General features: G+C 71.2%; 53 protein-coding genes and 1 tRNA gene (2 of these 54 running past the window's edge). 29 read left to right on the top strand and 25 right to left on the bottom strand.

From position 1 onward, the window contains the following. Nucleotides 1-840: the 3' portion of a collagen-binding domain-containing protein gene (locus tag ACFC1I_RS07930; RefSeq protein WP_376007699.1), read on the top strand. 2,505 nt of this gene lie to the left of the window's left edge; 840 of the gene's 3,345 nt are visible here — the last part of the coding sequence; its start codon lies beyond the left edge, outside the window; the stop codon is at nt 838-840. Between the two features lie 64 nt (nt 841-904). Here the strand turns inward: ACFC1I_RS07930 and ACFC1I_RS07925 are convergent, their stop codons facing one another. From ACFC1I_RS07925 to ACFC1I_RS07900, 6 genes are all read right to left on the bottom strand, one after another. Beyond that, entirely contained in the window at nt 905-1,375 is a 471-nt protein-coding gene (locus ACFC1I_RS07925) for a heat shock protein transcriptional repressor HspR (RefSeq protein WP_376007697.1), read from the bottom strand. A gap of 184 nt (nt 1,376-1,559) precedes the next feature. Next, a complete protein-coding gene (locus ACFC1I_RS07920) occupies nt 1,560-2,558 on the bottom strand; it encodes a DnaJ C-terminal domain-containing protein (protein ID WP_376007695.1) in 999 nt (332 codons plus the stop codon). 15 nt (nt 2,559-2,573) lie between these two features. Beyond that, nucleotides 2,574-3,188, bottom strand: coding sequence for a nucleotide exchange factor GrpE (locus ACFC1I_RS07915; RefSeq protein ID WP_376007693.1), 615 nt, complete (start codon nt 3,186-3,188; stop codon nt 2,574-2,576). Nucleotides 3,189-3,190: 2 nt separating this feature from the next. Beyond that, nucleotides 3,191-5,059, bottom strand: coding sequence for a molecular chaperone DnaK (dnaK, locus tag ACFC1I_RS07910; protein WP_376007691.1), 1,869 nt, complete (start codon nt 5,057-5,059; stop codon nt 3,191-3,193). 171 nt (nt 5,060-5,230) lie between these two features. Then, complete coding sequence (locus tag ACFC1I_RS07905; protein WP_376007689.1) at nt 5,231-5,788, bottom strand: hypothetical protein; 558 nt, start codon at nt 5,786-5,788, stop codon at nt 5,231-5,233. 94 nt (nt 5,789-5,882) lie between these two features. Beyond that, entirely contained in the window at nt 5,883-7,466 is a 1,584-nt protein-coding gene (locus ACFC1I_RS07900; protein ID WP_376007687.1) for an MFS transporter, read from the bottom strand. Nucleotides 7,467-7,547: 81 nt separating this feature from the next. Between ACFC1I_RS07900 and ACFC1I_RS07895 the strand changes: the two genes are divergently transcribed. The 3 genes from ACFC1I_RS07895 to ACFC1I_RS07885 all read left to right on the top strand — a co-directional run bounded on the left by ACFC1I_RS07895 (nt 7,548) and on the right by ACFC1I_RS07885 (nt 11,903). After that, nucleotides 7,548-9,029, top strand: a complete 1,482-nt coding sequence (locus tag ACFC1I_RS07895; RefSeq protein ID WP_376007685.1) for an MFS transporter — start codon at nt 7,548-7,550, stop codon at nt 9,027-9,029. Between the two features lie 123 nt (nt 9,030-9,152). After that, complete coding sequence (locus ACFC1I_RS07890) at nt 9,153-9,725, top strand: hypothetical protein (RefSeq protein WP_376007683.1); 573 nt, start codon at nt 9,153-9,155, stop codon at nt 9,723-9,725. 123 nt (nt 9,726-9,848) lie between these two features. After that, the gene (locus ACFC1I_RS07885) at nt 9,849-11,903 is read left to right on the top strand and encodes a substrate-binding domain-containing protein (protein WP_376007681.1); all 2,055 of its coding nucleotides are present in this window, start codon (nt 9,849-9,851) and stop codon (nt 11,901-11,903) included. 77 nt (nt 11,904-11,980) lie between these two features. Here ACFC1I_RS07885 and ACFC1I_RS07880 read toward each other — a convergent pair whose 3' ends face one another. Next, complete coding sequence (locus ACFC1I_RS07880) at nt 11,981-12,619, bottom strand: MarR family winged helix-turn-helix transcriptional regulator (protein WP_376007679.1); 639 nt, start codon at nt 12,617-12,619, stop codon at nt 11,981-11,983. A 117-nt stretch (nt 12,620-12,736) separates the two neighbouring features. Here ACFC1I_RS07880 and ACFC1I_RS07875 point away from each other — a divergent pair, with 117 nt between their 5' ends. The 14 genes from ACFC1I_RS07875 (at nt 12,737) to ACFC1I_RS07810 (ending at nt 26,580) form a co-directional block, all read left to right on the top strand. Next, a complete protein-coding gene (locus ACFC1I_RS07875; protein ID WP_376007677.1) occupies nt 12,737-13,624 on the top strand; it encodes a hypothetical protein in 888 nt (295 codons plus the stop codon). Nucleotides 13,625-13,805: 181 nt separating this feature from the next. Then, on the top strand, nt 13,806-14,498 hold the full coding sequence (locus tag ACFC1I_RS07870) for a sirohydrochlorin chelatase (protein WP_376007675.1): 693 nt from the start codon (nt 13,806-13,808) through the stop codon (nt 14,496-14,498). A 114-nt stretch (nt 14,499-14,612) separates the two neighbouring features. Next, nucleotides 14,613-16,403, top strand: a complete 1,791-nt coding sequence (locus tag ACFC1I_RS07865; protein WP_376007673.1) for a nitrite/sulfite reductase — start codon at nt 14,613-14,615, stop codon at nt 16,401-16,403. After that, on the top strand, nt 16,400-17,143 hold the full coding sequence (locus ACFC1I_RS07860) for a phosphoadenylyl-sulfate reductase (RefSeq protein ID WP_376007671.1): 744 nt from the start codon (nt 16,400-16,402) through the stop codon (nt 17,141-17,143). The genes ACFC1I_RS07865 and ACFC1I_RS07860 overlap by 4 nt, the downstream gene beginning before the upstream one ends. Then, nucleotides 17,140-18,060, top strand: coding sequence for a sulfate adenylyltransferase subunit CysD (gene cysD / locus ACFC1I_RS07855; protein WP_376007669.1), 921 nt, complete (start codon nt 17,140-17,142; stop codon nt 18,058-18,060). The genes ACFC1I_RS07860 and cysD overlap by 4 nt, the downstream gene beginning before the upstream one ends. After that, entirely contained in the window at nt 18,060-19,370 is a 1,311-nt protein-coding gene (locus ACFC1I_RS07850; protein ID WP_376007667.1) for a sulfate adenylyltransferase subunit 1, read from the top strand. The genes cysD and ACFC1I_RS07850 overlap by 1 nt, the downstream gene beginning before the upstream one ends. A 106-nt stretch (nt 19,371-19,476) precedes the next feature. After that, nucleotides 19,477-20,493: an ABC transporter substrate-binding protein gene (locus ACFC1I_RS07845; RefSeq protein ID WP_376008031.1), complete on the top strand. Its 1,017-nt coding sequence runs from the start codon at nt 19,477-19,479 to the stop codon at nt 20,491-20,493. Nucleotides 20,494-20,495: 2 nt separating this feature from the next. Next, complete coding sequence (locus ACFC1I_RS07840) at nt 20,496-21,371, top strand: ABC transporter ATP-binding protein (RefSeq protein WP_376007665.1); 876 nt, start codon at nt 20,496-20,498, stop codon at nt 21,369-21,371. Beyond that, on the top strand, nt 21,361-22,299 hold the full coding sequence (locus tag ACFC1I_RS07835; RefSeq protein ID WP_376007663.1) for an ABC transporter permease: 939 nt from the start codon (nt 21,361-21,363) through the stop codon (nt 22,297-22,299). The genes ACFC1I_RS07840 and ACFC1I_RS07835 overlap by 11 nt, the downstream gene beginning before the upstream one ends. Then, complete coding sequence (cobA, locus tag ACFC1I_RS07830; RefSeq protein WP_376007661.1) at nt 22,296-23,093, top strand: uroporphyrinogen-III C-methyltransferase; 798 nt, start codon at nt 22,296-22,298, stop codon at nt 23,091-23,093. The genes ACFC1I_RS07835 and cobA overlap by 4 nt, the downstream gene beginning before the upstream one ends. Then, the gene (locus ACFC1I_RS07825) at nt 23,090-24,484 is read left to right on the top strand and encodes an FAD-dependent oxidoreductase (protein ID WP_376007659.1); all 1,395 of its coding nucleotides are present in this window, start codon (nt 23,090-23,092) and stop codon (nt 24,482-24,484) included. The genes cobA and ACFC1I_RS07825 overlap by 4 nt, the downstream gene beginning before the upstream one ends. Next, nucleotides 24,481-24,810, top strand: a complete 330-nt coding sequence (gene fdxA, locus ACFC1I_RS07820; protein WP_109208608.1) for a ferredoxin — start codon at nt 24,481-24,483, stop codon at nt 24,808-24,810. Before ACFC1I_RS07825 ends, fdxA begins: the two co-directional genes overlap by 4 nt. Further along, entirely contained in the window at nt 24,803-25,768 is a 966-nt protein-coding gene (locus ACFC1I_RS07815; RefSeq protein WP_376007657.1) for an NAD(P)/FAD-dependent oxidoreductase, read from the top strand. The genes fdxA and ACFC1I_RS07815 overlap by 8 nt, the downstream gene beginning before the upstream one ends. 89 nt (nt 25,769-25,857) lie before the next feature. Then, on the top strand, nt 25,858-26,580 hold the full coding sequence (locus ACFC1I_RS07810; protein WP_376007655.1) for a hypothetical protein: 723 nt from the start codon (nt 25,858-25,860) through the stop codon (nt 26,578-26,580). 101 nt (nt 26,581-26,681) lie between these two features. On the opposite strand, the gene ACFC1I_RS07805 is transcribed toward ACFC1I_RS07810, so the two are convergent. Next, entirely contained in the window at nt 26,682-27,332 is a 651-nt protein-coding gene (locus ACFC1I_RS07805; RefSeq protein WP_376007653.1) for a PadR family transcriptional regulator, read from the bottom strand. A gap of 274 nt (nt 27,333-27,606) precedes the next feature. On the opposite strand from ACFC1I_RS07805, the gene ACFC1I_RS07800 reads away from it, so the two are divergent. Beyond that, the gene (locus ACFC1I_RS07800) at nt 27,607-28,548 is read left to right on the top strand and encodes a hypothetical protein (RefSeq protein ID WP_376007651.1); all 942 of its coding nucleotides are present in this window, start codon (nt 27,607-27,609) and stop codon (nt 28,546-28,548) included. Between the two features lie 52 nt (nt 28,549-28,600). Here the strand turns inward: ACFC1I_RS07800 and dcd are convergent, their stop codons facing one another. Further along, nucleotides 28,601-29,206, bottom strand: a complete 606-nt coding sequence (gene dcd, locus ACFC1I_RS07795) for a dCTP deaminase (protein WP_376007649.1) — start codon at nt 29,204-29,206, stop codon at nt 28,601-28,603. A 79-nt stretch (nt 29,207-29,285) separates the two neighbouring features. On the opposite strand from dcd, the gene ACFC1I_RS07790 reads away from it, so the two are divergent. From ACFC1I_RS07790 to ACFC1I_RS07780, 3 genes are all read left to right on the top strand, one after another. Beyond that, nucleotides 29,286-29,359, top strand: a tRNA-Gly gene (locus ACFC1I_RS07790). After that, nucleotides 29,359-31,467 carry an acyltransferase gene (locus ACFC1I_RS07785; protein ID WP_376007647.1) on the top strand — a complete coding sequence of 703 codons (2,109 nt, stop codon included), beginning with the start codon at nt 29,359-29,361 and terminating at the stop codon, nt 31,465-31,467. Before ACFC1I_RS07790 ends, ACFC1I_RS07785 begins: the two co-directional genes overlap by 1 nt. Nucleotides 31,468-31,552: 85 nt before the next feature. After that, nucleotides 31,553-32,338, top strand: coding sequence for a DNA polymerase beta superfamily protein (locus ACFC1I_RS07780; protein WP_376007645.1), 786 nt, complete (start codon nt 31,553-31,555; stop codon nt 32,336-32,338). Between the two features lie 111 nt (nt 32,339-32,449). On the opposite strand, the gene ACFC1I_RS07775 is transcribed toward ACFC1I_RS07780, so the two are convergent. Further along, nucleotides 32,450-32,695, bottom strand: coding sequence for a hypothetical protein (locus tag ACFC1I_RS07775; RefSeq protein ID WP_376007643.1), 246 nt, complete (start codon nt 32,693-32,695; stop codon nt 32,450-32,452). A gap of 376 nt (nt 32,696-33,071) precedes the next feature. Between ACFC1I_RS07775 and ACFC1I_RS07770 the strand changes: the two genes are divergently transcribed. From ACFC1I_RS07770 to ACFC1I_RS07760, 3 genes are all read left to right on the top strand, one after another. Then, nucleotides 33,072-34,556, top strand: coding sequence for a DUF222 domain-containing protein (locus ACFC1I_RS07770; RefSeq protein ID WP_376007641.1), 1,485 nt, complete (start codon nt 33,072-33,074; stop codon nt 34,554-34,556). A gap of 236 nt (nt 34,557-34,792) precedes the next feature. Continuing rightward, on the top strand, nt 34,793-35,335 hold the full coding sequence (locus ACFC1I_RS07765) for a GrpB family protein (RefSeq protein ID WP_376007639.1): 543 nt from the start codon (nt 34,793-34,795) through the stop codon (nt 35,333-35,335). Between the two features lie 75 nt (nt 35,336-35,410). Then, nucleotides 35,411-35,833 carry a pyridoxamine 5'-phosphate oxidase family protein gene (locus tag ACFC1I_RS07760; protein ID WP_376007637.1) on the top strand — a complete coding sequence of 141 codons (423 nt, stop codon included), beginning with the start codon at nt 35,411-35,413 and terminating at the stop codon, nt 35,831-35,833. Here ACFC1I_RS07760 and ACFC1I_RS07755 read toward each other — a convergent pair. Next, nucleotides 35,814-36,707: a carbohydrate kinase family protein gene (locus tag ACFC1I_RS07755; RefSeq protein WP_376007635.1), complete on the bottom strand. Its 894-nt coding sequence runs from the start codon at nt 36,705-36,707 to the stop codon at nt 35,814-35,816. The two genes, ACFC1I_RS07760 and ACFC1I_RS07755, sit on opposite strands and share 20 nt — an antisense overlap. A gap of 73 nt (nt 36,708-36,780) precedes the next feature. Here ACFC1I_RS07755 and ACFC1I_RS07750 point away from each other — a divergent pair, with 73 nt between their 5' ends. After that, complete coding sequence (locus ACFC1I_RS07750) at nt 36,781-37,443, top strand: hypothetical protein (RefSeq protein ID WP_376007633.1); 663 nt, start codon at nt 36,781-36,783, stop codon at nt 37,441-37,443. A 63-nt stretch (nt 37,444-37,506) separates the two neighbouring features. On the opposite strand, the gene ACFC1I_RS07745 is transcribed toward ACFC1I_RS07750, so the two are convergent. The 13 genes from ACFC1I_RS07745 to ACFC1I_RS07685 form a co-directional block, all read right to left on the bottom strand. Continuing rightward, complete coding sequence (locus ACFC1I_RS07745) at nt 37,507-38,142, bottom strand: DUF6226 family protein (protein ID WP_376007631.1); 636 nt, start codon at nt 38,140-38,142, stop codon at nt 37,507-37,509. 42 nt (nt 38,143-38,184) lie between these two features. Then, nucleotides 38,185-39,930 carry a beta-galactosidase family protein gene (locus tag ACFC1I_RS07740; RefSeq protein ID WP_376007629.1) on the bottom strand — a complete coding sequence of 582 codons (1,746 nt, stop codon included), beginning with the start codon at nt 39,928-39,930 and terminating at the stop codon, nt 38,185-38,187. Continuing rightward, nucleotides 39,927-40,589, bottom strand: a complete 663-nt coding sequence (locus ACFC1I_RS07735; protein ID WP_376007627.1) for a bifunctional 4-hydroxy-2-oxoglutarate aldolase/2-dehydro-3-deoxy-phosphogluconate aldolase — start codon at nt 40,587-40,589, stop codon at nt 39,927-39,929. The genes ACFC1I_RS07740 and ACFC1I_RS07735 overlap by 4 nt, the downstream gene beginning before the upstream one ends. A 109-nt stretch (nt 40,590-40,698) precedes the next feature. Then, on the bottom strand, nt 40,699-41,595 hold the full coding sequence (locus ACFC1I_RS07730) for a sugar kinase (RefSeq protein WP_376007625.1): 897 nt from the start codon (nt 41,593-41,595) through the stop codon (nt 40,699-40,701). A gap of 285 nt (nt 41,596-41,880) precedes the next feature. Beyond that, nucleotides 41,881-42,726: a 5-dehydro-4-deoxy-D-glucuronate isomerase gene (kduI, locus tag ACFC1I_RS07725; RefSeq protein WP_376007623.1), complete on the bottom strand. Its 846-nt coding sequence runs from the start codon at nt 42,724-42,726 to the stop codon at nt 41,881-41,883. A 48-nt stretch (nt 42,727-42,774) separates the two neighbouring features. Then, a complete protein-coding gene (kduD, locus tag ACFC1I_RS07720; RefSeq protein WP_376007621.1) occupies nt 42,775-43,539 on the bottom strand; it encodes a 2-dehydro-3-deoxy-D-gluconate 5-dehydrogenase KduD in 765 nt (254 codons plus the stop codon). Next, nucleotides 43,536-44,420, bottom strand: coding sequence for a fumarylacetoacetate hydrolase family protein (locus tag ACFC1I_RS07715; RefSeq protein WP_376007619.1), 885 nt, complete (start codon nt 44,418-44,420; stop codon nt 43,536-43,538). The genes kduD and ACFC1I_RS07715 overlap by 4 nt, the downstream gene beginning before the upstream one ends. Further along, nucleotides 44,417-45,601, bottom strand: coding sequence for a glycoside hydrolase family 88 protein (locus ACFC1I_RS07710; RefSeq protein ID WP_376007617.1), 1,185 nt, complete (start codon nt 45,599-45,601; stop codon nt 44,417-44,419). The genes ACFC1I_RS07715 and ACFC1I_RS07710 overlap by 4 nt, the downstream gene beginning before the upstream one ends. A gap of 46 nt (nt 45,602-45,647) precedes the next feature. Further along, entirely contained in the window at nt 45,648-46,352 is a 705-nt protein-coding gene (locus ACFC1I_RS07705; RefSeq protein WP_376007615.1) for a ferredoxin-NADPH reductase, read from the bottom strand. Nucleotides 46,353-46,356: 4 nt separating this feature from the next. Further along, nucleotides 46,357-47,322 carry a carbohydrate ABC transporter permease gene (locus ACFC1I_RS07700; protein ID WP_376007613.1) on the bottom strand — a complete coding sequence of 322 codons (966 nt, stop codon included), beginning with the start codon at nt 47,320-47,322 and terminating at the stop codon, nt 46,357-46,359. After that, a complete protein-coding gene (locus ACFC1I_RS07695; RefSeq protein ID WP_376007611.1) occupies nt 47,322-48,254 on the bottom strand; it encodes a carbohydrate ABC transporter permease in 933 nt (310 codons plus the stop codon). The genes ACFC1I_RS07700 and ACFC1I_RS07695 overlap by 1 nt, the downstream gene beginning before the upstream one ends. A gap of 128 nt (nt 48,255-48,382) precedes the next feature. Further along, nucleotides 48,383-49,687: an ABC transporter substrate-binding protein gene (locus tag ACFC1I_RS07690; protein WP_376007609.1), complete on the bottom strand. Its 1,305-nt coding sequence runs from the start codon at nt 49,685-49,687 to the stop codon at nt 48,383-48,385. Between the two features lie 49 nt (nt 49,688-49,736). After that, on the bottom strand, nt 49,737-51,734 hold the full coding sequence (locus ACFC1I_RS07685; RefSeq protein ID WP_376007607.1) for a DUF2264 domain-containing protein: 1,998 nt from the start codon (nt 51,732-51,734) through the stop codon (nt 49,737-49,739). Between the two features lie 194 nt (nt 51,735-51,928). Between ACFC1I_RS07685 and ACFC1I_RS07680 the strand changes: the two genes are divergently transcribed. From ACFC1I_RS07680 to ACFC1I_RS07670, 3 genes are all read left to right on the top strand, one after another. After that, nucleotides 51,929-53,872 (top strand): heparinase II/III family protein, encoded by a 1,944-nt coding sequence (locus tag ACFC1I_RS07680; RefSeq protein WP_376007605.1) that lies wholly within the window; start codon nt 51,929-51,931, stop codon nt 53,870-53,872. Continuing rightward, a complete protein-coding gene (locus ACFC1I_RS07675) occupies nt 53,869-54,975 on the top strand; it encodes a substrate-binding domain-containing protein (RefSeq protein ID WP_376007603.1) in 1,107 nt (368 codons plus the stop codon). The genes ACFC1I_RS07680 and ACFC1I_RS07675 overlap by 4 nt, the downstream gene beginning before the upstream one ends. A gap of 74 nt (nt 54,976-55,049) precedes the next feature. Next, entirely contained in the window at nt 55,050-56,513 is a 1,464-nt protein-coding gene (locus ACFC1I_RS07670; protein ID WP_376007601.1) for a glutamate-cysteine ligase family protein, read from the top strand. 53 nt (nt 56,514-56,566) lie between these two features. Here the strand turns inward: ACFC1I_RS07670 and ACFC1I_RS07665 are convergent, their stop codons facing one another. Then, on the bottom strand, nt 56,567-56,627 hold the 3' end of the coding sequence (locus ACFC1I_RS07665; protein WP_376007599.1) for a Gfo/Idh/MocA family protein. 938 nt of this gene lie beyond the right edge of the window; only the last 61 of its 999 coding nucleotides appear in the window; its start codon lies beyond the right edge, outside the window; it ends in the stop codon at nt 56,567-56,569.

Raw genomic sequence — 56,627 nt, 5'->3', positions numbered from 1 at the left:
GTGACGGCGACGCTGACCAACAGCGCGTCACTCATCGAGGGCACGTTCCTGGTGCAGAAGAACATGGACGGCATCGATCCTGACGACCTCCTCGTCGACTCGTTCACGATCGACTACGTGGCCCACCTGCCCAGCCGCGACGTGCTGGTCGGCCGCTTCGAGCTCCCGGCCGATGGCACGACGGCCGGTCCTGTCGATGCCGACGACAACCCGATCTCGTTCCCGGTCGGCACGGTCGTCAACCTGCTCGAAGAGGAGCCCGACACGTCGGCCCTCCCCGAGGGCTACGAGTGGGGCGAGACCACGTGGAGTCCCGCGAGCTTCGTCGAGATCGGTCTCGACGAGACGCCGGTGCTCGAGGTCACGAACTCCGTGGTCGCATTGACCCGCTGGGCGGTCACGAAGGTCGTCGCCGGCGACGGCTCGTCGTCGGTCCCGGCGGGCACCACCTTCCCGGCCGACTGGTGGCTGAATTACGTCCCGCAGGACCGGATCGAACTCCAGCCGAACGTGACGATCACCTCGCCGTACTTCCCGGTCGGGACGATCATCGAGGCGCGAGAGGCGGACCTGCCGTCGATCCCCGGCGTCGATTGGGGCACCCCGATCTGGAGCGTCGGCGGCGAGGCACTGGTCCCCGACCAGGACGGCGTCGTCACGCTGCCGATCGCGGAGGTGCGCTCGCCCCAGACGGCCGAGCTCACGCTGACGAACACCGCCGGCACGCGTCCGCTCCCGGCGACGGGCGGCGGCGGGCTCTCCCCGCTGGTCCCGCTCGGGGCGGTCGGCCTGATCGTGCTCGGCGCGCTCCTCACCACACGGCGCGCGCGACACGTCTGACGCACGGCTCGAGCGCATGCGAAGAGGGAGGGGACGCAGCATCCGTCCCCTCCCTCTCCGTGAGTCAGCTCGCCGGCGTCTCGCCTGGCGGCTCGCTCTGCTGCGTGATCGGCGTGCGCGGGCTCCACACCACGACCTCGGTCGCGCGGCGGACGCGCGTGCCGTGGCGGAGCGTCACCACTGAGCCGGTGGAACCGGCGGCGAAGACGCGGGCGCCCGGGCGCTTCTCGAGCTCGGCGCGCATGCGTTCCTCGAGGTCGCGGACGCGGCCGTGGAGCTCTTGCACGCGGTTCTCGAGCTCGAGGATGCGCACGATCGCGGGGAGGCCGATGCCGTCCGACGACATGCGGGCGACCTCGCGGAGCTGCTCCACGTGCCGCAGCGAATAGCGTCGTGAGCCGCCCTGCGTACGGGCGGGCACGACCAGGCCGAGCCGGTCGTACTGACGGAGCGTCTGCGGGTGCATCCCCGACAGCTCGGCGGCGACGGCGATCGCGAAGATCGGAGCATCCGCGTCGATGTCGTCCTCGGTCATCTCGTCACCTCCCCGACCTCGTGCCCATGCCCGACCTCGTGCCCATGCCCGACCTCGTGCCCATGCCCGTGCCGGTGCCCGTCCCCGTGCCCGTGCTCGAATCAGGCGATGCGGCGAAATCAGGCCGTTCGCGCCGCAAACCAGCCTGTATTCGCCTCATCGCCTGATTCGGGGACATGGTGGGTCAGCCCCGTGCCTTCGTCATGAGGTCGGCGCGCGGGTTCTCCTTCGGCTCGAGGCTCTGGAAGCGCTCGAGGGCCTCGCGCGCGGCCTCGTCCAGGTGCGACGGCACGGCCACCTGCACCTCGGCGAGGAGGTCGCCGGTGCCCTTGGTGGACTCGACGCCGCGCCCCTTGACGCGCAGCACGCGGCCGGACGGCGTACCCGGGGCGACGCGCAGCCGCACCGGATCGCCGCCGAGCGTCGGCACCTCGATGGTGGCGCCGAGCGCAGCCTCGGTGAACGTCACCGGCACGGTGACGCGGAGGTTCAGCCCGTCGCGCGTGAACACGGGGTGCGGACGCACGGTGACCTGCACGACGATGTCGCCGTTCTCGCCGCCGTCGGGCGAATGACGCCCGCGGCCGCGCAGCCGGATCTTCTGGCCGTCCGAGACGCCCGCGGGGATCTTCACCTTGAACGGCTTGCCGTCCTCGCCCTGGAGCGTGATCGTCTCGCCCTTGGTCGCGGTGACGAAGTCGATCGTCGTGCGCGCCGTGACGTCGGCGCCGCGGGTCGGGCCGCCGAAGCCGCGATAGCCGCCGCTCGGCTGCCCGAACCGGCCGGAGCCGAAGCCCGAGCCGCCCTGCTGCTGGTTGAACATCGCGAAGATGTCGTCGAAGTCCTCGGCGCTCTGGTAGCGGGCGCCGCGGCCCTGGTTGAACATCGAGAAGACGTCCTCGAAGCCGCCGGCGCCGCCCTGGCCGCCCGCGGTGAAGCGAGCGCCCGAGCCCATCGCGCGGATCTGGTCGTACTCCTTGCGCTGCTCCGCGTCGGAGAGCACCGAGTACGCCTCGCTGACCTCCTTGAACTTGGCTTCGGCGGCCGCGTCACCCTGGTTGGAGTCGGGGTGGTACTTCCGCGCGAGCTTGCGATACGTCTTCTTGAGGTCCGCCTCGCTGACGTCCTTCGAGACGCCGAGCACCGCGTAGAAGTCCTTGTCGAACCAGTCCTGACTGGCCATGGAGCCTCCTTCGGGCTACTCGGCGGGAACCGCGACGACGACCTTCGCCGGACGCAGTTCCACCGAGCCGAGGCGGTAGCCGATCTCGACGACCTCGACGATCGTGGTCTCGGTCGCGCCGGGCGTCGGCACCTGGAAGATCGCCTCGTGCTGCTGCGGGTCGAACACCTCGCCCGCGACGCCGTAGGTGGTGAGTCCGATGCGCTCGGCGACGCCGCGGAGCTTCTCAGCGATGGCCGCGAAGGCCGATCCCTGCTCCAGGTCGCCGTGCTTCTCGGCGCGGTCGAGGTCGTCGAGCACCGGGAGGATGCCCTTCGCGACCGCGCCCTGGGCGCGCTCGATCTCGACCTCGCGCTGCTCCTCGGTGCGGCGGCGGTAGTTGGCGTACTCGGCCTGCAGTCGCTTGAGGTCGTTGAGCAGCTGCGACTCGAGGTCGGCGAGCACGGCGTCCTCGGCGGCGGCGTCGGGGTTCTGGGTCGCGCCCAGGATGTCGTCCACCGTGAGCTCGTCCTGCCCGTCCTGCGGCGCGGGGCCGGAGGCGTTCGCCTCCGACCCCTCGCCCTCAGGCCGGACCTCTTCGCCGTCGGCCGGTTCTTCGACCGGCCCCGGGTTGTGGTCCTTGTTCGCCATGGTTACTTCTTCTCGTCCTCGTCGTCCACGACCTCGGCGTCCACGACGTCCTCATCGGAGTCGGTCGGGGCCTGGCCGTCGCCCTCGGCGCCGGCCGCAGCATCCGGAGCAGCCTGCGAAGCCTGGCTCGACGCATAGATGGCCTCGCCCAGCTTGCCCTGGCTCTGGTTGAGCTTGTCGAACGCCGTCTTCACGGCCTCGTCGTCCTCACCCGCGAGAGCGGTCTTGAGAGCGTCGACGTCGCCCTGCACCTCGGTCTTCACCTCGGCGGGGAGCTTGTCCTCGTTCTCCTTGATGAGCTTCTCGATCGAGTACGACAGCGTCTCGGCCTGGTTGCGCACCTCGGCGGCCTCGCGACGCTTCTTGTCGTCGGCGGCGTGCTCCTCGGCCTCGCGCACCATGCGCTCGATGTCGTCCTTCGGCAGCGACGAGCCGCCAGTGATCGTCATCGACTGCTCCTTGCCGGTGCCCTTGTCCTTGGCGGACACGTGGACGATGCCGTTCGCGTCGATGTCGAAGGTGACCTCGACCTGCGGGATGCCGCGCGGGGCCGGCGCGATGCCGGTCAGCTCGAACGTGCCCAGCGGCTTGTTGTCGCGCGTGAACTCGCGCTCGCCCTGGAAGACCTGGATCGCGACCGACGGCTGGTTGTCGTCGGCGGTGGTGAAGGTCTCGCTGCGCTTGGTCGGGATGGCGGTGTTGCGCTCGATGAGCTTCGTCATGATGCCGCCCTTGGTCTCGATGCCGAGGCTCAGCGGGGTGACGTCGATGAGGAGGACGTCCTTGCGCTCGCCCTTCAGCACACCGGCCTGCAGAGCGGCGCCCACGGCGACGACCTCGTCGGGGTTGACGCCCTTGTTCGCCTCCTTGCCGGCCTCCTTCATGACGAGCTCCGACACCGCGGGCATGCGGGTCGAACCGCCGACGAGCACGACGTGGTCGATGTCGGACACCTTGATGCCGGCCTCGCGGATGACGTCCTCGAAGGGCTTCTTGGTGCGGTCGAGGAGGTCCTTCGTGAGGTCCTCGAACTTCGCGCGCGTGATGGTCTCCGACAGCGACACGGGGCCCGAGTCGGTGAGCGACAGGTACGGCAGGTTCACCGAGGTGCTGGTCGAAGAGGAGAGCTCCTTCTTCGCCTGCTCCGCGGCCTCCTTGAGGCGCTGCAGGGCGATCTTGTCGCCCGAGACGTCGACACCGGTGGTGTCCTTGAACTGCTTGATGAGGTAGTCGACGAGGCGCTGGTCCCAGTCGTCGCCGCCGAGGCGGTTGTCACCGGCGGTCGCGCGCACCTGGATGGTCGAGAAGTCGTCGTCCTTGCCCACCTCGAGGAGGGAGACGTCGAAGGTACCGCCACCGAGGTCGAAGACGAGGATGAGCTCGTCCTCCTTGCCCTTGTCGAGCCCGTAGGCCAGGGCCGCGGCGGTCGGCTCGTTGATGATGCGCAGGACGTTGAGACCCGAGATCTCGCCGGCCTCCTTGGTGGCCTGGCGCTCGGCGTCGTTGAAGTACGCGGGGACGGTGATGACGGCGTCGGTCACCGTGTCGCCGAGGTACTGCTCGGCGTCGCGCTTGAGCTTCTGGAGGATGCGCGCGGAGATCTCCTGCGGCGTCCACTTCTTGCCGTCGACGTCGAAGCCCCAGTCGGTGCCCATGTGGCGCTTGACCGACGAGACGGTGCGGTCGACGTTCGTGACGGCCTGGCGCTTCGCGGTCTCGCCGACGAGCACCTCGCCGTCCTTGGTGTACGCGACGACCGAAGGGGTCGTGCGGAAGCCCTCGGCGTTCGCGATGACCTTGGGCTCGCCGCCCTCGAGGACGCTCACGACCGAGTTGGTCGTACCGAGGTCGATTCCAACAGCACGTGCCATGTGTATCTCTCCTTCGTATGGGCGCAGACGGATGCTGCCACCCGGGGTTACAGGGAAGTCTTCTCGCGGTCCACCCTGAGGTTGAGTCGCGATGGCTCAACCATACGCCCGGGTCGCAGCATCCGTCAAGTCAAAGTTGATATGACTCGACTCAACTTGGCCGACGCATTGTCAGATCGAGTGCGCGAGGGTCTGCAGCCCGATCACGAGCAGGCCCAGGGCCAGAAGGATGCCGAGGGCGACGAGCTTCTGCGTCCACGACAGCCGCGCGCGGCGCACGGCTGCCCAGCCGATCACGCCCAGCGTCGCGATGTAGACGATGCTCGACACCCGCAGCGCGGTCTCGAGGTGCATCACGTCGAGCCACGCGAGCGCGATCAGGATGCCGGGCACGACCACGGTGCCGAGCGCTCCCCCGGCGATGCGGCCCAGCACCGCGAACTCCGCGCCGCTCGGGAACTCCTGGTGCACCGCGAGGTGCGACACGATGTCCGACACGAACCCGGCGGCCGTGATGCCGATGACGCCCAGCACGAGCGCGAAGAACGCGTGGTCGGGCTCTGCGTGATCGCTCGCCGACACCACGAGCACGATCGCGAGACCCGTGAAGGTGGCGTAGACCCGCTCCTTGAAGTAGCGGACGAACGCCTCCTCCTGACCGTCGAACTCCTCGAGTCGCCGCTGGTGCTTGCGCGAGCGGGGTCGCCCGCCGTGCCGTTCGTCGGTCATGTCGTCACCCTACGGGTGGTGGATGACGGATGCTGCGCCCCGAAGCATCCGTCATCCTCATCTCGTGCGCCGCCGGCGTCGCCGAAGCGACGGCTCAGCCGCCCAGCATCCCCTCCACCGCCTCGTTGGGCTTGGGGTCGGGCAGGCGCCGCATCCGGAACCCGTTGAGCACGCCGAGCACCGCCGCGAGGATCGGGATGAGCAGCGCGACCTGGAGCGCGATGTGGCGGGCTTCGTCGTTGATGCGGAGCACCTCCGCCGAGGTCTCCGGCGTCTCGTCGGCCAGCAGCTGCGTGAGCGCAGTGTTCGACATGAGTTCGGCGTCCTCCTCGAGGGTGGTGGACACCTGCTGCTGCTGCTCGGCGGTGAGCACCGTGCTGGAGTTCGCAAGTGCCGTGAACGAGAACGCGAGGGTCGCGAGCATGATGGCGCCCGCGAAGGCCAGACCGAACGACAGGCCGAACGAGCCGGCCGCCGAGTTGACGCCCGCGGCCTCACTGACGCGCTCGTCGGAGATCGGCGACAGCGTGTAGTTGTTGAGCTGCGAGACCAGCAGTCCGAGGCCCGAGCCCGCGATGATGAGCGGGATCGTGAGGTACCAGCCGGTGTCGGCGATCGGCACCAGCGGCACGATGGCGATGAGGCCCACCGCCGCGAGCGAGAAGCCGAGCAGGATGAGGTTCGCGGGCCGCCCCTTGGCGCGGCGCCCTGCCCAGATCGCCACCGCGAACATGCTGAGCGACAGCGGCGCGATCGACAGGCCGGCCTCGAGCGCGTTGTACTCGAGCACCATCTGCAGGTACAGCGGCAGCACGATCATCGTGCCGCCGAGGGCGATCTGCTGCAGCAGCTGTCCGCTCACGCCGGTGCGGAACGGCTTGGACGAGAAGAGCGCCGGGTCGAGGAGGACCGGCTTGCCCTTCTTCTTGCGCGAGTTGAGCCACCACGCGAGGCCGCCGAGCGCGACGGCGCCGAGGCCGATGATGATGCCGACGTAGCTCCCGCCCTCCTGCCACACCAGGATGCCGAGCACCACGCCGCCCATGCCGATGACCGACAGCGCCGCGCCCACGAGGTCGATCGAGCGGTCGCCGGTGTACTTGACGTCCTTCACGAGACCGACCCCGAGCAGCACGACGAGGATGATCAGCGCCTCGAGGCCGAAGGCCACGCGGTACGACCAGAACGTGGTGATGAAACCGCCGAGGAGCGGGCCGACGGCGGCGGCGATGGCGGCCGACGCGCCGACGAGCGCGTACACGCGCTTCTGGTGGGCGCCGGCGAAGTTGCCGTGGATGAGGGACTGCATCGAGGGGAGGAGAAGGGATGCGCCGATCCCGCCGATCACGGCCCAGAAGATGATGACGGCCGTGATGTCCTGTGCGAGCGTCATCGCGACGGCGCCGACGGCGTACCCGATGAGACCCAGGATGTACGCCAGCTTGCGCCCGATCAGGTCGCCCATCTTGCCGCCGATGAGGATGAACGCGGCCGAGACGAGGGCTTCGAGGGCGATCGCGCCCTGCACGGCGCTCGCGGTCGTATGGAGCTCCTTCACCACCGCCGAGATCGAGACGTTCATGATCGACGTGTCGACCACGAGCACGAACATCGCCATCGCGAGAAGGATCGCGAGACGCCCGTTGAACTTCGTCTCGGGCGCGTTTTCCCCTGTCATGAACGAAGCAAAGCACCACGCGGGCTCGGAGCGCTACCTTGATTCCGCACCAGTTCACCGAAGGGCCTTAGTGTGACGAACATGAGCTCTCCCACCCCCGGCTCCGACGAGTCCGGCACGCCCTCGCAGCCCGGTGTCCCCGCGGATTCCGGCCCGTCGCCGGAGCACGTCCTGTCGACCGCCGCCCTGGGCACCGACGGCCTCGACGACACCCCCGTGCCGCGGCGGCGGGTGTTCGCGTGGGCGCTGTGGGACTGGGCGACGCAGCCCTTCAACTCGGTCATCCTGACGTTCGTCTTCGTCTCGCTCTACCTCGTGTCGGACGCCTTCTTGCCGGCCGACGTCGCGAAGCAGAACGCGAACGGCGACATGGTGTGCTCGAGCGCCGCCGACGCGAGCACCGCGTACTGCGGAGCGCTCGCCGACCTGTCGGAGTGGTACGGCTGGGTCACGTTCGCCGCGGGCATCCTGATCCTCCTGCTCGCCCCCGTGCTGGGCCAGCGGGCCGACGCCGCCGGCACCAAGAAGCGCTGGGTGGTCGGCGCGACCGCGGTGCTCGCGCTCCTGCAGTTCGCGCTCTTCTTCGTCTACTCCGAGCCGCAGTTCTTCTGGCTCGGCGCGATCCTCGTGGCCCTCGGGTCGGTCTCGTCCGAGATCGCGGGCGTCAACTACAACGCGATGCTCGTGCAGGTCTCGACCCCGAAGACGATCGGCCGCGTCAGCGGGCTCGGCTGGGGCATGGGGTACATCGGCGGCATCCTCGCGCTCGCGATCGTCGTCGTGCTGAACACCTTCGACTGGTTCGGCCTCGACGTGTCGGACGGCCTGGCGTACCGCCTCATCGCGGTCGGCGCGGCGGTGTGGACCGTGCTGTTCGCCCTGCCGTTCGTCTTCCTGGTGCCGGAGTCGCCGGCTGACCCCGGCCGCCGCAAGGTCGGGTTCTTCGAGGGCTACGTCGTGCTCGTCCACGACATCGTCGCCCTCTTCCGCCAGCACCGGCCGACCTTCTGGTTCCTCATCGCGAGCGCCGTCTACCGCGACGGCCTCGCCGGCGTCTTCGCGTTCGGCGGCGTGCTCGCCGCGGTGTCGTTCGGGTTCAGCGCGACCGAGGTGATCGCGTTCGGCATCGCCCTCAACCTCGTCGCGGGTGTGTCGACGATCATCGCCGGCCGCCTCGACGACCGGTTCGGCGCACGGGCGGTCATCATCACGGCGCTCACGATCCTCATCGTGAGCGCCCTGTTCGTCTTCTTCCTCCGCGAGGGCGGCAAGCCGGTGTTCTGGGTGGGCGGCATCATCCTGTCGGCCGCCGTCGGCCCGGCGCAGGCGTCGAGCCGGTCGCTGCTCGCGCGCGTGACGCCGAGCGGCATGCAGGGCGAGGTCTTCGGCCTCTACGCGACCACGGGCCGCGTGATGAGCTTCCTCTCGCCGCTCCTGTGGGCGACCTTCATCGCGGCGTTCGGCGCCACCCACTACGGCATCCTCGGCATCGTGATCGTGCTGCTCGTGGGCCTCCTGCTGCTGATCCCCGTCAAGCTGCGTCCCAAAGACATCGCGCGCTGACCCCGTCGGGCGCGGATGCTGCCGACCGCGCGGGCCGCAGCATCCGCTACCCTCGCTCTCGGGCACCGAGCGGCCGGGGGGTCGTCTCGCTCGCGTGCGACACCGCCATACCCGAGAGGCACCGTGACGATCCCGCTGATCCAGCGCCAACGCGCCGAGCGCCTGCGCGCCGCGCGCCACCGCCGCGCGGTCGGCTACTGGTGGGTGCTGATCGCGTGGCTGCTGTCGATGTGGATCGGCACGTCCGTTGTGCCCCACGAGTGGCTGCACACGCCGGCGCTGTTCGGACATCTGGCGTCCGTGATCGTGGGACTCGGGGCGGCGGTGCTGCTCGAGATGAGCGGACTGCTCTGGATGCTGCGGCGCACCTCGCTCGACGACCTCCGCCGTACGGAGGCCCCGGTGACGGCGCTGGCGTGGCTGGGGATCGCGGGCCTGCTCGCGACGGGCGCGTTCCTCCAGCCCGACCTCTCGCAGCCGCTCACCGCTATCAAGATGATCGCCGTGCTCATCGCCGCGATGAACGGCGTCGCGATGACGCGATTGACCGACGAACTCGACCGGCTGCCCGGCCGTGTGCGGTTCTCGGCGCTCCCCGCGAGGCTCCGGCTGTGGTGCGTCTGGAGCGCGGTCGTGTCACAGACGGCCTGGTGGACGGCGGTTCTGATCGGCATGCTGAACACCGCCTCTCGGTGATCTCACGGCGTCCTCTCCCTCGCCTCGCAACTTCACTCGCGTTAGGCTCTAGCCACACCGGACCCTGGGACCGGTGACCCCCCGCCCGGCTTGGCAGCCGCACCCGCTTTGAGGATGCCCCCCATGCGCGATGGAACGCGCGGCGACGAGGACGTCCCTGGCCCCCGCCGGGGCCAGACCTCCGAACCGAAGAACGCACCTATGACGTCGGCGTCTTCGCCGACCCCTCCCCCCACCTTCTCGACCCCTGCCGCGACGAAGTCCGCGAGGCCGTCGGCGAAGCCGTCCGCGATCGACGAGCGCCGCGAACGCCGCCGCAAGCGCCGCCGGAACGCCCTGATCGCGACGACGATCGTCGGCATCGTGGTGCTGGTCGGCTCGATCAGCAGCGTCTCGTGGGCGATCGTGTCGAACCTCTCGGGCTCCGAGGAGCCGGCCGCCGGCCCCGCGCCCGAGACGCCCGTCGTCGCCGAGCCGATCGTCTTCCCCGAGGACGAACCCGCCGCCACCGCCGGAGCGGAGCCCTGCGCGACCGTCAACGTGCTGTCGTCGTTCGAGAACGCCGAGATGGTCGAGGGCCTCGCCGCCGCGTACAACAGCCGGCCGCGCAACGTCGCGGGCTCGTGCGTGACGGTGAGCACCACCCGGGAGAAGTCGGGCGTCGCCGCGGCCGTCGTGGCCACCGGCTTCCCGAACCTCGCCGACGACCAGAAGCCCACGGTGTGGCTGCCCGACTCGTCGACCTGGGTCGACGTGGCACAGGCCTCCGGCGCCACCAACCTCCGTGCCGAGGGCACCAGCGTCGCACTGTCGGACATCGTGCTCGCCATGCCCGAGAACCTGGCTGCGGCGATCGGATGGGATGCTGCGGCCCCGACCTGGACCGAGATCTTCGAGGCCGCCGGCGACCCCGACCTGTGGAGCGGGCTCGGCCACCCCGAGTGGGGCGCGTTCAAGCTCGGGAAGACGAGCCCGCTCGTCGCGACGAGCGGCGAGGCGGCGATGTTCGCGTCGTACGGCACAGCCGCCGGCTCCATGACGGACTTCACCGCCGCCCAGGTGCAGGATGCCGCCGTGCAGGCGGAGGTGCACGAGAACGAGACGGCGACGAGCCACTACATGGCCACGCCCGAGCACTTCCTCTGGCACGCGCGCCAGGCCGAGGCATCCGGTTCCACTGCCGACTTCCTCTCGGCGGTCATCGTCGACGAGAAGTCGGTGTGGGACTACAACCGCGGCATCACGAGCCGCGACGGCATCACGCGCACCCAGGCGGAGCCGCCCGCCGAGCAGCTCGTGCCGATCTACCCGGCCGACGGCTACTACACCGCCGACAACCCCGTCATGCGCCTCACCGGCGCGTGGATCGACCCGGTCGAGTCGGAGGCCGCGGCGGACTTCATCCGCTTCACGCACACCGCGCAGGGCCAGGCCGCCGTGCGCACCGCCGGCTACCGCGACCTCAACCGCGACCTCGACGAGGGCGTGCAGCAGGTCGGGCAGCTCGACGGCGACCAGGGCGGCACGCTCGCCTTCCCCGGCGCCGACGTGGTGAGCGCCGTGCAGGCGTCGTTCCCCGACGTGCGCAAGCGCGCGAACGTGCTGTTCCTGCTCGACGTGTCGGGCTCGATGGACGAGCCGATCTCGGCCAGCGACACGAAGCTCACGCAGGCCCGCAAGGCGATCGAGGCGGCCCTCGGCCACTTCACCACCGGCGACGACGTCGGCCTCGCGGCCTTCGCGCAGGCACCCGACGGCGCGATGGTGCCGGGGCTGGTGTCACCGGTCTCCGACATCGGCGCGTCGCGCGACGGCTTCCTGGGCGCGCTCGGCGGCATCACCTCGATGGGCGACACCCCGCTGTACCAGGCGGTCGACACCTTCGCCGCGCAGCAGGCGGCGTCGTGGTCGAGCGACCACATCAACGCCATCGTGCTGCTGTCGGACGGCGAGAACGACGCCCCGAACGCGCCGACGATCAGCGCCGACCAGATGCTCGCGAACCTGAAGGACATGCACCACGCGACGCCGGTGCTCATCTTCACGCTGGCCTACGGCGCCGACGCTGACGTGGCGACGCTGCAGTCCATCTCGAGCGCGACCGGCGCCCACTACTACGACGCCACCGACCCGTCGAAGCTCGAGGCGGTGCTCGGCGACCTCGTCACCAGCTTCTGACCCCCTCTGCTCACCTGTCACGAGGTATCGCTCGCCGCGGCACGTCGTGACAGGTGAGCGGCGGCGGGCGGCGGGTGTCAGGTGGCGCCGGGCCAGGCGTCGGCGAGCTTCGTGAGCAGGCGCGCGAGCTCGGCGCGCTCGGCGTCGGTGAAGGTCGCGAGCGCCGAGTCGATCGCCTCGCGCCGTTCGCCGCGGAACCCTCGCACCAGACGCGTGCCGGCATCGGTCAGCGCGACGCGCGTGCGCCGGGCGTCGTCGGGATCGGCCTCGCGCCGCACCAGATCCAGCTGGACTGCCTGCTGCACCAGCCGCGACGCCCGCGGCTGATCGACGCCCACGGCGTCGGCGATCTCGCCCACCGAGAGGGGATGGGATGCCGCGGCCAGCGCCTCGAGCAGCCTCATGCGCGCCGGGCCGCCGAAGCGACCTCCTCCGCCTGCCCACGGCGGTGCGCCGAATCCGGGGCCCGGTCCCCCGCGCCCCCACGGACCGCCGCGCCCGCCGCGACCCGGGAACCCGTGGATCGTGCCGTCGGGATGCATGTGCGCCGAGCCGTCCGCGTCGTGGCCGTGCGGCCCCGCGTGACCGTGCCCGTGCGGGCCCGCGCCATGCGGGCCGGGGCCTTCCACCCACGGGGGCCGAGGCATCCGTCGTCCACGAAGTCGGGCGAGGGCGGCGGCGATCGCGTCGGACGGGTCGTCGGGAGTGGACGGCATGCGTCCAATTTACATGCGACTTGACATGGATCTAAGGTGCATGTCACACTGCATGTACATGCACTTCGACATGTATTACCGGGCGGCCCTCCGCGCCGCCCCCGAAAGGACTTCCTCATGAACGACATCGATGACAACGAAGAGAACGAGACCCGCCCCACCGACAAGAAGCCGCTCGGCTACTGGCTGCGTGCGGTCGACGGGCTGCTGACGCGCGAGTTCGCGACGGCGCTCGAGGCCGAGGGCATCACCCGACGCGACTGGATGCTGCTGAACGTGCTCTCGGGCGACGTCGACGCCCCCGAGCTCCGTGAGCGCCTCGCCCGCAAGGGCAAGCGCCTGCGCGGCATCGAGGAGCGCGGCTGGGCCGAAGAGCAGGGCGACGGCACGTGGGTCCTCACGGACCTGGGCCGTGCCGAGAAGGAACGGATCGGCGCGATCGTCGACGGCATCCGCGCACGTGTGGTCGCCGCCGTCGGCGATGACGAGGCGTACACGGCCTTGACCGGCTCGCTCGAGGCCATCGCCCGCGAACTCGGCTGGGACGAGAACGCCGCCGGCCGCGAGCGCGGCTTCGGCGGGTTCGGGCGTCCGGGCTTCGGTCCGGGCTTCGGTCCGGGCTTCCGGGGCGGGTTCGGGCCGGGCTTCGGTCCTGGGCTCGGTGGGCGTCCGCGTCCGTTCGACCCCGACGTGCACGGCGGCTACGGCCGCAACCGCCACCGCGGGTTCGCGCCTGGGCGTCCCGGCCACCCGGCCGAGCGCTTCGACGAGCCCCTGCGCGGCTACGGCGATGAGGGCTGCCACGGCCACCACGCGCACGCCGGGCACAGCCACCACGACCACGAGGGCAACGGGCACCCGCACGGGGACCACGGCCACGGCTGGAGCCACGGCGACCACCGCCACCACGGTCACCACGGCCGCGGAGGCCGGCGCACCCAGCAGGCGTACGAGCGCGGCTTCGACGCCGGGTTCTCACGCGGCCGGGAGGCTGGCGCGGCCTGAGCCGCAGCATCCATCCCCCGAAGGGTGGTCCCCGCACACGCGGAGACCACCCTTCGGCGTTCATGCCGCGGTCCAGGTTTCGCGGGAGAACCGACCCCAGATCGTGCGAAGTCCGGACTTCCCACCGTCCGGGCGCCATGCCGTCACACGCGCGTCACACGCGCGGGGCACAATGGGCCACATGCCCCAGCCTGCGCTCCTCGCCATCTCGCACGGCACGTCGTCGCCCACGGGACAGGCGGCGGTCGCGGCACTCGTCGACGCCGTGGCGCGGCGGCTCCCCGGCGTCATGGTCCGCCTCGGCCACGTGGATGTGCAGCAGCCGGATGTCGCGGCATCCCTCGACGCGATCCCTGAGGGGACGCCCGTCGTGATCGTGCCGCTGCTGCTCTCGGCGGGGTATCACGTGCGCGTCGACCTCATCCAGCAGTCGGCGGGGCGCGACGACGTCGTCATCGCACCCGCCCTCGGCCCTGACCCCCGCCTCGTCGACGCGCTCCTCGCCCGCCTCGAACCCCTCGGGCTCTCCCCCGACGACGCGCTCGTGCTCGCGGTGGCAGGGTCCAGCGACGACCGTGCGAACGAGGACTGCAGAGAGATCGGACGGATGCTGGGGGCCCGGCTGGACCGTGACGTCACTGTCGGCTTCCTCGCCGCCGCCGACCCCCGCGTCGACGTCGCCGTCGCAGACGCCGCGGCGCGCGCCGGCCGCGTGGTCGTCGTGGACTACCTCCTCGCGCCCGGCTACTTCCACGACCTCGCCGTACGCCTCGCGGCCGGCGCCCCGGTCGCACCGCCGCTGCTCGGCGACGACGAGCCGCCGGCGGCCCTCGTCGACATCGTGGTCGATCGCTACAACGAAGCCGCAAAATAGCCGGACCCGGTCCACAAAGGCGTCCACCCGCAACTGTGTGACGCACGGTTACGTCGGTTAACGTCACTTGACGCTCGGATAGGTCCGGCGCCCGCGCGCTTCTAGCCTCACGGAATGGACTCGATAGGGTCCCGCCCGGGGGACGCCCCGGGATTCACCCCGGAGGCCACCGTGACCATCAGCGACACCGAAGCGCTCGCGGCCGCAGAGCGCCCGCGCGCCGCCGTGCGCCCGCCGCGCCCGTCGTCGAAGCCGAACGGCCAGTGGAAGGTCGACGGCACCAGCCCGCTCAACGGCAACGAGGAGTGGAAGCAGGTCGACAACGGCCTGAGCGTGCGCGACCGCATCGAGAACATCTACTCGAAGGGCGGGTTCGCGTCGATCGACCCGACCGATCTGCACGGCCGCTTCCGCGTGTGGGGGCTCTACACGCAGCGCAAGCCCGGCATCGACGGCGGCCGCACCGCGACCCTGACCCCCGAAGAGCTCGAGGACGAGTACTTCATGATGCGCGTGCGCATCGACGGCGGCCAGCTCACCACCGAGCAGCTGCGCGTGATCGCCGGCATCTCGAACGACTTCGGCCGCGGCACCGCCGACGTCACCGACCGCCAGAACATCCAGCTGCACTGGATCCGCGTCGAGGACGTGCCCGAGATCTGGCGCCGCCTCGAGGCGGTCGGGCTCGGCACCACCGAGGCGTGCGGCGACGTGCCCCGCGTCATCCTCGGCTCGCCGGTCGCCGGCATCTCGGCCGACGAGCTCATCGACCCGACGCCGCAGATCGACGAGATCACGTCGCGGTTCATCGGCGACGAGTCGCTCGCGAACCTGCCCCGCAAGTTCAAGTCCGCGATCACCGGCCACCCCAGCCAGGACGTCGTGCACGAGATCAACGACGTCGCCTTCGTCGCCGTCGAGCACCCGTCGCTGGGCATCGGCTACGACCTGTGGGTCGGCGGCGGCCTCTCGACCACCCCGCGTCTCGCGGAGCGCCTCGGCGTCTTCGTCGCACCGGAGCGGGTGGCGGAGGCGTGGCACGGCGTCGCGCAGATCTTCCGCGACTACGGCTACCGCCGCCTGCGCAACAAGGCGCGTCTCAAGTTCCTGCTCGCCGAGTGGGGCGCCGAGAAGTTCCGCCAGGTGCTGCAGGACGAGTACCTCGGCTACGAGCTGCCCGACGGCCCCGCCGCGCCGAAGCCGCTGACGCAGGGCGACCACGTGGGCGTGCACAAGCAGAAGGACGGCCTCTCGTACATCGGCGCGACGCCGATCGTCGGCCGCGTCTCCGGCCCGACGCTCGCAAAGCTCGCCGACCTGCTCGAGGCCCACGGCTCGACGCGCCTGCGCACGACGCCGCACCAGAAGTTCGTGTTCCTCGACATCCCCGACGAGAACGTCGAGCCCTTCATCGCCGGCCTCGACGAACTCGGCCTGTCGGCCCGCCCGAGCCTCATCCGCCGCGGCACGATCGCGTGCACCGGCATCGAGTTCTGCAAGCTCGCGATCGTCGAGACCAAGGCGTACGCGACGGCGGCGGTGCTCGACCTCGAGAAGCGCCTCGAGCAATTCGACCTGCCGCACCCGATCTCGCTCCACGTCAACGGCTGCCCCAACTCGTGCGCGCGCATCCAGACGGCCGACATCGGCCTCAAGGGCCAGCTCGTCACGATCGACGGCGAGCAGGTGCCGGGCTACCAGGTGCACCTCGGCGGCGGCCTCGTGAACGCCGACCGCGACGATCCGGGACTCGGCCGCACGGTGCGAGGCCTCAAGGTCGCCGCCGACGGCATCGCCGACTACACCGAGCGGGTCGTCAAGCGCTTCCTCGCGGACCGCGACGCCGCTGCCGACGAGACGTTCGCCCAGTGGGCGCACCGCGCCGACGAGGAGGCGCTCCAGTGACCGTCTCGCTCGCCCCCCGCGTCGCGACGAAGCGCTCGCACGCAGAGCTCGCCGCACTCGCCGAGCAGGGCAACCTCGAGCTCGGCAGCCTCACCGACCACGAGGCATCCGCTGCCGAAGTGGTCGCGTGGGTCGCGCGGAATTTCGGGACGGATGCTGCGGCCGTCGCCTGCTCGATGGCCGATGCCGCGCTGCCGCACCTGGTGGCCGAGCAGCTTCCCGGCGTCGACGTGCTGTTCCTCGACACCGGCTACCACTTCACCGAGACCTACGCGACGCGCGACGAGGTGCAGCGGGCGCTCGACGTGCGGATCGTCGACATCACGCCCGACCAGACCGTCGCCGAGCAGGACGCCGAGTTCGGCGCGAAGCTCTTCGAGCGCGACCCGGGCCTGTGCTGCGCGCGGCGCAAGGTCGCTCCCCTGCAGGACGCGCTCGGCGGCTACGAGGTGTGGTTCACGGGCGTGCGCCGCGACGAGGCGCCGACCCGCACGAACACGCCGCTCGTGACGTGGGACGAGCGCAACGGCCTCGTCAAGGTGAACCCGGTCGCGGCGTGGAGCTTCGACGACGTCCTCTCTTATGCGGCCGCCCACAAGGCGCCGGTGAACCTGCTCGTCGGGTTCGGCTACCCCTCGATCGGGTGCGAGCCGTGCACGAAGCCGGTCGCCCCCGGCGAAGACCCCCGATCCGGCCGCTGGGCCGGTTCGGCCAAGACCGAATGCGGGCTCCACGAATGACCGACACGATCGCTGCACCCTCCACGGCGCTCTCGACGCTCGACCTGCTCGAGGCCGAGGCCATCCACGTCATCCGCGAGGTCGTCGCCGAGTTCGAGCGCCCCGTGCTGCTGTTCTCGGGCGGCAAGGACTCCGTCGTCGTGCTGCACCTGGCCACCAAGGCGTTCGCACCGGGCCGCGTGCCCTTCCCGGTGCTCCACGTCGACACCGGCCACAACTTCCCCGAGGTCATCGCCTTCCGCGACGAGACCGTCGAGCGCCTCGGCATCCGCCTCGAGGTCGCGAAGGTGCAGGACTACATCGACGACGGCCGCCTGCAGGAGCGCGCCGACGGCACCCGCAACCCGCTGCAGACGCTGCCACTGCTCGACGCGATCGCCGCCGGCCGCCACGACGCCGTCTTCGGCGGCGCCCGTCGCGACGAAGACAAGGCGCGCGCCAAGGAGCGCATCATCTCGCTGCGCGACGAGTTCGGCCAGTGGGACCCGCGCAACCAGCGCCCCGAGCTGTGGAGCCTGTACAACGGCCGCCACACGCCGGGCCAGCACGTGCGCGCGTTCCCGATCTCGAACTGGACCGAGCTCGACGTCTGGCGCTACATCGAGCGCGAGGGCATCGCGCTGCCGCCGCTGTACTTCGCGCACGAGCGCGACGTGTACGCCCGCGACGGCATGTGGCGCCCCGTCGGCGAGTTCTCGCCGCCGCGCGAGAACGAGACAGTCGAGCGCCGCGTCGTCCGCTACCGCACGGTCGGCGACATGAGCTGCACCGGAGCGGTGGAATCGGATGCTGCGGACCTCGCTGCGATCGTCGCAGAGGTCGCCGTCTCGACGATCACCGAGCGCGGCGCGACGCGCGCCGACGACCGCCTCAGCGAGGCGGCCATGGAGGACCGCAAGAAGGACGGGTACTTCTGATGACCGCGACTCTCATCGCCCAGCCCACGCTGTTCCGGTTCGCCACGGCGGGCTCGGTCGACGACGGCAAGTCGACCCTCGTCGGCCGCCTGCTGCACGACTCGAAGGCGATCCTCGCCGACCAGCTCGAGCAGGTCGCCCGCACGTCGGCCGATCGCGGCTTCGCGCACGGCGCGTTCGACTTCGCCCTCCTCACCGACGGCCTCCGCGCCGAACGCGAGCAGGGCATCACGATCGACGTCGCGTACCGCTACTTCTCGACGGGCGCGCGGTCGTTCATCCTCGCCGACTGCCCCGGTCACGTGCAGTACACGCGCAACATGGTCACCGGCGCGACGACGGCCGACGCCGTGATCGTGCTCGTCGACGGACGCAAGGGCGTGCTCGAGCAGACGAAGCGGCACCTCGCCGTGGTCGCGCTGCTGCGCGTTCCCCACGTCATCGTCGCGGTCAACAAGATCGACCTCGTCGGTTTCTCGCAGGAGATCTTCGACGACGTCGCGGCCCAGGCCGAGAAGGTGGCGGCCGAGCTCGGCATCGAGGACCTGCACGTCATCCCGGTGTCGGCCCTCGAGGGCGACAACATCGTCGACCGCTCGGAGCGCACGCCCTGGTACGAGGGTCCGGCGCTGCTCGAACTGCTCGAGACGCTGCCCGCCGCCGACGACGCCGAGCGCGAGCTCGAGCCGCTGCGCCTGCCGGTGCAGCTCGTGCTGCGCCCGCAGGGCGGCCTCGCCCCGGGCATCGACGCGGCCGAGGCCGAGCGCCTGCGCGACTACCGCGCCGTCGCCGGCCGCATCTCGAGCGGCGTCGTGCGGGTGGGCGACCGGGTCGAGGTCTTCCCGGGCGGCTCGGCGACCACGGTCACCGGCATCCGCGCCGCGGGGGCCGTGGTCGACGAGGCCACTGCCCCGCAGTCCGTGTCGCTCGAGTTCGACCGCGACATCGACACCGCGCGCGGCGCGGTCGTGGTCGCCGCGGGCACGCTGCCCGCCGGCCGCCGCGAGTTCGATGCCGAACTGTTCCAGCTCGACGCGCGGGCACTGACCCCCGGCATCCGCGTGCTCGTCAAGCACGGCACCGCGACCGTGCAGGCCATCGTCGCGCAGATCGAGTCGCGCTACGACCTCGATGCGCTCACCCACGGGCCGGCGCAGACGCTCGAGACCAACGACATCGGCCGCGTGCGGCTGCGGCTGGCGGCCGACCTGCCGCTCGAGCCGTACGCCGCGAGCCGCCACGGGGGCTCGTTCCTCGTGATCCATCCGTCCGACGGCGCAACGCTCGCCGCCGGCATCGTGCGCGACTGACCGGTCGCACACACCATCCACTGAGCACCACCCGAACTAAGGAGGCGACACCGTGAACAAAATCCGCACTGCGACTGCACTCACAACCCTGGGACTCGTGGCAGCGATGATGGCCGGCTGCGCCTCCGCCGCGGCGGACGCGGGCGACGGCGGCGACGCCGCCCCGGTGACCGAGCTGCGCCTCGGCTACTTCGCGAACGTCACCCACGCGCCGGCGCTCGTCGGCCTCGAAGAGGGGCTGTTCGAGGACGCCCTCGGCGACGTGGACGTCACGACGCAGGTCTTCAACGCCGGCCCCGCCGCGATCGAGGCGCTCTCGGCCGGCGCGATCGACGCCACGTACATCGGGCCGAACCCGTCGATCAACACGTTCATCCAGTCCGGCGGCGAGTCGGCGCGCATCGTCGCGGGTGCCGCGACCGGCGGCGCGGCGCTCGTCGTGCGCGACGGCATCGACACCCCCGCCGACCTCGAGGGCACCACGATCGCGACCCCGCAGCTCGGCAACACGCAGGACGTCGCCGCGCGCGTATGGCTCGCCGACCAGGGCTTCGAGACCGACACCGCCGGCGGCGGCGACGTGCAGATCACGCCGACCGAGAACGCGCAGACGCTGACGCTCTTCCAGGACGGCCAGCTCGACGGCGCGTGGCTGCCCGAGCCGTGGGTGTCGCGCCTCATCATCGACGCCGGCGCCCACGTGCTGCAGGACGAGGCCGACCTCTGGGAGGACGGCGAGTTCCCGACGACGGTGCTGCTGGTGCGCAAGGAGTTCCTCGATGAGCACCCCGACGTGGTCGCCGACCTGCTGAAGGGCCACGAGGCCGCCGTGCAGTGGATCGCCGACAACCCCGACGAGGCGCCAGCCGTCATCAACGGCGCGATCGAGAAGGAGACCGGCAAGCCGCTCGCCGACGACGTCATCGCCCGCGCGCTCGAGCACGTCTCGTTCTCGGTCGACCCGCACGCCGACACGTTCCAGACGCTCGTCGAGAACGGCATCGAAGCCGGCACGCAGAAGCAGGGCTCGATCGAGGGCCTGTTCGACCTGCGGCTGCTCAACGAGCAGCTGAAGGCCGCCGGCGCCGACACCGTGTCGGCAGCAGGACTCGGCGAGGACTGAACATGACACCCGCACCCGCTTCCGCCTCCGGGGCCGCGCACGCGGCGCCGGCGGCGGGCGCGCCCGCCGCAGCGGGCACGACCAAGCCGCTCGCCCCGAGCTTCGACAGCGTCACGCCCGTTCCGGTCGCCGCGCCCGCCCCCGCACCCGCGGTGCGGATCGACGGCGTCTCCAAGCGCTTCGGCGCCGGGCCGGTCGTGCTCGAGGACGTGTCGCTCGACATCGCCCCGGGCGAGTTCGTGTGCCTGCTGGGTGCGTCGGGGTGCGGCAAGTCGACCCTGCTCAACCTCGTCGCGGGTCTCGATCGTCCCTCCGCGGGGCGCATCGAGACCCCCGCCGAGGGCTCGGCCGTCATGTTCCAGGAGTCGGCGCTCATGCCGTGGCTGACAGCCCGCAAGAACGTCGAGCTCGCGCTGCGCCTGCGCGGCGTCCCCCGCGGCGAGCGCCGCGACAAGGCGCTCGCCCTCCTCGACACCGTGAATCTGGCGGATGCTGCGGAGAAGCGCCCGCACGAACTCTCCGGCGGCATGCGCCAGCGCGTCGCGCTCGCGCGCGCCCTCGCCCAGGACCGGCCGGTGCTGCTGATGGACGAGCCGTTCGCCGCGCTCGACGCCATCACGCGCGACCTCCTCCACGAGGAGCTCGAGCGCGTGTGGCGCGCGACCGGCCGCACCATCGTGTTCGTCACCCACAACGTGCGCGAGGCCGCACGCCTCGGCCAGCGCGTCGTGCTGCTCGGCAGCCGCCCCGGCCGCGTCGTGCAGCAGTGGCAGATCACGAAGACCACGGGCCGCCGCATCGAGTCGCCCGAGGTCGCTGCCCTCTCGGTGGAGATCACCGAGCAGCTGCGGAAGGAGATCCGCCGCAATGCCGCATGACACCGTGACCCTCTCGAAGGCGGATGCCGCCCAGAACAGCAATCGAGCAGAGTCCACTCACTCCGACGACCTCCGGTCCCTGGAAGCCGGCCTCGACCGCCTCCAGACCGACGCCGACACCGGGCCCAGCCGCTGGCGCCGCGTCGCCCAGAGCGTTGTGCCGCCGATCGTGTTCGTCATCCTGCTGATCGTCGCGTGGCAGCTCTACGTCGTGATCGCCGACCCGCGCCCCGACAAGGTGCCGAGCCCGGTCGACGTGTGGAACGCCCTCGGGTACGCGTGGGACACCGGCCGCCTGCAGGAGGCCGTCGCCACGAGCCTCGAGCGCGGCGTCGTCGGCTTCCTCATCGCGATCGTCGTCGGCACGCCCATCGGCCTGCTGCTGGCCGAGGTGCGGCCCATCCGCCGCGCGGTCGGCCCGATCATCTCGGGTCTGCAGGTGCTGCCGTCGGTCGCGTGGGTGCCCGCCGCCATCATCTGGTTCGGCCTGTCGGACGCCACCGTCTACTTCGTGATCCTCATGGGCGCGATCCCGTCCATCGTCAACGGCCTCATCGCCGGCATCGACCAGGTGCCGCCGCAGCTGCGGCGCGTGGGCACCGTGCTCGGCGCATCGCGCTGGCAGCTGGCGACCTCGGTGATCCTGCCCGCCGCCCTCCCCGGCTACCTCGCCGGCCTCAAGCAGGGCTGGGCGTTCTCGTGGCGCTCGCTCATGGCGGCCGAGATCATCGCGACCGGCGGCTCGATCGGCTTCGGCCTGGGCTCGATGCTGCAGCAGTCGCGCGAGCTGGCCGACCTCGCGGGCGTGCTCGCGACCATCATCCTCATCCTCGTGATCGGCATCCTCATCGAGCTCGTCTTCTTCGGACCGCTCGAGCGACGGATGCTGAAGCGCCGAGGCCTGCTCCTTTCGGGAGGCGCCCGATGACCGCGTACGGCAAGGTGTGGCTCGTCGGGGCAGGACCCGGCGACGCGGGCCTGCTCACCGTGAAGGGGCTGCGCGCCCTCGAGGCGGCCGACGTCATCGTCGCCGACCGGCTCGGCGCGCGCGCCGTGCTCGACGGCCTCGCGTCCGACGGCGTCGACCTCCGCGCCGAGGTCGTCGACGTGGGCAAGCGCCCCGGCCACCACGCGGTGCCGCAGGACGCCATCAACGCCCTCCTCGTGCAGCTCGCGCACGACGGCAAGACCGTCGTCCGGCTCAAGGGCGGCGACCCGTACGTCTTCGGCCGCGGCGGCGAAGAGCTGCACGCGTGCCAGGAGGCGGGCGTGCACGTCGAGGTCGTGCCCGGCATCACCAGCGCCATCTCGGTGCCCGCGATCGCCGGCATCCCGCTGACCCATCGCGGCGTCTCGACAGCCTTCACGGTCGCCACCGCCCACGACCAGATCGAGTCGCTCGGCGGCGGCCGCGACCACACCGTCGTGCTGCTGATGGGCATCGGCACCCTGGCGAACTCCGCGATCACCCTGGCCCGCGGCGAGCGCGGTGCGGACTGCCCCGTCGCCGTCGTCGAGGATGGATACGGACCCCGCCAGCGGGTCACGGTCGGAACCCTCTCGACCATCGCGCACCAGGCCGCGGAACGAGGCATCCGCTCGCCCGCCGTCGTGGTCGTCGGCGACGTGGTGCGGCTCAGCCCGTACGCGCCCGCCGCGCTCGCGACCCTCGATCTCTCGAACTACGACCCCCTCGCTCTCCGGAAGGCACCCACCTCGTGACCTCGAACCTCCAGAACCTCCGCGTCGCGATCGTCGGCGCTGGCCCCGCCGGCATCTACGCGGGCAACATCCTCACCAACTCCGTCGTCGAGGCCGGCGGCACCGTCGCGATCGACCTGTTCGAGTCGCTGCCGGCGCCCTACGGCCTCATCCGCTACGGCGTCGCACCCGACCACCCCCGCATCAAGGGCATCGTCAACTCGCTGCACGAGATGCTGGATGCCGGCACCACGCGCTTCATCGGCAACGTCGAGGTCGGCCGCGACATCTCGATCGACGAGCTGCAGGAGCGCTACGACGCCGTGATCCTCGCGACCGGCGCGATCCGCGACGCCGCGCTCGACATCCCCGGCATCGACCTCGAGGGCTCGTACGGCGCCGCCGACTTCGTCGCGTGGTTCGACGGTCACCCTGACGTCCCCACCGAGTGGACGCTCGACCAGCGCGAGGTCGCAGTCATCGGCAACGGCAACGTCGCGCTCGACGTCGCCCGCGTGCTCGCCAAACACGCCGTGGACCTGCGTCCCACCGAGATCCCCGACAACGTGCTCGCGGGCCTCGAGGCCTCCGCCGTCACCGACGTGCACGTGTTCGGCCGCCGCGGCCCTGCCGACATCAAGTTCACGCCCATCGAGCTGCGCGAGCTCGGCGAGGTGCCGAACGTCGACATCGTCGTGCACGACGAGGACTTCGCCTACCTCGAGGGCATCACGCCGGCGACCAACCAGCTGAAGGTCATGCTCCGCATCCTCGAGAGCTGGCGCACGCGCGAGTCCACGGGCGCCAGCCGCCGCCTGCACCTGCACTTCTACCACTCCCCCGTCGAGGTGCTCGGCGAGGGCCGTGTCGAAGGCATCCGCTTCGAGCGCACCGAGCCCGTCGGCGACGAGGGCCGTGTGCAGGGCACCGGCGAGTTCCGCGAGATCGCGGTGCAGCAGGTCTACCGCGCCGTCGGCTACTACGGCACCCCCGTCATCGACGCGCCGTTCGACGCGCGCGCCGGCGTCGTCTCGAACGTCGAAGGACGGGTGCGGGATGCTGCGGTCACGGGCGACGAGAGCACCCCGGTGATCGCCGGGCTCTACGCCACGGGCTGGATCAAGCGCGGGCCCGTCGGGCTCATCGGGCACACGAAGTCCGACGCGATGGAGACGATCGCGCACCTCGTGTCGGACGTCGAGGCCGGTCGTCTTTCGGCCCCGAGGGTCGACGGCGACGTGCTCGACCTGCTCGAGGAGCGCGAGGTCGAGTTCACGACGTGGGACGGCTGGCTCGCCCTCGACGCGCACGAGCGCTCGCTCGGCGCCGAGCACGTGCACACGCGCGAGCGCGTCAAGGTCGTGCCGCGCGACGAGCAGGTCGCGATCTCGCGGGGAGCGCTCGTCAAGTGACGTACGTGATCGCCCTGCCCTGCGTCGATGTGAAGGACCGCGCCTGCATCGACGAGTGCCCGGTGGACTGCATCTACGAGGGTGAGCGGTCGCTGTACATCCACCCCGACGAGTGCGTGGACTGCGGCGCCTGCGAGCCGGTGTGCCCGGTCGAGGCGATCTACTACGAAGACGACCTGCCCGACGAGTGGCAGGACTACTACAAGGCCAACGTCGAGTTCTTCGACGACATCGGATCGCCCGGCGGCGCGGCCAAGACCGGCGTCATCGCGAAGGACCACCCGGTCATCGCGGCGCTTCCTCCCCAAGGAGACGGCCATGACTGACCCCACCTCCGCCGCCCCCTCGACCGAGGTCGACGTCGTCATCGTCGGCGGCGGCCCGGCCGGGCTCTCGGCGGCGCTCAACCTCGGACGCGCCCGCGCGTCGGTCGTGCTCATCGACGCCGGCCGCCCGCGCAACGCCGCGACGCTGCGCTCGCACGGCTTCCTCACGCGCGACGGCGTTCCGCCGCTGGAGCTCCGCAAGCTCGCGCGCGCCGAGCTCGCCGCCTACCCCAACGTGCAGGTGTTCGATCGCACCGTCGTGACGGCGCTGCAGGAGCGCGACTGCGGCGAGGGGCTCCGCTTCCTCGCGGCCCTCCAGGGCCGCGGCCGGGGTGTCCCGCCCGCCGTCGCCGCGCGTTCGGTGATCGTCGCGGCCGGCCTGCGCGAAACCCTCCCCGCCATCCCGAGCCTGCGCGCCTTCTACGGCATGAGCCTCTTCAGCTGCGCCGCGTGCGACGCGTGGGAGCTGCAGGACCGGCCCCTCGCCCTCATCGGCGAGACCCGCGACCTCGCCGCGCGCGCCCGCCTCATCGCCCGCTGGACCGACAGACTCACCGTCTTCACCAACGGCACGGATGCCGTCGACACGGTCGAAGAGGCCGAGCTCGCAGCATCCGGAATCGTCGTCGAGCGACGGGTCATCGACGACCTCGAGGGCGACCGCGGCACCGTGACCGCCGTACGCCTCGCCGACGGGGCGCGCATCGAGATCGACGGCGGGTTCGTCAGGCCGCAGTGGCACCCCGCGCTCGACTTCATCGGCGGCATCGACCTCGAGCGCGACGAATTCGGCAACCTGGTCACCGACCGCTCCGGGCGCACGTCGCTGCCGGGGTTGTATGCCGCAGGGGATGCTGCGTCCCCCGGTCCGCAGCAGCTCATCGTCGCGGCGGGCCAGGGCGCCCGCGCGGCGGCCGTGCTCGTGCACGACCTCGTCGGAGTGCGCACCGCGCACTGAGCCGGGACGACGGCACCGCGGGCGGCGTTCATCGACCCGACACCTGCGCGTTCACTTCCCGGACGCCGGGGTCGACGACAATGTCGCCGATGTCCGACGACCCGACCGACGAGGCGGCCGATGCTGCCACCGACGCGGCTGCCGACGCGGCTGCCGAGCTGAGGGCGCTGCGGCTGCGCGCGTACGGGCCCGACGCCGATATCCGCGACGATCCGGAGGCGCTCCGGCGGCTGCACGAACTCGAAGGGCGCACTGCCGGCACGCCGGCGGGTGAGGTGCCGCGCCCCGGCGAGCCGGGCGAGGTCTCGACGGTTCGAGAGGAACCGCCGGCCGGCCCTCCGGCCCGGGAGCCGGTCGCGAAGACGCCCTGGTGGGAGCGGCACCGCACGCTCCTCTGGGGCGGGTCGCTCGTGATCGCGGCCGTGCTGGGGGTGGCGGTGGGCTCGGTGCAGCTGCCGCCGGACCGCGAGCAGGTCGCGGTGCTCGGCGCGGACGCCGATGGGCAGTGGCCGGAGCAGATGTGGGGCGCGCGGCCGCCCGACGGCGTGACGTACGAGGAGTACCTGGGTCTCACCGCGATCGCTTCGGCCCGCGACTTCGGCAACGGCACCAACAGCACATGCCTGTGGGTGTACGACTCCGCGTCCGTCAACTTCGGCCTGTCGGCCGGGTCGTGCGCCGCCGGCTCGGCCCCCGCGTCGACGACGATCGCCGTCACCGCGCAGGCGCCGCCGGCGCTGCTCGAGGAGTTCGGCGAGGGCACCACGCTGCAGTTCGTGCGCGATGACGACCGCGTGATCGTCTACGCGTAGCGGCCGTAGCGGCGCGGGCCCGGGTAGCCGTGGCTGCGTGGGCCCGGGGTAGCCGCAGCGGCGTGCGCACGGGCCGCGCCGCGAGGTGCGGCGGCCGGGCGTCACCACTCGCCGCTGTCGTCTCCCTTCAGAGCCTCGCGGCCGGGCGCCAGCATGTCGTGCACCTGCCCGCCGTGGGTGTGCGCCGGCTCGACGGCGTCGGGCCAGTCGGCGATCTGCTTCTCGGCCCAGTCCGTCCACGAGATGATGTGCTCGTAGTGGCCGATCATGAAGGTGTTGGCCAGCGCGAACAGGTGCTTGCGCTCGGGGAACGTGCCGCCGGTCTCGCTGATGAACGCCGCGTACCGCGCGAACATCTCGCGGTTCGCCTGCGCCTGCTCGCGGGTACGGGCGAGGGTCGCGCGGAGGTCGTCGATCGAGCCCTGGTCCGACAGCAGCACCCGCACCATGCCCTCGAACTCGACGGTCGGCGGGCGCACCGGCGTGCGCAGCCACGCGGCGAGCGCCTCGCGGCCCGCGGGGGTGATCGAGTAGATCGTGCGGGCGCGCTTGCCCGTGTGCTCCTGCCGGGTCTCGACGAAACCGGCCTTGTGCAGCCGGTTGAGCACCGCGTACCGGCCGCGGTCGGCCGAGGGCCAGAGCTCCGACACGCCACGCCCCAGCTGCTCGGCGAGCTGGTAGGCCGACCAGTCGCGCCCGGCCAGCAGGCCGAGCGTCAGATACCCCGTGATCGAGGGTTCGCGTTCGGGCACGAGAAGCTCCTTCCCGCCCGGCTTTCGGGTCGCCGTCGCGGAACGTAAAGGGTATCCCGGGCACTCGGCAGCGACCTTATACTGCAGATTGCAGTAAACGGCGGCGCGTCATCCTGTGTGGGGACACGGCTCGCGTCGCGGGTGAGGCCTGACGTGTGGGGACGGGGTCTCGCCCCGCGGCGGGCGATCTGGGGATCGCCCGCCGCACATCTGTCTGCGACACTGGCACCAGGCCTGGGGGCGCGAGGGAGCGCTGTGGGAGGGGAGGCCTGTGATGTCCACGCCGACCGACGCATCGCACGACGAGCTCGCCGCACTGCGCGAGCGCGCGTACGGCCGCGATGCCGACATCCTCGACGACCCGGCCGCGCTGGCGCGGCTCAACGAACTCGAGGAACTGGCCGCGGCCGCCAGCGCCGCCGTCATCGCCGCGAGCGCGGTGCGCACCCCGCTCTCGACCAACGGCGGCCCGCGCCGGGCGCCTGACGAGGCCGACGAGGGTGCGGACCAGACGCCGGTCGCGTCGGCCGCGGACGCGGGGACGGATGCTGCGTCCCTGGCCGAGCCGGCCGCCCAGGGCCGGGCCGAACAGGGCTCCCCCACCCCCGAATTCGCGAGCGCCGGCGATGTGCCCGCACAGGTGCACGAGGGCGGGATGGATGCTGCGGAGCCCGGGAGCGACGCCGGTGAAGGCGTCGAGCTCGAAGCCTTGCCGGATGAGGAGGCGCCGGCGCGCCCGTGGTGGCGCAGGACACCGGTGCTGTGGGCCGCCTCGGTGGTGGCGGCGATGCTCCTCGGCGCCGGGCTCACGGCGCTGCTGCAGAGCCTCGAGGCCGGCAAGGTCGGTGTGCTGCAGGTGGACGCCGACGCGGCCTGGCCGGAGGAGGTCTGGGGCGGCCCGACCGAGGACTCTCGCGCATTCGAGACGTTCTACGGTCTGTCAGTGCTGTCGCAGCCGCAGGTGACGGGGGACGGAACCCAGGAGCCGGTGCCGTGCCTGATCGTCTTCAGCGGGGTGAGTGACAACCCCTCGTACCTCGGCGGCGCCTGCGGCGCGGGGCCGTACCCCGCACAGGCGGCGATGGTCGTCGGGCGGCAGGCGCCCGCAGAGCTGCGCGACCGCTTCCCCGAGGGCACCGCGCTGCAGTTCGTCCTCGAGGGCGAGCAGGTGCACGTGTACGCCCGCGAGCCGGGCATCGTCGGTCCGACGCCCTGAGCGGTTCCGGATGCGGCGGGCCGCAGCATCCATTCCCCTCACGACTCGGGTGTCAGGCGCCGAGACTCCCGGCATCCGTCGCGCCCACGTCGCTGCGGTGGAAGTTCTGGAAGGAACGGGATGCTGTGGGCCCCCGCTGCCCCTGATACCTGTTGCCGTACGGGCCCGATCCGTAAGGGCTCTCGGCGGGCGAGGTGAGACGGAAGTAGCAGACCTGCCCGATCTTCATGCCCGGCCACAGCTTGATGGGCAGCGTCGCGACATTCGAGAGCTCGAGGGTGACGTGGCCCGAGAAGCCGGGGTCGATGAAGCCCGCGGTGGAGTGGGTCAGGAGGCCGAGACGGCCGAGCGACGACTTGCCCTCGAGGCGGGCGGCGATGTCGTCGGGAAGCGAGATCTGCTCGAACGTCGATCCGAGCGCGAACTCGCCGGGGTGCAGGATGAACGGCTCTTCGGGGTCGACCTCGATGAGGCGCGTCAGCTCGGGCTGGTCCTCGGCCGGGTCGATGAACGGGTACTTGTGGTTGTCGAACAGCCGGAAGTACCGGTCGAGCCGCACGTCGACACTCGACGGCTGCACCATCGCGGGATCCCACGGGTCGAGCCCGATGCGCCCCGCGTCGATCTCGAGCCGGATGTCGCGGTCACTCAGCAGCACGGAGCCAGCCTAGCCGGACCGTGCTGTTATGCTGGCCGGGCGCTGTAACAGGCGCGCGAACGCCGGGATGCCGGCGTCCGGGGCTGTAGTTCAATGGCAGAACTTCTGCTTCCCAAGCAGACAGCGCGGGTTCGATTCCCGTCAGCCCCTCCATGTCCCCCGCGATCGCTGCCCACGAGTATTCGCCCTGGGACTTCTGGAGCGAGGCGACTCCCGCCGAGCGTGACGCGCAGCTGGCACTTCAGCAGACCGTCGTCGCCGGGCACCCGGATCACCAGCTCGGCGAGCAGTGCTTCCTCTCTGAGCTCGCCTCGATCGACAACGACGTGCTGCGCCTCGGCGACCGCACGTACGTGGCGGCGGGCGCCTATCTCACCGGAGACCTCCGCGCCGGCGCCGACTGCAGCATCAACCCGTACACCGTGATCCGCGGTCGCGTCACCATGGGCGACGGCGTGCGCATCGGTGCGCATACGTCGATCCTGGGGTTCAACCACTCGATGGAGTCGGGCACGCCCGTCTTCCGTCAGCCGCTCACCTCCAAGGGCATCGAGATCGGCGACGACGTGTGGATCGGCTCGCACGTGGTCATCCTCGACGGCGTCCGCGTCGGCTCGCACTCGGTGCTCGCGGCCAGCGCCGTCATCACCAAGGATGTGCCCGCCGGCGCGGTCGTCGGCGGCAACCCTGCGCGCTTCATCCGCTGGCGCGTGGAGCCCGACGACACCGGCATCCACCCCGATGCGGCGGCGGATGCTGCGGCCCGGGGCACCGAGGACCGGCCCGACGCACCCGAACCACGCGAACCCCTCGAGACGCCGCCGGCGGTGCTCGCGGCACTCGCCGCGGCCTCGGAGACCGATCTCACGCGCGATGTCGAATCGGCGCAGGCCGCGGCCTCGTCGGGTGCCGATCTCACGCGTGGCCTCGAATCGACGCACGCCGCGGCCTCGTCGGAGGCCGATCTCACGCGCGACATCGAATCGGCGCAGCAACGAGCGGACGGCCCGACGAGCGGGTCTGCCCTCGCGCACACGTCGGAACGATCCGCCGAGTCGAGGCTCGAGGCGCACGTCGACGTGGCGCACCCGGGCACCTCAGTCGCCGCTGCCGCATCCGTCGCCGCGTCATCCGCCACGACTTCGAGCAACCCGACCACCGCGGCCGCCGCCGACGACTTCGCCGGTCTGGCCGGACGCGTCGCGGAGATCGCGGCGCGGGCGAGGGTCGAGGCATCCGGCGTCCTCCAGCGCGCGTGGATCGACGACCTCGGGCTCTTCGCAGACCGCCCTGGCGCCGCGCCCACCGTCCGCGCACAGGCCGACGCGATCGAGATCGCCGATCTGCTGCTCGGCACTGCGCCGCCGCAGGCGCCGGTCGACGCGCAGATCCGCCGCCTGCAGGGGTGGCAGGATGCCGCGACCGGTGCGGTCGCGCCCCTCGATGCGAGCGGACGTCAGCAGGAGGGCCTCGGCTTCTCGCACGAAGACGTCGCGTATCACGTGCTGAGCACGGGCTACGCGCTCGACCTGCTCGGGGCGGCATTCCCTGCTCCTCTCACCTGGGTGACCGCGGCGACGCCGGAACGCGTCGTCGAGTTCTGCGAGAGTCTGCCGTGGGCCACCGACGCGTGGAGCGCCGGACACCACATCGACGGCTTCGGCACCGCGATTCTGTGGACAAGACGCGCAGGGCACCCGGTTCCGGCGGGTGTGGAGGAGGCGCTGTTCGGCTGGCTGCTGCTGGGCACCGACCCGCAGACCGGCATGTGGGGCGCGGCGACGCCCGACCGCGGGCTGCTGCCGGTGGTGAACGGCTTCTATCGCGCCGCGCGCGGCACGTTCGCGCAGTTCGGCGTGCCGCTCCCCCACCCCGACCGCGTGATCGACACGGTGCTGCGCCACGCGCGCGACCCGCGCTGGTTCGCACCGGGTGCGCGGAACGCCTGCAATGTGCTCGACGTCGCGCATCCGCTGTGGCTCGCACGCGGGTCGGGCTATCGCGACGACGAGGTGCGCGAGCTGGCGGCGCGGCTGCTCTCCGACGCCCTGCCGACCTGGGTCCCCGGTGCGGGTTTCGCGTTCCGCGAGCCTGGTCCGGCGACCCGCGGCCTCGCCGAGACCGAACCCGGACTGCAGGGCACCGAGATGTGGCTCGCGATCCTCTGGTACCTCGCCGACCTCGCCGGGGTCTCGGGTGCGCTGGGCTACCGCCCCCGCGGCGTGCACCGACCGGAGCCCGCCGCGACGCTGCGACCGTAGGCGCGCACACGCGTCTCTGACTCGCGGATGCCGGTGTCCGAGGCATCCATTACCGTCTCGGCATGTTCACGAGTAGGGTCGAGCGATGCGCGCGGTCCCCGACGGTCTCGACGCGACGGTCGTGGCCGAGATCGACCGGCGCTTGGAGGTGGTCGCGGCCGAGCACGGCGTGCGGATCCCGTGGGCCATCGAGAGCGGCAGCCGCGCGTGGGGCTTTCCCTCGCCCGACAGCGACTACGACTGCCGTTTCCTCTTCGTGGGCCTACGCGAGCGGTACCTCACACTGTGGCCTGCGCGCGATGTCATCGAGACGCCGCTCGACAAGACCTTCGACGTCAACGGCTGGGACCTGCCGAAAGCCCTGACGCTGATCGCGCGGGGCAACGCGACGCCGATCGAGTGGCTGCGGTCGCCGATCGTCTACGACGGCGACGCGGCGTTCCGCGATGAGCTGCTGGCGTACGCGGCCGCCGTCGTGGAGCGCTCCGCGATCGGGCGACACTACCTGCACGTCGCACGGCGACAGCAGGCAGGCCCGCAGAGCCTCAAGCGCTTCTTCTATGTGCTGCGCCCGGCGGCGGCGCTCCGGTGGCTCGCCGATCATCCGGCCGACGCGCTGCCGCCGATGGACCTGCCGACGCTGCTGGCGCAATCCTCGGTGACGGACGAGATCCGGGATGCCGCGGCCGACCTCATCGCCCTCAAATCTGTGACGCGCGAACTGGGCGAGGGCGAAGCACCCGCCGTGCTCCAGCGGTTCGCCGCTCACGAGCTCGAGCGCGCGGAACAGTTTGAGTCGGCAGCGCCGGCGAAGGATCAGCGCGAGGTGCGGGAGAGAGCGGACGACGTGTTCCGGCGCCTGGTGGACTGAGGCGGGTCGGCCCACGGCTCCGGTGCTGAGCCTGGTCGACGCCGAAGCGCCGCTCTTCGATGATGGTCGGCGAATGCGCCCGCGCGGTCGCGCTCTGACGGTAGGTCCGCCTCATCGGTATCGGATGTCGGCGCGCTCCCTCGGGGCGAAGCGTGCCGCGAAGTCGCGGTCGTTCGGCACCCAGACCTCGTTCCAGAGGCGGGCGTGGTTCCGACCGAGTGCGACATCGCGTCGCATGCCTCGCTCCTGAGCGGTGGCGAGATCGACATCGCACCAGACCGTGAGATCGAGAGCGCCGAGCGACTCCGGATGGAAGAGGCCGATGAGGTCGACCACCAGGATCCGCGCCGTCGGCACGCCTCGGGTTCGCCGAGCCGATGCTGCGCCCAGTCGAAGCGCTGGAACACCGCATCCTCGCGCCGCTCGCGGAACGGCACGAGCACATCGGCGACGAGGCGCGACCGCTCCACGCCGGACCAGTCCGTCGATCGACGGTGTGAACGGGTGGGATCGAGGAAGTCGTCCCCACGCATCCGCACAGCCCCGTCCACACGCGAGACGAGAGCCCGCGCGAGCGTGGACTTGCCGCTGCCGGCGAACCCCGAGATGCCGACGACGACGGGTCGGGACGATGCCGCCGCCCTCTCCACGACGACTCTGGTGAGTTCGTCATCGTGCACGTCTTCACCCTAGCCGCGCGGCCGATGTCGGAGGTCATTCGTATATTTGTTCTATGAACCTCAGACTGGCTTCGTCCCCCGCGATGCGGTTGACGGATGCCGCCACCCGCGTTGCCGCGCGGCTCGGCGAGGGCGGGGCAGAGGTCGGGACATTGACCGACGATGAGCTCCTGGGGTTGCTCGCCGATACCACGGACGCGCGGAAGGCGCTCGAGCTGATCGTCGCGGGGGCATCGGCGGAAGTAGCCCGCCGCTCGTCTCGGGAGCTCGGGTACGAAGGACTCGCCCAGCGAAAGGGTCTGCGCACCAGCACGGCGCTCGTGCAGCAGATCACGGGACTCGGGCGGGCCGACGTGACGCGCGCTGTGGATGCCGGCAAGGAGCTCGTTCCGGCTCTGGAGCCGGTGGTGGAGGTCGACGGCGCATGCGATGCGCCGGTGCCGGTCGTCGAGGAATGGCTCGGCGAACTTCGAGGCGCGCTCTCATCGGGAAGCCTGACGCAGGCGCAGTTCCAGGCGATCCGCGCGGGACTCGGCGAGCCGCCTGTCGTTCGCTACCCGGAGTTGACGCCCGACTTCCTGCCGCAAGCGTGGGCTCGTTCCGTGCGCATGCTGCTCGAAGAGGCTTCCTTCCTCTCGGTGGAAGACCTCCGCCACCAGGCACGGGTCGCCCGCGACCGACTCGATCCCGTCGGGGTGACGCTCCGCTTCGAGGAGCGGTTCACAGCTCGATCGTTCCGAACGTGGACCGATCAGGATGGCCAGCGCCACGCGCACATCCTGTTCGACGACGAGGCGGGCGCCTGGGTCGACTCACTCCTCCAGGCCGCGCTGCGGCCTCGTCGCGGGCCCCGATTCGTGGGAGCGGATGCTGCAGACAAGACGCGTGCCGCTGAAGCCGACGAGCGGACGAACGAGCAGTTGCAGTACGACACGATCGTCGCCGTGCTGCGCACCGGCGCGAACGCCGATCCGCAGCAGGCTTTCGGCGATCGCCAGCCGGGCGTGCGCATCGTGGTCGAGGCCTCTGCGGTGGCCGGCGGCGATCGGCGCGGCGAGATGGAGGTCACCGGCGTCGGCCACGTCGAGGACGGCGGACATGCACTCCCCGGCGGGGTCATCGAGGCCCGCCTGTGCGACTCCGGCGCGATCCCCGTCATGTGGGGACCGGACGGGCGACCCCTCGACGTCGGGCGCGAGCTTCGCCTCTTCACGAGAAAGCAGCGCATCGCGATCGCCGCCCGCGACGGCGGCTGCAGGTGGCCGTCGTGCGGCGCCCCGATCTCGCAGTGCGAGTATCACCACATCGACCACTGGTGGGAGGATCACGGCCGCACCGATGTCGACGACGGGATCGCGCTGTGCCGCAACTGCCATCTTCGCCTGCACAACCAGCGATGGCGGATCACGCGGACGCGGGATCCGATCTCGGATGCCGACACATACTGGCTCCATCCGCCAGCCGACTCGGTCACCGGCGAGGTCGGTACGCCGGTCGAGTTGAGATCGAAGTCGCCACGACGATTCGAGGCGGCATGAGAGTGACGTGTGGGCGTCCAGCAGGTACGTGGCATGAACGGTGCGTGTCCGCGAAGAGTGGGTGGGCGGCGTGAGTTGGCGACGTGGGTGGGCGGCGTGTGTGGGCGGCGTGTGTGGGCGGCGTGTGTGGGCGGAGCGGGTGGGCGGATCGGACGCCGACTGGTGGCGGACGCACGGGGTGGCCGGGCAACGAGGGGAAGGACGCCCTCGATCAGCGAGGTGGGAGGCTGGGACGCATGGCGGTTCTTGTCGTGCCCTACTCGGACCAGTGGCCGGTGCAGTTCGAGCGGGTCGCGGCGGAACTGCGGCAAGCGCTGGAGGGTGTCCCTGCGCTCGCGATCGAACACGTCGGGTCGACGTCGGTGCCGGGACTGGCGGCGAAGCCCGTCATCGACATCGATGTCGTCGTGGCGCGGGGACAACTCCCGGCGGCGATCGCGGCGCTGGTCGCAGCCGCTTACACACATCGCGGCGACCTGGGCGTCACCGACCGGGAATCCATGGCCGCGCCGGACGACGATCCGCGCCGCAATGTGTACGTGTGCGTCGAGGGGACTCTGCACCTCCGCAACCACCTCGCCGTGCGGTCGATCCTCCGCGAACGGGACGACCTCCGGGATCGGTACGGGGCGATCAAGACCGAGCTCGCTCGAGACCCTGAGATCGACATCGAGACCTACCTCGCCCGCAAGTCCCCCGTTCTGCAGGAGGTGCTCGCACTGTCGCCGCTCACCGCCGAGGAGAAGCACGCGATCTTCGCCCTCAACACGAGCTTCTGACGCGACGCCGCGGCGCAGCATCCGCTCTGCTGCGAGTCGATGCCTCAGCGAGTGTCTCTGCCGTACTGTGAGCGGATGGCGTTCGATCCGCGTGATGTTCCGGAATTCGTGGCCTTCGTGCGGGCCGAAGCACAGGGCATCGTCGCCACCGTGTCGCCGTCGGGGGCACCCGAGGCAGCACTCGTCGGCATCGCCGCACTCGACGACGGCACGCTCGTGTTCGACACGCTCGTCGGATCACGCAAGGCCGAGAACCTGCGCCACGACCACCGGATCGCCGTCGTCATCGGCACCGACGGGGTGTCGGTGCAGATCGACGGCTTCGGAACCATCGTCCACGGCACCCTCCGCGAAGAGTACGGCGGCGCGTACAACGCGCAGTTCCCCGGGTCGCGTGCGCTCGACCCCGCCTTCGCTGTCGTCGTGGTGCGTCCCGCGTGGGTGCGGGTCTACGACGCGTCAGCCGACCCCGCCCACGTCACCGAAGCGCGCTGGTGACCCCTCCGGCGGCGACGACCGCCGGGTGCAGGTGCTCGGACGACAGAGCCACGACCGCCTGACGGGCACCGGCGGCGAGGCATCCATTCAGGCCCGCGTCCGAGAGCGAGGCGGCGAGGAAGCCGGCGAAGAACGCGTCGCCGGCGCCGTTCGTGTCGACGACATCGACCGGCATGGCGTCCACCGCCGCGCGCTCCCCCGACGCGTCGAGAGCGACGGCGCCCCGCGCGCCCAGGGTGCACACGGCGAGCCGCGGACCACGGTCGAGGCAGCTCTGCATGAGCCCCCACGGATCGTCGGTCGCGTCGTCGTTCATGAAGACGACGTCGGCCGCACGGAGGAACGGCTCGTGGAACTCCGCAGCGCCGTCGTAATCGTGCAGGTCGGTCCAGATCGGGGCACCCGCCGCGCCCGCGAGCCGGCGCCGCACCAGCGCCGCCCCCACCTCGCTGAGATCGACGACCGCGATGTCGACCTCGGACAGGGCGCGCTCGGCGCGATCGATCGTCTCGGCGGTGGCCACCGACGGCGTCGCGAGGTAGAGGCTCACGCGCTCGCCCGCGGCGGTCATCAGATTCGCGTGGCGCTCGGTGCTCTCCGAAGGGTAGGCCTCGACGCTCACACCCGCTGCCCCGAGCGCGGCCGACACGCGGCGGCCCTCATCGTCGGAGCCCAGCAGCGCGTGAAGAGTCACGTCGACGGCGCGATCGCGCAGATGCAGAGCCTTACCGGCCGACGTGCCGCCGAGCGTGTGGAGGTCGCCGAGCGCGAACTGCATGTGCGGCACCGGCTCGGGCAGGCGGTCGAGGACGATGAGGTGGTTCCACGAGGCGGGTCCGCACACGGCGACCCGGGCGTCAGACGCGAGGGGCATCCGCCCAGTCAACCAGCCGTCGGCGTTCGACGCGGGCGCCTGGCGGTCGCCGCGCCTCCGATGGATTCGTGGGGTGCGCCGACGCCTCGCCCCGCTCCTGGTCGCCGCCGCCCTGCTCCTCAGCGGGTGCGCCGCCGGCGTCACTGCCCCGACGGGGACGACGTCACCCTCAGCGGGACCGGCGGTCGAGCCCGGTGCGACACCCACTCCCTCGGCTCCGAGCACGCTCGTCCTGACCGCGGACGGCATCGAACTCACGGATGCCAGCGAGAGCACCAGCCTCCCATTCGGCGAGCCCGAGCCGCTCATCGCAGCCGTCGAGAGGCTCGTGGGAACGCCGGCCGTCGTGGAGGACCTGCCCGATCCGTGGGGAAACGGCGAGGTCGTCGGCACGACGTACACCTGGGACGACATCACCGTCATGGCGCTCATCGGCGGCCCCTCCACGGTGACGATCCGCACGACGACGGTCGGCGGCATCCCGGCACGCACGGCGAGCGGGATCGCCGTCGGCACGCCGCGAGAAGACGTCGTCGCCGCGGGCGTCTGGGACGCGTGGGGCGGCGAAGGAGACCCGACCGGCGACTACCTCGGCATCGACGGTCACGACGTCCCCGGGACGCAAGCGCTCGCGCGCCCCGAACAGGTCGGCAAGCAGTACGTGGTGGTCAGCCTCGACAGCGGCGGAGTCGTCACCGAGCTCCAGAGCCCCGTCAACAACTTCTCCGACCTCTGAGCACGGAGCGACGCAGGCCCTGGGGACCCGCCCCGGGCCCAGGCGGAGTCTGCCGCTCGCACCCTATCTGCGCGGCCACGCCCTCCAGGTGCGGTGGGCCGCCAGCGCCGCCATCGCGGCGGCGAGGCGCTCGGCGGGATGATCCTCGGCGCGTGAATCGCCACCGCGCCATCCTTCGCCGAACTGGAGCCGGAACGACACCGGCAGCTCAGCACCCTTCGTGAAACTCTCCGAGAGCCCGCCCTCGACCACGGCGCGCACCGTGTTCTCCAGCTCGTCGGCGCCGGTCTCCCAGGTCTCATCGCACGCGTCGCATCCGCAGACCGGGAAGAACGCATCGACGAGGAACCCCGCGTGCAGGTGGATCCCGGGGAACGACGTGAACACGAAGGTCAGGGGCGACGCGGCCTCGTCGGCCGGGCGCATCCGTACCGCGCGGACAGCGTCCTTCGGCACCCGTGCGAGATCGGCGGCCACGTCGAGCGACTCGTCGATCACCACGTCGAACGACTGCTGCAACCACACGATCAGGGCGTCGGCGACGTCGTGCAGAGGCGCGAAACGATCGAGGTTGCTCGTCACCGAGTACGTGTCGGTCGGCGGCGACTCGCCGCCCCACCTCTCGCCGTAAGCGATCGGCGCACCGGAATCGTCGACGAACACGCGCCGCGCCGGCGACGGACGCAGGTAGCCGGGCATGCGGCCAACCTAGCGCGACGGCATCCCCGGCGGTCCCTCCGGCTACTCCTCCAGGGGGCCGAGGTCGGGCTCGGCGACGAACCGCGCGGCGGTCTCCGTCACCCGCTCCAGTTCGACCAGGACCAGCACGTTCTCACGAGTGTGCAGCGCCGCCGCGGGCACATAGAGCGTGCGCTGCGGACCGTTCGACCAGTAGCGGCCTAGCAGGAAGCCGTTCACGAGCGCGAAGCCCTTGCCCCACCCCGTCGTGTCGAGGAACAGGTCGGACGGCTCGTCGAGTGCGAACGAGCCCCTCAGCACGAACGGGGCGACCCCGGACTCGGCTGAGACGGCGGCCGCAGCATCCGTCACCGAAGCACCGAGAGCGGCGACGTCGATGGGCGTCGCGCTCCACCCGGTGAGGGGCGCACCCGCGAGCGTCACCGGGCCGATGAGACCCTTGGGCTCGCCGAGGCGCACGTCGTAGTTGACGCGGCCCTGCTCCTCCACGAGCACCCGCAGCCGGCGACCGGCAGGCACGACGAGGGCATCCTCGTGACGTGTGCGCGAGAGCGTGCCGATCGACACCCCGTCGACCGACACCCAGGCGTGGTCGCGCACTTCGCCGAAGCGCAGCACTCCCCCGCGACCGTCGAGGTCGGTCTCGTAGGCGACGAGGGCGCTGAGGTGGCGGAGCTCCTCGAACGTCGGCGGGGTCTCGTGAGGGGAGGCGGATGCTGCGACCGCCGCATCGACCGGGTCCAGTGCCACGTCGAACGCGGGAGCCGGACCACTGGCTGCGGGCACCTCGTCGGGCACCGGCGCGTATTTCGCGATGACGTCGCGGAAGGCGAAGTACTTCTCGGTCGGATCGCCGCGCTCGTCGAGCGGGGCGTCGTAGTCGTACGACGTCACGATCGGGAGGTACCGGCCCTTGTCGTTCGCACCGTTCGTGAGGCCGAAGTTGGTGCCGCCGTGGAACATGTAGAAGTTCACGGACGCGCCCGACGCGAGGAGCGTGTCGAGCTCAGCCGCCGATGCCGCGGCCGGCGTCGTGTGGTGCGTGTTGCCCCACCAGTCGAACCAGCCGTCCCAGAACTCGGCGCACATGAGCGGCCCGGTCGGCTGGTGCCGCCGCAGGGTCTCGAGGCGCTCGGCCGCGCGGGAACCGAACGAACCCGTGAGGTGCACACCCGCGACGCTGCCGTCGCGGAGCATCTGGTCGGTCGGCTGGTCGATCGTGGTGAGCGGCACGGTGATGCCGGCGTCCTTCGTCACCCGCACCAGGTGCTCGAGGTACGCGGTGTCATCGCCGTAGGCGCCGTACTCGTTCTCGATCTGCACCAGGATGACCGGTCCGCCGCGGTCGATCTGCCGCGGGGCGACGATCTCGTACACGCGCTCGAGGTAGGCGGTGACCTCGGCCAGATACAGCGGCTCGGAACGGCGCAGCCCGACACCCTCGAGGGCGGTCAGCCACACGGGGAGTCCGCCGTTATGCCATTCGGCGCATATATACGGACCCGGCCGCACGATCGCGTGCATGCCCTCCGCCGCGACGAGGTCGAGGAACGCGCCGAGGTCGTTCCACCCGGTCGCGTCCCACTCGCCGCGCACCGGCTCGTGGGCGTTCCACGCGACGTAGGTCTCGATGGTGTTGAGCCCCATGAGCTTCGCCTTGCGGATGCGATCCGCCCACTGCCCGGGGTGCACCCGGAAGTAGTGCAGCGCCCCGGCGAGCACCCGGAACGGCTTCCCGTCGAGGAGGAAATCCGTCTCGCCGATCGCGAACCGCTGCTCGTCTGTCACTGGGCCGATCCCGTGCGGGCGCGGAGCACCGTGGCGAGGCGCTCGAGCTGCGAGGCATCCTCGAGGGCCGAGCCGACGGCGGCGACGCGCACGCCGGCGTCGAGGAACTCGTCGACGTTCGACGCGTCGAGGCCGCCGGTCGCGACGAACTTCACCTGCGGGAGGGGCCCGCGGATGTGCTTGAACCAGCCGCTGCCGAGCCACGTCGCCGGGAACGCCTTCAGCCACGTCAGCCCGAGCGAGACGGCGAGCTGCACCTCGCTGGGGGTCGCGACTCCGGGAAGGATCGGGATGCCGGCATCCTGCGCCGCGCGCACCACGACCGGGTCGAGCCCCGGCGAGACCAGATACACCGCGCCCGCGTCGGCGGCGCGCGTCACCTGCTCGGGCGTGATGATCGTGCCCGCGCCGACGCTCTTGCCGCGGGCGGCCGCGGCCTCGACGACCGCGCGCAGGGCACGCTCGTCCTCGTCGGTCTGCAGCGGCACCTCGACCGAGTCGATGCCGAGGTCCCACGCCGTCTCGGAGAGGCGCACCGACCGCTCGACGCCCATGCCGCGCAGGATCGCCATGAGCGGGGCCCCGGCGAACGCCGTGTCGAACCAGCTGCCCGGGGTCGCAGCATCCATGTCGGTCGATGAGGTGGGCTGGGAAGTCATTCGAGGGTCCTTCGTGCGTGAGGTTCGGCGAGCAAGGGTGTTTGGGGCGCGATCTCTCCCTTGGGGCGGAGAATCTGCGCCCCAACGGACAGAATGCGCCCCGAACCCGTCAGGTGGGGAGGTCGGCCGGCTCGTCGATCGAGTCGGTCGTGGTCTGCAGGGTGCGGGCAGCGCGGGCATGGCCTGCGCGCAGGCGGTCGGCCACGGGGTCGCCCGAGAGGCGTCCGGCGAGGTAGCCGCCGGCGAACGCGTCGCCCGCGCCGACGGGTTCGACGACCTCGACGACGAGCGCGGGCTCGAACACCACGTCGTCGCCGACGAACGCGGTGGCGCCGACGTCGCCGTCCTTGACGATGAGCTCCGCGACGTCGGGCAGCAGGGCACGCACGTCGACCGCGGTGGCTGTGCCCCACAGGGTCTCGGCCTCGTCGCGGCCCACGAGCACGATGTCGGCGCCGCGGGCGAGCTCGAGCAGCGCGGGTGCGGCGGTCGCCGCGTCCCACAGCGGCGCGCGGTGGTTCACGTCGAACGACACCGGCACGCCGTGCTCTCGCGCGCGAGCGATGACGCGCGACAGGAAGCCGGCGGCCGATGCCGAGATCGCGGCCGTGATGCCCGAGACGTGCAGCAGGTCGACGCCGTCGAACGAGACCTCGTCGGCGTCGGCCTCCGACAGGTGCGCGGCGGCCGAACCCCGGCGGTAGTAGAGCACCCCGTTGCCGGGGTCCTTCACGTACAGCCCGGTCGGGTTCGCCTCGTCGAACTCGACGTGCGAGACGTCGACGCCGCGCGCGGCGAGCTGGCGCGCGACGCGGCGCCCGAGGGCGTCGGCGCCGAGCCGGCTGAACCAGACGGCGCGATGCCCGAGGGCCGCGACGTGCGCGGCGACGTTCGACTCCGCTCCCCCGGCGTCCATCAGGAATGCGTCGGCGTCGGCGACCGGAGTCGCGACCACCGGCGTCACCATCGCCATCGTCTCGCCGATCGCGAGCAGAGTCCGGGGCACCCCGCCAGCGTAGTCAGGCCGCAGCATCCGTCACCCTTCTTGCTCGGATCGCGCGAAACTCGGAGATCCCGCCGAACTCGGACGGATGCGCGCGATCAGCCCGAGTTTCGCCGGATCTCCGAGGTTCGCCGGGGGGCGGAGCGGTCGGGGCAGTTGCCGGCGCTGCGCCGGCCCACCCGCGAAGCTCGGAGATCACCCGAAATTCGGACGGACTCGCGCGATCGGCCCGAGTTTCGCAGGATCTCCGATTCTCGCGGTGAGCCGACCCGCGCCCGCGCGCCGCCGTCATCGCAGGTCGGTGACGGGGGCGGCGTCCATGTCGTCGAACGCCTGGTTCTCGCCGGCCATCGCCCAGATGAACGTGTACGCCGACGTGCCGACGCCGGAGTGCAGCGACCACGAGGGTGAGATGACGGCCTGACGGTCGGCGATGACGAGGTGACGCGTCTCTTCGCGCTCACCCATGAGGTGGATGACGCGCGCGTCCTCGGGCAGGTCGAAGTACAGGTAGCACTCGGTGCGGCGGTCGTGGGTGTGCGCCGGCATGGTGTTCCACATCGAGCCCGGGTGCAGCTCCGTGACGCCCATCACGATCTGGCAGCTCTTCACGCCATTCTCGTGGATGTACTGGTTGAGCGTGCGGCGGTTCGACGTCACCTGGTCGCCGAGCTCGCGCACCGTGCCCTCGCCGGGCGACACGAGCGCCGCCGGGTAGGCCGTGTGGGCCGGAGCCGAGAAGAGGTAGAACTGCGCCCCGGTCTCACCCGAAGCGTCGGCGAACGAGACGTCCTTGATGCCGCGGCCCAGGTACAGGCACGCGCCCTTGACGAGCGTGTAGACCTCGCCGTCGGCGGTGACCGTGCCGGTGCCGCCGACGTTGATGATGCCGACCTCGCGGTGCTCGAGGAAGTAGTCGCTGCGGATCTCGGGATAGCCGCCGAGCTCGAGCACCGAGCCCGCGGGCACGGCGCCGCCGAGCACGATGCGGTCGTGGTGCGTGTACGTCAGGCGGATCTCGCCCAGCACGAAGACGTCGGGGATGAGGTACGTGTCGCGCAGGTCCTGCGTCGTCATGCCCGGGATCTGAGCGGGGTTGGTCGCGTAGCGCTGCGGGATGTTCGTCTGGGTCACGAGTTCTCTCCTGGTTCTGCGTATGGGTGCGTGGGTGCGCGCGTAGGGTCAGCGGACGAGCCAGCCGCCGTCGACGGGGATGACGGCGCCGGTCACATAGGCGGCCGCGTCCGAGGCGAGGAACACGAAGACGCCTTGGAGATCGGATGCCTCGCCCCAGCGTCCGGCCGGAATGCGCGACAGGATCGACGCGGCGCGATCCTCGTCGGCCCGCAGCGGTGCGGTGTTGTCGGTCGCCATGTAGCCGGGTGCGACGGCGTTGACGGTGACGCCGGCGGCCGCCCACTCATTTGCGAGGGCCTTCGTGAGCCCCGCGACGGCGTGCTTAGATGCGGTATATGCCGGAACGAGAATGCCGCCCTGGAACGACAGCATCGACGCGACGTTGATGATGCGTCCGGAGCCGCTCGCGAGCATATGGCGGCCCGCCGCCTGCGACAGGTGGAACACCGCGTCGAGGTTGATCGCGAGCACGTCGTCCCAGTCGCCCAGCGGGTAGTCCACAGCGGGTGCCCGGCGGATGGTGCCGGCGTTGTTGACGAGGATGTCGAGTCCGCCGAGCTCGGCGACCACCTCGTCGACCGCCGATGAAAGCTCGTCAGGCGTCGCCGACACGAGGTCACGCTGCACGCGGTGGACGCGGCGGCCGGTCGCCTCGATGAGCTCGGCGGTCGCCGACGCGTCACCGCGATCGAGCAGGGCGACGTCGGCACCGGCTTCGGCCAGCGCGACCGCGGCGCCCTGGCCCAGCCCCCGGCTGGACCCGGTGACGAGCGCGACCTTGCCGTCGAGGCGGAACGAATCGAGGATCATGCGGCGGACTCCTGGGTTGCGACGACCTGAGCGGAAATGAAGCGGGTGGTGAGCTCGCCGAGCCCCGAGATGCGCACGGTGACCGCGTCGCCGTCGGCGAGCGGGCGGTGCGCGTCCTGGGCGGCGGGCAGCTTCTGCGGGGTGCCGGTCGACACGATGTCGCCTGGCTCGAGGGTCAGCACCTGGCTGAGGTGGTGGATCACGTAAGCGACCGAGAAGATCGTGGTCGAGGTGGACTGCGACACCGTCACAACCCCTTCGCGCACGACCTCGACGAGAAGGTCCTGCGGGTCGGGAGCCTCGTCGGGCGTCACGACCCACGGCCCCAGCGGCGCGAAGCCGTCGGAGCACTTGCCGAGCGCCCACTGGCTCTGCCGGCGCTGCCAGGCGCGATCCGACACGTCGTTGAGGATCGTGTAGCCGCCGACATGGTCGAGCGCGTCCTCCATCGACACCTGGTGCGTGCGACGGCCGATGACCACCGCGACCTCGCCCTCGTAGTCGACGTCGGTCGCACCCGCCGGGATCACCACGGCGTCGTTCGGGCCCGCGAGCGTGTTCGGCGTCTTGACGAACACGTCAGGGTACTCGGGGTCGTTCGCGGTCGGGTCGACGCCGTCCGGCACGTGCCCGCGGTAGTTGTAGCCGAGGCAGAGGATCTTGCCCGGCACCACCGGCGCCAGCAGCGTCGCCGCATCGATCCGCGGCAGCGTCGCGACGTCGGCCGACGCCACCGCCGCCCGCGCCGCGTCGAGAGCGTCGCCCGACGACAGCACCTCGGTCACCGACGCCGCGATCCCGCCGAGGTCCACCAGGCGATCATCCGCGACGACCGCCGCCGGCCGCGCACCCGTGGGCGTCGCGTACGTGACGAGCCTCACCAGTACTTCCTCCACTCCGGACGCGCGACGCGCATCAGGGCCTCGAAGTAGAAGTAGTCGCCCCACAGGGTGCCCTCGTCGACACCGTTGCCCTTCGGCAGGTCGTACACCGAGTGCAGGATGAGGGCGTCCGAGTCCTCGGCGTTCTCCGGTGCGTAGTTCGCGATGAGCGACGCCAGGATCGAGTGCGCACGCGCGGTCCACTCGGCGGCGCGCGCGGCATCCGTCTCGACCGAGGCGAGCTCGAGCAGGCCGCTCACGGCGATCGCGCCCGCCGAGCTGTCGCGGGGCGCGTCGCTGCCGTCGGTGTAGACGAGGTCCCAGTACGGCACCTCGTCGGAGGGCAGGTGGCGGAGGAAGTACTCCGCGCAGCGACGGGATGCCTCGAGCAGGCGCTCGTCGCCGGTCACCGTGTAGTTCATCGCGAAGCCGTAGATGCCCCACGCCTGCCCTCGAGCCCAGCACGACTCGTCGGCCGCGCCCTGCTCGGTGCCGCCGCGGAGGGCCTCACCGGTCTCGGCATCCCAGTAGAACGTGTGGAACGTCGAGTCGTCGGGGCGGAGGATGTGCTCGCGCAGCTGCGCGGTGTGGCGCACGACGGCGTCGGCGAAGCGCTCCTCGCCGGTCTGCTCGTGGGCCCATGTCAGCAACGGCATATTCATGAGGCTGTCGATGATGGTACGACCGCGCTGGGCCGGGTCCGAGAGGTCTCCCCACGCCTGGATGACGCCCGCCGGCTCGAGGAACCGCCGCATCAGGTGGTCGGCGGCGAGCAGCGAAGCCTCGCGTGCATCCTCGTCGCCCTCGAGGCGCCAGGCGGCGACCGTCGACAGCGTGTACAGGAAGCCGATGTCGTGGGTGTCGAGGTCTTCCTCGGCACGCACGCGGCGCGCGAAGTCGGCGGCGTCGGCCTCAGCCGCCGCGCGGTACTGCTCGTCCCCCGTGAGCTCCCACGCGAGCCACAGCAGTCCGGTGCGGAAGCTGGTGGTCCAGCCGCGGTTGCCGCCGAGCGGGATGCCGCCCTCGGCCGGGCGCAGCTCGTAGCGGTCGTCCACCGTCGTGTCGTCGGGGTACGAGCCCCCGAACTTCGCGATGTTGCGCCGGATCGTCGACAGCGCCGCGGCGATCGCCGTGTCGGTCGTGGTCTCGGTGATGCCCGCAGCGGGCGAGGTGGACGTCATGGGGAGATTCCTTCTGGGGTATATATCGAGAGCGGATGCCGCGGCCTCAGGCCTTCGCGGCCGCCTCGTCGAGATCGAGCACAGGGCGGAGCGTGAAGCGGGAGTTGCTCCACGCGAAGAACAGGGCCGCGGACGCCGTGAGGCCGAGCCCGAGCGCGGGCGCGGTGGCGAACACGGCGACCTGCGCCGCCAGCGCGGCGAGCGACGCCGCGGTGAGGTACCACCGGCGCAGACTCAGGTAGAGGCTCGCGCGCAGCACGTCGCGCAGGCGCGCGGCCGGCGCCTCGGCGATCGCGACCAGGGCGACGAGCCCGACGGCGACCGCGACGAGCGCCAGCACAGCGAGCAGGGGAACGGTGAACACCGCGACGGGGGTGGCGGACAGCATCCGTACATCCACGAGCAGCACCACCACGACCGCCGTGACCGCCGCACCGACGAGGAGCGCCCGGCGCCACGTGGCGCGCAGCCCCGCGACGAACCCGCGGATCGGGCCGAGCCCGCCCGCCCCGTGCTCGCGGAACGCGCGGAACGCGGCGGCGAGCCCGGGGGCGGCGAGCGGCGCCGCGACGGCGAGCAGCGGCCACGAGTACAGCGGGTCGGTCGTGACGAGCAGCACCACGAGCGGGAGCGACGTGACCAGCAGCAGCAGGTTCACCATCAGCCCGAGGTAGATCATCCCGATGAGGGATGCCCACGTCTCGTGCGACACAAGCCCGTTGAGCTTCGCGAGAGCACCGGTCTTCTTCATGGCCTCAGCCCTTCAGACCGCTCGTCGCGATGCCCTCGACGAAGTACTTCTGACCGAGGAGGAAGATGATCGCGATCGGGATGACCGAGATCGTCAGGCCCGCGAACAGCAGCGCGTAGTTCGTGTCGTAGAGGTTCGAGACGAAGCTCTTGAGGCCGAGCTGGATCGTCCACAGGTCGGGGTTGCGCAGATAGATGAGCGGCCCGAGGTAGTCGTTCCAGGTGTTGACGAACGTCAGCAGCGTGAGAGACGCGAGCGCCGGGATCGACAACGGAAGCATGATCTTGCGCCAGATCGCGTACTCGCTGAGGCCGTCGAGTCGCGCCGCCTCGGAGAGCTCCTCGGGGATCGTCTCGTAGAACTGCTTCATGAGGAACACGCCGAACGCGCCGAACGCCTGCAGCAGGATGATCGCCCACAGCGTGTTGGACACCTTGAAGTTCGACAGCAGGATGAACTGCGGGATCATGTACGACTGCCACGGCACGGCGATGGTGCCGACGTACAGCAGGAACAGCACGTCGCGACCGCGGAAGCGCATGCGCGCGAAACCGTAGGCCGCGAATGAGCCCGTGAGCACCTGCAGGAACGTGACGACCACGGCCAAGAACAGCGTGTTGCGGATCCAGACCAGCATGTTCGACTTCGACCAGATGTCGACGTAGTTCTGCCACACCCAGGTCTCGGGGAGCCACTTCACCGGCACCGAGAAGACCTCGTTGGCCGACTTGAACGAGCTCAGCACCATCCACACGAACGGTGTGAGCAGCGCGATCGCGAAGATGACGAGACCGACGTACATCGCGATGCGCGCGACGCGGCGACCGGTGGTCATCTTCTCGGTCGGGATCTCGAGGCGGGGCTCGGGTGCCTCCTCGGCGAGCTTGCGCAGGCCTCGTCGCGAACCCCGGGGCGGGGTGAAGTCGGCGACGAGCTGGTCTGCTTCCTTCTGGATCTCAGTAGCAGCCATCAGTTGCTCCGCTTCTTGTTCCAGAGGAACTGGAGGATCGTCACGATGATGCACATGAAGAACAGCGCCACCGCGGCCGCCGAGGCGTAGCCGAACTGGCTCTCTTCGAAGCCCTTGCGGTAGATGAACTGCGAGAGCACGAGCGTCGACTGGCCGGGGCCGCCGTCGGTCATGACGAGGATGAGGTCGAAGATCTTGAACGAGTTGATCGTCAGCATCACGGTGACGAAGAACATGGTCGGGCGCAGGCACGGCAGCGTCACGTTGACGAACCGCTGCCACACGCTCGCGCCGTCGACGCGGGCCGCCTCATGGAGCTCGCGCGGGACCGTCTGCAGGCCCGCGAGGAACAGGATCATGTAGTAGCCCATGTCGCGCCACGTGCCGACGATGACGACGGCCGGCATCGCCCATTCGGGCGAGGTGAGCCATCCGGGCGGGTTCTGGATGCCGATGAACCGGAGGAACTCGTTGATGGGCCCGTACTGCGGGCTGAAGAGCAGGTTCCACACGACCGCGATCGCGACGATCGAGGTGATGTAGGGGAAGAACGCGGCGGTGCGGAAGAAGGCGACGCCGCGGAGCTTGTTGTTCAGGAGCAGCGCGAGGCCCAGCGAGACGGCGATGGTCAGCGGGATGTGCAGCACCGAGTAGTACAGCGTGTTGAGGACCGAGATCCGGAAGCTGCCGTCGCCGAGCAGGCGCTCGAAGTTCGCGAGGCCGACCCAGTCGGCCTTGCCGAACACGTTCCAGTTCGTGAACGACATGTAGAACAGCACGATGATCGGGATGAGCGTGAGCAGCCCGAATCCGAGGAAGTTCGGAAGGATGAAGCTCCACCCGATGAGGGTGTTGCGCAGCCGCATCTTCGAGCGCGCGCGGCGCACGGGCGGCGGTGCGGTGCCGGCCTCTGTGGCGGTGATGGTCGCCATGGCGGACCTCCAGTGGGGGATGAGTCAGGGGGCGGTGGCCGGTCCGCCGCAGGGTGCGGACCGGCCACCGGGTCAGGCCCCGGAGGGGCCCAGGGCCGCAGGGCCCGAGGGCCTCAGGGCCCGAGGGATCAGTCGGTGCCGACCTCGTTGGCCACGCGGTCCTGGGCCTCGGTGATCGCGTCGGTGACGCTCTTCGAGCCCGACATGATCGCGGTGTGCATGTCGCCGAGGATGCCCTGGATCGCCGCCGCCTTGTTCGACGTCGGGTTCTCGGGGTGCACCTCGTGGGTCGAGTACGCGAACTTCGACAGGTCGTCGCTGGGAGCGCCGTCGACCGAGAAGTAGGTCTCGACGACCGGGTCCGACAGCAGGGCCGGCGTGATGCCGATGCCGGCGAGCACCTGGGCGCCCTCTTCACCCGCGGCGAACGCGAGGAACTTCTTGGCGGCCGCGACCTTGGACTCGTCGATGCCGGCGTTGATGCCGAAGCCGGTCGGGTCGCCGAAGGTCACCGGGGTGTTGTCGAGACCGGCGGTCTTGGACGAGACCTGCGGGATCGGCGCGATGCCCCACTCGAAGTCGTCGGCGTCGCCCGAGGCCTGCTGGGCGATGAGCGTCGCGACGAACCACGTGCCCATCTGCAGCATCGCCGCGTTCTGCTTGCCGAACTCGCCCTGGTAGGTGAGCTGGTTGGCCTTGGCCGTGTTGAAGTCGACCTGGTCGCCGGCGTCCTGGAGCGCGAGAACGTTGTCGTAGAAGGGCTCCATGTAGTCGTACTCGCCCTTGAGGATGTCGCCGTCGGACTGCGCGTTCGCGAAGCCCTGCACCGTCGACTGCCAGTTGTGGAGGTACGCGCCCTTAGCCGTTCCGCCCGCGGCGGCGATGCCGTCGGTCAGCGCGGCGGCGGCGTCCGCGTAGTCGTCCCACGTCCACGAGCCGTCGGGGTACTCGACGCCGGCCTGGTCGAAGAGCGCCTTGTTGTAGTACAGCACCCACGAGTCGTTGCGGTAGGGGACCGCGTACGCGGTGCCGTCGACCTCGTACGACTTCGCGCCGCTGATGCCGTCGGGCAGCTCGACATCCGACACGTCGAGGAGCTGGCCGCCCTCGACGAACGTCGGGACGAACTTGACCTCCTTCTGCGTGATGATGTCGGGGCCGGATCCGGCGGCGAGGTCGGCGGTGAGGAGGGTGTTGTACTCGGTGGCGTCGTAGCCCTTGACCTCGACGGTGATGTCGGGGTTCTCCTCGTGGAACGCGTCGGCGAGCGCCTGGAACTCCGGCGTCGTGTCGATGCTCCAGCCCGAGAGGCTGAGTGTGACGGGACCCGACGACTCCTCGGGCGCGGCCGCGTCGCCACCGCCGCTGCAGCCGGCGAGAGCGAGCGTTGCGACCACGGCGATGCCGGCCGCGGCAGCGTATGAGCGCTTCATTCTGGGGGTACTCCTTTGTGATTGCGGACCCGTCATCGGGCCCATCGGGTTACCGGTTCGCGGGGGACGCGGTTCCGGGGTGTGCGAGGCGACTCGTGGTCGCCGTTCCGTCGGGCCAGGTGGCCGTGACGGTGGTCTCATCGCCGTCCTCGTCGAGGACGACGGCCGCCGTACCGGCGGGCGATGCGAGGTCGCGGGTGGTGAGCTCGACGAGGGTCGCGCTCCACGTGCCCGGCTCCACCGGGAACGACACGAGCGGCACGCCGGCGACCGGCCCGAGCGGGCTGGCGTCCTCGCGCGTCTCGACGGTCGCCTGGCCGGTGCCGAGGAGGGGATGGATGCTGCTGCTCAGCCGATCCGCGATCACCGAGGCCGCAGCATCCGTCGACGCGTTCTCGAGAGCCTCCGCCGCGAGGGCCCAGCCGCCCACGCGGAGGCGGAGCGTCGCGGCGTCGACACCGGACTCGAGTGCGGCGACGCGGACGAGGCGCACCTCCCACGGGCCGCGCACGAGCGAGTGCACCTCGACGAGGCCGGCGATCTCGATGTCGCCGTCGATGCCGGAGCCGTGGCGCTGTGCCGACGGGCGGAGGTCGATCCAGTGCGCGCGCGAGACGGAGGCGGCGATGCCGACGCGGCTGCCCTCGTCGTCCTGCACGCGGACGTCGATGAGCTCCATCGCGGCGCGGTGCGTGGCGCGGCCGGCGGCGTCGACGAGGGCCACGGACTGCTCGAGGGGCTCCTCGAAGGCGCGCTGATTCGCGAGCGGGCCGGCGGCGGTCGCGTACCCGATGCGCGCATACAGCGGCGAGTCGCCGACGAGGCTGCCGTCGGCGGCGTGGTCGGTGCCGTGGTTGACGATGCGCACGATGCCGTCGGCCTGCGTGCCCGAGATGACCCAGCCCGCCGGGCGCACGGTGCGCAGCTCGTCGCCCGACTCGATCGGCAGCGGCTCGGTCTCGGCGGCCCACACCGGGTGGTCGGCCGGCAGCGCGATGCCGAGGAGGCCCTTCACGGCCCAGTACGGCGAACCGGGGCCGGAGTACGACTGTGCGAGCTCGCGCCACTCGTGGTGCCAGCCCATCGAGAGCACGCCGTCCTGCGTCGGGACTCCGGCGTCGGCGAAGTGCGCGACGACGGCGTTCGCGGCGCGACGCAGCTGCCCGAGCGGCACCGACGGCACCTCGGCGATCGCGCCGACCCAGAACGGGGCCGCGGCGGCGAAGCGATAGATGAGGCTGCGTCCCTGCACGAGCGGCGAGCCGTCGGCGCCGACGAGGGTGACGGCGTCCTGCAGGAAGCGGTCGAGACGCACGATGTCGCCCGCAGTGCGCCCGCCCGCGAGCTCGTCGGCGCCCTGCATGCGGGACCACAGCACGGGGTAGGTGTGCAGCGCCCAGCCGACGTAGTGGTCGTACGAGCGCTCGAAGCCGTCCGAGATCCAGCCGTCCTCGCGCAGGAGCACGTCGTGGAGGGCGAGGTCGTCCGCGATGTCCGCCGCCGACCAGGGGCCGCCGACCGAGCGCAGGAAGGTCTGCACGACGACGCGGAACCACAGCCAGTTCGTCTTCGGGTAGGTGTCGTCGCCCACGACGGGGGCGAGGTAGTCGATGACGCGCTGCTGCGTGAGCTCGTCGAGCCGGTCCCAGATCCACGGGCGCGTCATGTCGAGCACGAGCGCGAGCGACGCCGCCTCGACCTTGGCCTGCGCGTGCTCGTCCAGGCGCACCCAGCGGTCCGCAGCATCCGGATCCACGCCCGTCGTGATGCCGCGGCGGTAGAAGTCGGCGAGCTCCTCGGTGCCCTCGCCGCGTGCGCCGGCGATGCGGAAGCCGGCGAGGAGGAACGTGCGGGCGAAGCCCTCGAGTCCGTCCACGGCGTGGCCGTAGCCGCCCTCGGCACCCGGGAAGTGGATGCGGCCGGCACCCGGCGACGCGTGGGTGCGGGCAGTGTCGAGCAGGCGGTCGGCGAAGGCGAGCCACTGGTCGCGGGTCCAGTCGAAGCCCGTCGCGAGCTGCGCCGGCGTGGTGGACTGCTGGACCGTCACTGGGATCTCCCTTGATGCCTCGTTCTCGCCGCGGGATCATCCCCGCGAAGAGCGAACGTTTGGGACTGTAGCAACCCAATTCGTTCATTGCAAGGTTGTTTGAGATTCGTTATGATCGTTTATGATCGCTTTGGGTTCACGGTGGACCCTACGACGGTGGATCTCCCACCCAGGTGAATCAACGAGGAGGAACCTTGACGACCGCGAGCGCGACGTTCCGGGGCGAACTGGCCGCCGTCTACGAGCGGCGGGCCGGTGCCGCCTTCGGGGCGGCCGTCGCCGGTCTGCTCGCGTCGCCCGACGAGGCTCTTCCCGTCGCCCCGTCCGACGACCGCACGGTCTGGGGCCCCGGCGGCAGCGCCGACCCGGTCGCGGTCGCCGACGTGCTCGCCCGCGCCGACGACGACCTCGGCCGCCCGTGGGGCGTCCCGCTCGCCACCGCCGCCGCGCGCATCCACGACGACGGCGACCGCGAGGGCTGGGAGGCCATCGTCTTCGAGCGCCAGCGCCGCCTCGCCCGTGCCGCCCTCGCCGCCGCCCACCACGCCGACGACCCCGACCTCGGCGCGCGGTTCCTCGCCGAGGTGCTCGACGGGGTCTGGCTGATCTGCGAGCAGAGCACCTGGTGCTGGCCCGCCCACGACGACGCGTTCCGCGAGCGCGGGTCCGTGCTCCCCACGGTGACCGCGCCGTACCTCGATCTCGGCGCCGGCGAGGCTGTCGCCCTTCTCACGTGGATCGACCAGCTCCTCGGTGCACGGCTCGAAGCCCGGTACCCCGGCATCCGCTCCCGCATCCGCCACGAGGCGCGCGTGCGCGTGTTCCAGCCGTTCACCGAGCGCCGCGACTGGCACTGGATCGGCCTCGACGGCGATGTGCACAACTGGAACCCGTGGATCCACGGCAACGTCATCACCGCCGCGCTGCGGCTGCTCGACGACCCGTCCGAGACCGAGGAGCGCGCACACATCGTGACCCTCGCCCTCGAGGGCATCGACCGGTACGTCACGGCGCTGCCGGCCGACGGCGCGATCGACGAGGGCTACGCGTACTGGTGGAACGGCGCGTGCCGCGCGCTCGAGGCCCTCGACATCGTGCGGCACGCGACCGGGGGAGTGCTCGACGCGTCGGGCATCCCGGCGCTGCGCGAGACCGTCGCGTTCCCCCACCGCATGCACCTCGGCGGCGACTGGTACCTGAACCTCGCCGACGGCCAGGCGCGCGTCTCGGCCGCGCAGCCGTGGCACGCCCTGCATCGTGCGGCACGCAATACGGGAGACGTGGATGCTGCGGCCCACGCCGCGTCGCATCGCATCGTGGGCGAGCCCGCTGCCACCGAGCACGAGGGGTTCGGGCGGTTGCTGCGCGGCATCACGGATCCCGCCTGGGTCGGCGCTGCGCGCGCGTCGTCGCCGTTCCCGCGCGACGTCTGGCTGCCGTCGACCGAGGTGCTGCTGGCCCGCGAGCACGGCGGCACGCCTCGGGGCCTGACGGTCGCGGTCAAGGGCGGGCACAACGGCGAGCACCACAACCACAACGACGTCGGCTCGTTCGTCGTCGCGTCGGACGGCGTGCCGGTCATCGTCGACGCCGGGCGGCCCACCTACACCCTGCAGACCTTCGGGCCCGGCCGCTACGACATCTGGACGATGCAGAGCGGCTGGCACAACGTTCCGGTCATCGGCGGTCTCGAGCAGAGCCCCGGGGCGGAGTACGCGGCGTCCGAGGTCGAGGTGGACGGCGCGTCGCTGTCGCTCGAGCTCGCGGGCGCCTATGCCGACGCGGCGCCCTGGCACCGCACGGTGCGCCTCGAGCGCGCAGCGCGCCGCGTCGTGATCGAGGATGCGTGGAACCCCGGCGGGACGACCGCGCCCACCCAGGTGCGGATGCTGCTGGCCGGAGACGTGCACCGGGGCGCAGCATCCATCACCGTCATTCCCCTCGACGGCGCGACGCCACTGCGCATCTCGTGGCCCGAGGGCGTCGACGCGTCTCTCGTGGTGCGCGAACTCGATGATCCGGTGCTGTCGAGCGTGTGGGGCGCGCGACTCACCCGGCTCGATCTCGACGTGACGGCCGCCGACGCGGTCGCGGTCACGGTAGAACTGGACCTGACGAACGCGGAGGACGCCCGATGACCGACCAGACACCGGCGCTGCTGGCCGCGGAGCGGCGGGCGCACGTGATGGCCACCCTCGAGCGCGATGGCGCCGTGCGCGTCGCCCAGCTCATGGACGAGCTCGGCGTCGCGCCGGTGACGCTGCGTCGCGACCTCGCCCAGATGGAGCGCGAGGGGCTGCTCGTGCGCGTGCATGGCGGTGCGGTGCCGCCGGCCGGCGGGCTCGACGACAGCGAGTCGGGCCATGCGCTCGGCGCCGCACGCACCGGGTCGATCGCGATGCTCGTGCCGTCGCTGAGCTTCTACTGGCCGAGCGTCGTGCGCGGCGCCGAGGCCGAGGCCACGCGCCAGGGCCTGCGCGTCGTGCTGCGCGGTGCGTCGTACGAGCTGCAGGACGAGCGCCCGGTGCTCGAGCGCCTCGTGCACACCGAGGGCGTGCGCGGCCTCGTCGTCGCGCCGAACACCGACACCCCCCACGCACAGGACGTCGTGCAGTGGCTCGCCGAGTGCGGCGTGCCCAACGTGCTCGTCGAGCGCGACGCGGTGCTGCTGCCGTCGGGCAGCCCGGTCGAGAACGTCACGACCGACCACGCGCTCGGCGCCGTGCTCGCCGCGCGGCACCTCGCCTCGCTCGGCCACCGCCGCGTCGGGCTCATCATCGCGCGGGACTCGCCCACCTCGCGCAAGATCGCCGCCGGCTGGCAGGCCGCGTGCCTCGAGCTCGGCCTCACCCCGTCGGACCACTTCGAGACGAGCCTGCCGCCGCGCACCAGCCCCGACTTCTCGGCGGTCGTCGACGCCACGCTCGACGCCGCGCTGTCGAACTCGGTGACGGCGATCCTCGTGCACTCCGACCCCGAGGCGATGGCGTTCGTCGACCTGGCCCTCAACCGCGGCATCTCGGTGCCCGGCGACCTGTCGGTGGTCGCCTACGACGACGAGGTCGCCGAGCTCTTCACGCCGGCGCTCACCGCCGTGAGCCCGCCGCGCGCAGCGGTCGGAAGCGCGGCGGTGGACCTGCTCGTGCGGCGCATCGAGGACCCCACCCGCCCGGTGCACCGCGTCGTGCTGAACCCGACGCTGAACGTCCGCGGCTCGACGGCTCCGCCCCGCGGCGCCTGACGGCGGGGACGGATGCCACCACCCGGCGCGTGCGCCTGGTGGCCGGTGGGATCGCGGCTCGCTAGAGTGCCGCCATGGGGGAGGACGTCCCGGCACAGGAGTTCACCCGCGCCGATCGGACTCGCCATCGCGAGAAGGTCCGGCGCAACCTCGACGTGTTCGCGCGCATGCTGCGCGAGGCGCATTTCGACACCGACGATCCGCTGACCGGTCTCGAGGTCGAGCTGAATCTCGTCGATGAGACGGGAGATCCGGCGCTGCGCAACGCCGAGGCGCTGGAAGCGATAGCGGATGCTGCGTTCCAGACCGAACTCGGACAGTTCAACATCGAGATCAACGTGCCGCCGGCACGCCTGCGCGAGGGAGGTCTCACGACCTTCGAGGAAGGCCTGCGCCGGAGTCTCAACCACGCCGAGGAGCGGTCGTCGACCGTCGGCGCGCACCTCGTGGCGATCGGGATCCTGCCCACGCTCGCCGAGGGACACCTGCGGCCCGACAGCATCAGCGCCAATCCGCGCTACCGGCTGCTGAGCGAGCAGATCCTCGATGCGCGCGGCGAAGACATCCTGATCAAGATCGACGGGCCCGAGCGGCTCGTCACGACGGCGGACTCGATCCTGCCCGAGGCCGCGTGCACCAGCACCCAGCTGCACGTGCAGACCTCGCCCGACTCGTTCGCGGCGTACTGGAACGCGTCGCAGGCCATCGCGGGGGTGCAGCTGGCGATGTCGGCGAACTCGCCCTACCTGCTCGGCAAGCAGCTGTGGCGCGAGACGAGGATCCCGCTCTTCGAGCAGGCCACCGATACCCGGAGCGAGGAGCTCAAGGTGCAGGGCGTGCGCCCGCGCGTCTGGTTCGGCGAGCGCTGGATCACGTCGGTGTTCGACCTCTTCGAGGAGAACGTCCGCTACTTCCCGGCACTGCTGCCGATCGTCCACGACGACGACCCGATGGAGGTGCTCGACGACGGCGGCATCCCCGAGCTCGCCGAGCTGCGGCTGCACAACGGCACGATCTACCGCTGGAACCGCCCGATCTACGACGTCGCCGGGGGCGTGCCGCACCTCCGCGTCGAGAACCGGCTGCTCGCCGCCGGCCCGACCGTCGTCGACACCGTCGCGAACGCCGCGTTCTACTTCGGCCTGGTGCGCGCGATCGCCGAGAACGACCGGCCGCTGTGGTCGCAGCTGTCGTTCACGGCCGCCGAGGAGAACTTCCACATCGCCGCCCGCGACGGCATCGACGCCCAGCAGTACTGGCCCGGGGTCGGGCAGGTGCCCGCGACCGAGCTGGTGCTCCGGCGCCTCCTGCCGCTCGCGCACCGGGGCCTCGAGGCGTGGGGGGTCGAGGCATCCGTCCGCGATCGCCTGCTCGGCATCATCGAGGGTCGCTGCCTCACGGGTGTCACCGGCGCCGGCTGGTTCACGGACCGCATGAAGCGGCGCGCGACGATGGAGCGCTACGACGGGCTGCGCGCCACCCTGCTGGAGTACCGCGAGGCGATGCACACGAACGAGCCCGTGCACACCTGGGAGTGACCCGGGCGTCCCGCGTCGGCGTCCCGCGTCGGCGGGCGGGTCAGCCCGCTGCGTCAGCCCGCGAGGGCGGCGCCGCGCCAGTCGGCGAGGACGCGAGCCGCCGCGCGGGTGTGC

The sequence above is a fragment of the Microbacterium sp. NPDC056044 genome (assembly GCF_042267145.1).
Taxonomy (GTDB): domain Bacteria; phylum Actinomycetota; class Actinomycetes; order Actinomycetales; family Microbacteriaceae; genus Microbacterium.
The sequence above is the reverse complement of the archived record's forward strand: the minus strand, read 5'-3'. Positions and strand labels throughout refer to the sequence as shown.

What these genes read in the sequence shown, in the direction of transcription:
- ACFC1I_RS07695 (WP_376007611.1), bottom strand. Translation starts at nt 48,254, where the DNA reads ATGGCGACCATCACCGCCACAGAGGCCGGCACCGCACCGCCGCCCGTG.
- ACFC1I_RS07735 (WP_376007627.1), bottom strand. Translation starts at nt 40,589, where the DNA reads ATGACTTCCCAGCCCACCTCATCGACCGACATGGATGCTGCGACCCCG.
- cobA (WP_376007661.1), top strand. Translation starts at nt 22,296, where the DNA reads ATGACCGCGTACGGCAAGGTGTGGCTCGTCGGGGCAGGACCCGGCGAC.
- ACFC1I_RS07745 (WP_376007631.1), bottom strand. Translation starts at nt 38,142, where the DNA reads ATGCCCGGCTACCTGCGTCCGTCGCCGGCGCGGCGCGTGTTCGTCGAC.
- ACFC1I_RS07760 (WP_376007637.1), top strand. Translation starts at nt 35,411, where the DNA reads ATGGCGTTCGATCCGCGTGATGTTCCGGAATTCGTGGCCTTCGTGCGG.
- ACFC1I_RS07800 (WP_376007651.1), top strand. Translation starts at nt 27,607, where the DNA reads ATGTCCACGCCGACCGACGCATCGCACGACGAGCTCGCCGCACTGCGC.
- ACFC1I_RS07915 (WP_376007693.1), bottom strand. Translation starts at nt 3,188, where the DNA reads ATGGCGAACAAGGACCACAACCCGGGGCCGGTCGAAGAACCGGCCGAC.
- ACFC1I_RS07880 (WP_376007679.1), bottom strand. Translation starts at nt 12,619, where the DNA reads ATGCCGTCCACTCCCGACGACCCGTCCGACGCGATCGCCGCCGCCCTC.
- ACFC1I_RS07815 (WP_376007657.1), top strand. Translation starts at nt 24,803, where the DNA reads ATGACTGACCCCACCTCCGCCGCCCCCTCGACCGAGGTCGACGTCGTC.
- ACFC1I_RS07850 (WP_376007667.1), top strand. Translation starts at nt 18,060, where the DNA reads ATGACCGCGACTCTCATCGCCCAGCCCACGCTGTTCCGGTTCGCCACG.
- ACFC1I_RS07875 (WP_376007677.1), top strand. Translation starts at nt 12,737, where the DNA reads ATGAACGACATCGATGACAACGAAGAGAACGAGACCCGCCCCACCGAC.
- ACFC1I_RS07755 (WP_376007635.1), bottom strand. Translation starts at nt 36,707, where the DNA reads ATGCCCCTCGCGTCTGACGCCCGGGTCGCCGTGTGCGGACCCGCCTCG.
- ACFC1I_RS07675 (WP_376007603.1), top strand. Translation starts at nt 53,869, where the DNA reads ATGACCGACCAGACACCGGCGCTGCTGGCCGCGGAGCGGCGGGCGCAC.
- ACFC1I_RS07905 (WP_376007689.1), bottom strand. Translation starts at nt 5,788, where the DNA reads ATGACCGACGAACGGCACGGCGGGCGACCCCGCTCGCGCAAGCACCAG.
- ACFC1I_RS07900 (WP_376007687.1), bottom strand. Translation starts at nt 7,466, where the DNA reads ATGACAGGGGAAAACGCGCCCGAGACGAAGTTCAACGGGCGTCTCGCG.
- ACFC1I_RS07885 (WP_376007681.1), top strand. Translation starts at nt 9,849, where the DNA reads ATGCGCGATGGAACGCGCGGCGACGAGGACGTCCCTGGCCCCCGCCGG.
- ACFC1I_RS07895 (WP_376007685.1), top strand. Translation starts at nt 7,548, where the DNA reads ATGAGCTCTCCCACCCCCGGCTCCGACGAGTCCGGCACGCCCTCGCAG.
- ACFC1I_RS07710 (WP_376007617.1), bottom strand. Translation starts at nt 45,601, where the DNA reads ATGACGTCCACCTCGCCCGCTGCGGGCATCACCGAGACCACGACCGAC.
- ACFC1I_RS07835 (WP_376007663.1), top strand. Translation starts at nt 21,361, where the DNA reads ATGCCGCATGACACCGTGACCCTCTCGAAGGCGGATGCCGCCCAGAAC.
- ACFC1I_RS07845 (WP_376008031.1), top strand. Translation starts at nt 19,477, where the DNA reads ATGATGGCCGGCTGCGCCTCCGCCGCGGCGGACGCGGGCGACGGCGGC.
- ACFC1I_RS07810 (WP_376007655.1), top strand. Translation starts at nt 25,858, where the DNA reads ATGTCCGACGACCCGACCGACGAGGCGGCCGATGCTGCCACCGACGCG.
- ACFC1I_RS07780 (WP_376007645.1), top strand. Translation starts at nt 31,553, where the DNA reads ATGCGCGCGGTCCCCGACGGTCTCGACGCGACGGTCGTGGCCGAGATC.
- ACFC1I_RS07670 (WP_376007601.1), top strand. Translation starts at nt 55,050, where the DNA reads ATGGGGGAGGACGTCCCGGCACAGGAGTTCACCCGCGCCGATCGGACT.
- ACFC1I_RS07690 (WP_376007609.1), bottom strand. Translation starts at nt 49,687, where the DNA reads ATGAAGCGCTCATACGCTGCCGCGGCCGGCATCGCCGTGGTCGCAACG.
- kduD (WP_376007621.1), bottom strand. Translation starts at nt 43,539, where the DNA reads ATGATCCTCGATTCGTTCCGCCTCGACGGCAAGGTCGCGCTCGTCACC.
- dnaK (WP_376007691.1), bottom strand. Translation starts at nt 5,059, where the DNA reads ATGGCACGTGCTGTTGGAATCGACCTCGGTACGACCAACTCGGTCGTG.
- ACFC1I_RS07785 (WP_376007647.1), top strand. Translation starts at nt 29,359, where the DNA reads ATGTCCCCCGCGATCGCTGCCCACGAGTATTCGCCCTGGGACTTCTGG.
- ACFC1I_RS07765 (WP_376007639.1), top strand. Translation starts at nt 34,793, where the DNA reads ATGGCGGTTCTTGTCGTGCCCTACTCGGACCAGTGGCCGGTGCAGTTC.
- cysD (WP_376007669.1), top strand. Translation starts at nt 17,140, where the DNA reads ATGACCGACACGATCGCTGCACCCTCCACGGCGCTCTCGACGCTCGAC.
- ACFC1I_RS07865 (WP_376007673.1), top strand. Translation starts at nt 14,613, where the DNA reads ATGGACTCGATAGGGTCCCGCCCGGGGGACGCCCCGGGATTCACCCCG.
- ACFC1I_RS07705 (WP_376007615.1), bottom strand. Translation starts at nt 46,352, where the DNA reads ATGAAGAAGACCGGTGCTCTCGCGAAGCTCAACGGGCTTGTGTCGCAC.
- ACFC1I_RS07925 (WP_376007697.1), bottom strand. Translation starts at nt 1,375, where the DNA reads ATGACCGAGGACGACATCGACGCGGATGCTCCGATCTTCGCGATCGCC.
- ACFC1I_RS07920 (WP_376007695.1), bottom strand. Translation starts at nt 2,558, where the DNA reads ATGGCCAGTCAGGACTGGTTCGACAAGGACTTCTACGCGGTGCTCGGC.
- ACFC1I_RS07870 (WP_376007675.1), top strand. Translation starts at nt 13,806, where the DNA reads ATGCCCCAGCCTGCGCTCCTCGCCATCTCGCACGGCACGTCGTCGCCC.
- ACFC1I_RS07700 (WP_376007613.1), bottom strand. Translation starts at nt 47,322, where the DNA reads ATGGCTGCTACTGAGATCCAGAAGGAAGCAGACCAGCTCGTCGCCGAC.
- ACFC1I_RS07840 (WP_376007665.1), top strand. Translation starts at nt 20,496, where the DNA reads ATGACACCCGCACCCGCTTCCGCCTCCGGGGCCGCGCACGCGGCGCCG.
- ACFC1I_RS07770 (WP_376007641.1), top strand. Translation starts at nt 33,072, where the DNA reads ATGAACCTCAGACTGGCTTCGTCCCCCGCGATGCGGTTGACGGATGCC.